Here is a 57,153-nt window from a genome sequence, read left to right on the forward strand (position 1 = left end):
CTGCGGGACCGGGACCCCGGCCTGGACAACTGGCTGGTGGCCGTCGGCGCGTTGTGGCTGCGGGGCGACGAGGAGACGTACCGGGCGGCGGCCGCGTGGACGGCGGACGACGATCCGCTGCGGCAGGCGTTCGGCGTGGACGTCCTGGCACGGCTCGGGTTCGGCACCAGCGGGAAGCCGTTCGCCGGCCGGGCGGTCCCGCTGCTGCGGGAGGTGGCGCGCAACGGCGCCCCGCTGCCCGCGGAGGCTGCGGCGCGCGCGCTCGCCGGATACGTGCAGACGCCCGGGGAGTGAGGGCCCGCGGAACGCGGTGACCGGCGGGTGCCGGTCACCGCGTCCTCAGGTCACGCGGCCCTGCGGCCTCGCCCGGGCGCGCTGCCGCGCCCGGTTCCCGCCGGCCGGCCGGTGCCGGCACCCCGGGCGGAACCGCCCGCGGACCCGGCACCGCCACGGGCCGCACCGGCACCACCGCGGGCTCCGGCGCCGCCACGGGACGCGCCGCCACCGCCCTGCGCGGCGCCCGGAGCAGAACCCGTGCCCGTGCCGCCGCGGCGGCCGCGGCCGCGGCTGCCCGAGCGGAAGGACCCGCCGCCGGAACCGGCGCCCTGGCCCCCGCGCGTGCGCGGCTTCGGCTGCGTCGGCTGCGGCACCTCGATGACGACGGCCACACCGGAGGGCTCACGCGCGCCCGTGATGCGGCTGAGCTCCTCGTCGCTGGACTTGATCCGGGTGGTGTGCGGCGCGATGCCCGCGTCCGACATCAGCCGGGTCATGTCGCGCTTCTCCTCGGGCAGCACGAGCGTGACGACGCTGCCGGACTCCCCGGCGCGCGCCGTGCGCCCGCCGCGGTGGAGGTAGTCCTTGTGGTCGGTCGGCGGGTCCACGTTGACGACGAGGTCGAGGTCGTCGATGTGGATGCCGCGGGCCGCGACGTTCGTGGCGACGAGAGCGGTGACCTCGCCGGTCTTGAACTGGTCCAGGGTGCGGTTGCGCTGCGGCTGGGAGCGTCCGCCGTGCAGGGCGGCGGCACGGACACCGCTGGCGAGGAGCCGCTTGGCGAAGCGGTCGGCCCCGCGCTTGGTGTCGACGAACATGATCACCCGGCCCTCGCGGGCGGCGATCCGGGTGGCGACGGCCTTCTTGTCGGTCTCGTCCGCCACGTGCAGCACGTGGTGCTCCATGGTGGTGACGGCACCGGCGGACGGGTCGACGGAGTGCACGACCGGGTCGGTGAGGAACATCTTGACCAGCCGGTCGATGTTCTTGTCGAGGGTGGCGGAGAACAGCATCCGCTGGCCGTCCGGCTCGACCTGCTTGAGGAGCGCGACGACCTGGGGCATGAAGCCCATGTCGGCCATCTGGTCCGCCTCGTCGAGGACGGTGATCGAGACCGCGTCGAGCCGGCAGTCGCCGCGCTCGATGAGGTCCTTCAGCCGCCCGGGGGTGGCGACGAGCACCTCGGCGCCACGGCGCAGCGCGCCGGACTGGCGGCTGATCGACATGCCGCCGACGACCGTGGCGACGCGCAGGTTCACGGCGGTGGCGTACGGGGTGAGCGCGTCGGTGACCTGCTGGGCGAGCTCGCGGGTGGGCACGAGCACGAGCGCCAGCGGGGCGTGCGGCTCGGAACGGCGGCCCGCGGTGCGGGCGAGCAGGGCCAGCCCGAAGGCCAGGGTCTTGCCGGAGCCGGTGCGGCCCCGGCCGAGGATGTCCCGTCCGGCCAGCGAGTTCGGCAGGGTCGCGCCCTGGATGGGGAAGGGGTCGGTCACGCCCTGCGCCGCGAGGGTCTTGAGCAGCGCGGCGGGCATGTCGAGCGCGTCGAACGACTCGACGGCGGGAAGCGCCGGGGTGAGGGTCTGCGGCAGGGCGAACTCGCCGCCCTGGGGCGGTGCGGGCTTGCGGCGGGCAGGAGCCCTGCCGGCGCCGCGGGTGTTCGCCTGCGGCCGGTCCGCGCCGCGTCCCTTTATCGGGCGGTTGCGGGTCGGTCGGTCCTGGCGTTCGGAGCGGGTCATACGGAATTGCCCTCCTGGGGGATTCCTGGGATTACCGCCGACTCCTGCGAACTGCTCGGTCTGTGCGCCCCAGGATGCATGCACAGAGCAGATGTCCCGGTGGCGGAGCCGACGGGACAGGACGAGTCGGAAACAGCACAAACCGGGGCCCGCACCTTCACGGTGCGGGCCCCGGCTGCGAGGTACGCGTCGCGGCAATTAGGCCGGGACGATGTTCTCCGCCTGCGGGCCCTTCTGGCCCTGCGTGACGTCGAAGGAGACCTTCTGGCCCTCCTGGAGCTCACGGAAGCCCGAGGTGGCGATGTTGGAGTAGTGGGCGAAGACGTCGGCGCCGCCGCCGTCCTGCTCGATGAAGCCGAAGCCCTTTTCCGAGTTGAACCACTTCACGGTTCCAGTAGCCATGTCATTCTCCTAAAAGAGGTGCAGTGCCGAGAATCCGCACTTTACGAATTCCAAGTCGCCGCATTGAGCCCCATCCGGAGAAAGCCGGAAAACAATAAAGCGCCTGAGGAGGGTTCCCGTCAGGCGCACATAAAGTTCATGGGTACCAAAACTGCAACTGGGCAACCGTAGCACGATCCGCCGCCGGACGGCAGGGCCGTCCGTACCGGCGTGGCGCGAGTCCCGCAGACCAGGGCCGCGGGCATGGTCCGTGCACGCGAGATGGCGAAAGTGTTCCCGGGCGCTTCCCCTTGTGTCTCCCGGGCGCCCGCCCGACCCGGTGCACCCGGGGCCGATTCCGTTCGGTGCGTCCCGGGTCGGCAGAGGGACGGCGGATTCACCTGAAAGCCTTACGGACGGCGCGGCCCGGAGCTCTCCGCGGGGGCGGTGGATTTCCGGGAGCGCTGGGCCGCCCGGGTGACCGGGCGGCCGGGGGCCGGGCTGCCGGGGGCCGGGCGGCCGCGGGATCACCCCTCGCGGACGGGGCTCGCGTCGGCACCTCTGCGCAGAGTGCGCAGCGGGTGGCCGGGGCGCCACACCTGCAGGACGATGTCGTCGCCGTCCAGCCCGGTGCGGACGACCTCGGTGGGTTCGGCGCGGAAGAGGAGGAAGGGCTCCGGCGGCGTGACCTCCTCGACGAAGCGGGACAGGACGGCGGGGTCGGTGACCTCCACGGCCCGGCCGGAGATCCGGACGTCACCGTCGGCCATCTCGGCGTCGGGCCCCGGGTTGGCCTGGATGGCGAAGCGGGGGTCACGCCGCAGGTCGAGCGCCTTGCGGGAGTTCGGCATCATGCCGAACCACAGCGTGTCCATCCGGAACTCCACCTCCAGGCCGGTGACGCGGGGGGAGCCGTCCTTGCGCAGGGTCGACAGGACGTGGTGCTTGTACTGCTGGAACCGCTTCTGCACGGTGTCGGCGAATGCGGGTTGCGCCGCGCGGAAGTCCTGCCAGGTGCTCGGGGCGCTCGGGGTGCTCGGTGTCATGAGATCCATCGAACCCGGTAATCCCGACATCCCCTGTCGGGTTTTCCCGCGTGTCACCGGATCGGCCGCCCCGCGCCTCGGCCGGCCCGGCCTGCCGTGTGACGCGGGCCGCGGGTGCCGCGACCGCCGCCTCTCCCGGCGTCCCGCCACCCGAGTGCGCCGCTCGTCACCGGCGTTCGCTATCTTGAGCGCCGCCGCCCCCAGCGGCCTCTCCCGCCCCGTCCACGAGTGAAGGAGCCGGCCATGGAGGCCGCCGCCACCGCGTGTTATCGCCACCCGTCGTTCGAGACGTATGTGCGCTGCACGCGCTGCGACCGCTACATCTGCCCGGACTGCATGCGTGAGGCGGCCGTCGGCCACCACTGCGTGGAGTGCGTGAGGGAGGGGCAGCGTTCGGTCCGCCGGGCGCGGTCGGTGTTCGGCGGCGAGGTGCCGACGGCGGCGGCCCCGGTCGTCACCTACGTCCTGATCGTGCTGAACGTCCTCGCGTACGTCGTCGAGGTGGTCAGGCCCGCGACGGTCGAGCGGTTCGAGATGCTCGGCGCGGCGCTGGTCGGTCCGGACGGCGGGCTCTACTCCTACACGGGCGGGACCACGGGCACCCCACTGGGGTTCGAACTGACGGGCGTGGCCGGCGGGGAGTGGTACCGGCTCCTGACGGGCGCGTTCCTGCACCTGCCCCCGGACACCTCCTTCGGGGTGATGCACCTCGTCTTCAACATGCTGGCCCTGTGGAACATCGGCCGGGTGGTGGAGGGCCAGCTCGGCCGCGCGCGCTATCTGGCGCTGTACCTGCTGTCCGCGCTGGGCGGTTCGGTGCTGGTCCACCTGATCTCGCCCGGCACCCCGGCGGTCGGCGCCTCGGGAGCGGTCTTCGGACTCGCGGCCTCCTTCTACGTCATCAGCCGGCGCCTGGGGCGGGACATGCGTCCGGTCAACCAGTTCATCGCGGGCTTCCTGATCTGGATGGTGGTGTCGGCGCTGTTCACCTCGTGGGAGGGGCACCTCGGTGGGCTGCTGACCGGTGGTCTCGTGACCTACGGGCTCGCCTACGCGCCGTCGAGGCTGCGGACCTCCGGGGTGCAGCTGGCCGGAGGGGTGGCCCTGGTGGCGCTGCTGGCGGTGGTGGTGGCCGTGCGGACGGCCGCGCTGACGGGCGCGGCCTGACCGCCGGGAAGCATTTCGGCCGTGGCGGTGCCGGTCACAGCGGTTCACCGACGGGCAGCCGCCTCACCTCCGGCAGGTGGGCGTCGAGCTCGCCGGGCGTGAAGCGGGTCATGCCCACGACGTGCCAGAACTCCCCCGCGGCGTCCCCGTCGTACTTGTAGCCGCCCGACGGGGTGAGGGTGGCCCAGCCGCCGGGCAGACCGATCAGGGTCGCCCTGGGGAGCGGCTGCGAACCGTCGGCGGGCAGGGTCCACAGGCGTACGGTGCCGTCCTCGCCCGCGGCGGCGAGGGTGCCGCCGTCCGGGCTGAAGGCCAGGGCGAGGATCCGACCGGCGTGGCCGGTGAGTCCGGCCAGGCGGGTCCCCGTCTCCGCGTGCCAGAGTCCGACGACGCGGTCGTCGCCCGCGGTGGCGAGGAGTGGTGCGGTGGGGTGTGCGGCGGCGGTCCAGAGCTTGCCCCGGTGTCCGGTGAGCGTGTGCGCGGCCTCGCCGTCGCGCCACACGACGGCGAGGCCGTCCCAGCCCGCGGTGACCAGCCAGGATCCGTCGTTGCCGAAGGCCGCCCCGTACACCCGGTCGGTGTGCGCCCGCAGGTCGGCGAGGAGGTCCCCCGACCAGGGGTCCCAGAGGCGGACGGCGCCGTCGTCGCAGCCGGTGGCGAGCAGGGGGCTGGAGCCGGCCGCGAAGGCGATGGACCTGACGCGGCCCCGGTGTTCGGTCAGGGTGGCGACGGGGGCGCCGGTCGAGCGGTACCAGAGCCGGACGGTGTCGTCGTCGTTCGCCGTCGCGATCAGCCGGCCGTCGGCGCTGAACGCCCCGGCCCAGATGTGCTCGGTCTCGGCGTCGATGTCCCGCAGGTGACCGCCGTCGGGGAGGGACCGCAGGTGGATGTCGCCGTCGTTGCCGGCGGCGGCGAGCACGTCCTCGGCGGGGCTGAAGAACGCGGAGACGAGCCGGTTGCCCCGGCCGGTGATCTCCTCGGTGCGGCGCCCCGTCGCCGTCTCCCAGAGGCGGACGATCCCGTCGTTGCCCGCCGCGGCGAGGCGGCTGCCGTCGGCGCTGAAGGAGAGTCCGGTGACCCGGCGTCCGTGGCCGCGCAGGATGCGCCGGCCCTGACCGGTGTCGGCGTCCCAGATCTGGGCGCCTCCGTCGTTGCCGACGGTGAGGAGCTGGTGGTCGCTGGGGCGGAAGGCGCATGCCCAGGCGGAGCCCCGGTGGGCGGTGGGCTGGCGGTCGTGGAGGGTGACGGTCCGGCCGCGGCGCGCGTCACCGGTGACTCTCCACAGCCTGACCTTGCCGTCGCTGTCGCAGGAGGTGAGGAGTTGCCCGGTGGGGTGGAAGAGGACCTGGTAGACGGCGCCCGTGCCGCGTTCCAGGGCGCCGGCGGGTGTGCCGACGACGGGATCCCAGAGGCGGACCTGGCCCTCGGTGCCTCCGGTGGCCAGGAGGTTGCCGTCGGGGTGGAAGTCGAGGGCGTAGACGCGTCCGCTGTGCCCGGTGAAGGTGTGCAGGAGCCGGAAGCCGACGGCGTCCCAGACGCGGACGGTGCCGCCGTCGGCGCCGCCCTGGTCGGCGGTGGCGAGGAGGGAGCCGTCCGGGCTGAACCGGGCGCGGTAGACGGAGCCCCGGTGGCCGGTGAGTTCGCCGGCGCAGGAGCCGTCCGAGAGGTCCCAGCGGCGGACCCGGCCGGAGGCGTCCCCGGTGATCAGGGTGTCCCCTCCGGGGGCGAACACGGCGGTGTAGACGGGGGCGGTGTGGCCGGGCAGCCGGTGCAGCGCGTCTCCGGAGGCGACGGACCAGACGGTGACGAGTCCGTCCTTGTCGCCGGTGGCGAGGAGGCCGCCGGTGCTGTCGAGGACGAGGGGCCAGACCCCGTCCGGATGGACGTCGAGGCGGTGGCGGCAGGCCCCCGACACCGGGTCCCACAGGCGTACGGTGCCGTCGGAGCTGCCGGTCGCGATCGTGTCGGCGGCGATCTTCACCGCGTACACGCGTCCCGAGTGGCCCTGGAGGGTGCGCAGGGCCTGACCGGTGCCCGCACCGCAGATGAGGACGCCGCCGTCCTCGCTGCCGACGGCGAGGAGTTCGCCGTCGGGACTGTAGGCGATGGGTTCGGGGAGCCTGCTGGTGCGCATGTCGAAGCCGTAGGGGACGCCGACGGAGGAAGGGCGGTGTCCGGCTTCGACGGCCATTCCGGGGGCCATGGCCGCTGCCGCGAGTTCCGGGGCGGCGCGCACGGCGTCGTCGAGGACGGGGGCGATGAGTGCGGCCCGGTGCCAGCGGCTGCCGGTGAGGTGCGCGCCCCGGAGGTCGGCCGCGGTGAGCCTGCTGCCGGTCAGGTCGGCGCGGGTGAGGTCGGCGCCGGTGAGGTCCGCGTGGTCGAGGCGTGCTCCGGCGAGGACGGCGTCCCGCAGGACCGCACCGGTGAGGCTGGTCCCGGTGAGCTGGGCGTCGGTGAGGTCGGCGCCGGTGAGGTCCGCGCCGGAGAAGTCGCGGTGGGAGAGGTTCTCGCCGGCGAGCCGGGCCCCGCGCAGGTCGACGCCGGCGGGGACGCGGAGCCGCTCGCCCATCCGCAGTGCGTTGGCCCGGGCGGTCTCCCCCGAGGGTGGCCCCTCGGGGTCGAGGGTGTCGTGCACCCAGCGGGCGCAGCGCTCGTGGTCGGCGAGGTCGCAGAGGAACTCGACGGCGAGCCTGCTGAGGGTGCGGGTGGCCAGGAGCCCGTCGTCGCCCCGGTCGAGGCGGTGGGCGGCCTCGCGGGCGACCAGCCATTCGAGTACGGAGCCGTGGATGAACTGGAAGACGCCGTCGTCGCCGCGCACGAGCAGGCTTCCGGCGCCGACGGCCTGGGCGCGTTCGGCGGTGGAGAGTTCGGGGGCGGTGAGGGAGGGGCCGGTGAGGCCGCTGAGGGTGACGGCCACGGTCTCGGTGAGTTCGTCCAGGCGCAGCGCGGTGCGTCCCGACTCCCAGAGGCGCAGGGCGAGGGCGGTGACGGAGGACCAGAGGGCTTCGGCGCCGAGTCCGGGTGCGGCGCCGGGTCCGCCCTGGCCGCGCCGTTCCTCGTGGCCGATCCAGGAGGTGAAGACGTCCTCGTAGAGGCGGGCGGGGCTGAGGGCGCGGCCGGCACCGGCGACGGCGTGCAGCCGGTCCTGGCCGAGTACGGCGGCGAAGGAGAGGAGGCGGGGGTTGCGGCACAGGGTGAGCAGGTCGGGGATGTCGCGCAGGAGCTGGAAGCGCTGTCCGGCGAGGCGTTCGTCGCCGTAGAGGCGTTCGAGGTAGGTGCGGATCTGGTCGGGGGTGAAGCCTTCGACGGAGAGGATCCGGCGTTGCGGGAGCAGGCCGACGCGTTCGCCGAGGGCGGTCAGGATCTGGTCGTGGGACTTGAAGTGCTGGGTGCGGCTGCTGACGACGATCTTCGCGCGGTCGACGGCCGCGTCGAGGAGGACCTGGAGGTGGTCGGCCGCCCGGTCGTAGCTGACGCGGTTGACGAGTTCGTCGAAGCCGTCGAAGAGGAGGACGACCCGGCCCTCGGCGAGCATGTAGCGCAGGGCGCGCAGGTCGATGACGTCGACGTCGTGGGCGGCGAGGTGGGCGGCGACGAGCCCTTCGAGCGTGTGGGCCCGGTCGAGGGTGTTGAGGGGGATGAGCAACGGGATGAGGTGGGGCAGCTGCTCCGGGATGCGGCGGGCGAGCTCGCGCAGGGCGAAGGTCTTGCCGTGGCCGAAGTCTCCGAGGAGCAGCAGGAAGCGGCCGTGGTCGCTGTCCAGCAGGTCGATGAGGTCCTCGACGAGCCCGGTGTGCTCGCCGCCGCCGGTGCGGTCGGCGTCGCGGTAGCGCTGGGTGAGGTAGCGGGCGGGCGGGTAGAGCTCGCTGCTCTCCAGACGCGCCGTCTGGGCGGCGACGTAGCCGCGCAGGTCGAGCAGGCCCTGGAACTCGATGAAGCTGCGGAGCCTGATCCGGACGCCGCCGGAGGCCGCGTACGCGCGCAGTGCGGGGCCGGGTGCCTCGCCGGCGTGGACGACGACGGCGTCGGCTCCGGTGCCCATGGCGTGGGCCTGGGCGCTGAAGCGGTCGAGTTCGGCCTCGGTGGGCACGTCGGGGTGGATGGCGATGCGCTGCTGGCGCACCACTCCGTCCTCCTGCCAGGTGGCCATGATCTGGGCCATGTCGCCGGGGCCCCGGCGAGGGATGTCGCGGAGGCCGACGCCTTCGCGGCGGGCCCGGCAGATCTCCTTGACGCGGGCGGTGAGGGAGTCGTCGGGTGCGTCGGAGGGGGACGGCCGGTCGAAGTCGGGCGCGGTGGGTGCGTCCGCGCGGGCGGGGAAGGCGCGGCCGGTGTGCCGCCAGGGTCCGGTCGTGATCCGGGAGGGGCCCGCTCCGGGGGTGCGGTCGTCCCAGCGGGTGACGCCGTCGGCGGCGATCCGCAGCAGCTGGAAGCGCGCGGGTGCGGCCGAGCCGAAGACGGGCAGCCGGGTGGCTCCCGCGTCCGCTTCGGAGTGGGTGGGTTCGCCTCCGGTGGTGCGGGGGCCGCCCGTGGGTCCGTGGAGCAGGAGGTTGAGGCGGGGGCCGGTGAGCCGGGTGAGGACGTCGGCGTCGCGCAGCGGGCCGGGGCCTCCGGCGGTGTCGGCCCGGTGGCGGGCGTCGGTGAGCGGGTGGCGCAGGGCGCCGATCCGCAGCCATCCCTCCTCCTCGTAACCGCGCAGGGCCTCGGCGAACCAGGCGACCTGGTCCCGGCCTACGGAGCCGTACTGGTCGTCGGGGCGGTGGCTGAAGGCCATGGTGGAGTTGAACCCGGCGATGACGGTGCTGAGTTCGGGTACGGGGAAGAGGGTCCAGGGCTGATCGCTGTCGAAGACGGTGTCGAGGCCCTGGTAGAGGCTGCGGAAGAGCCGGGTGTAGTGGCGCCACTTGGGCCAGTAGGGGGCCTGGGGGGCGACCTCGTCCGCCTCGCAGGTGTGGAAGTAGCCGCGGCAGGCTGCCTGGTTGACGTCCTGCGCGCCGGGTACGACGACCACGCGCTGCGGAGGGAGTTCCAGCTGCGAGCGCAGCGCGGTGAGGAAGCCGAGCGCCTGGTCGCATTCGCGTGGGCTGCCGGACGAGGTGAGGTCTCCGGTGACGACCAGCAGGTCGGGGGCGGGCGCTCCGGCGTCCCGGAGTTCGACGATGTCGCCGCGGAGCTGCCGGGCCAGGGTCTCGGGTTCGCGGCCGCGCCCGAAGTCGGGGCCGGCGAGGTGCAGCACGGTGACGGTGTCGCGGCCGGGGGCGGCGGTGGCGACGGGCGGGTAGCCGGGGGCGCGGGCGGGCCTGCGCCGTCCGGTCCGGCCGGGTCCCCGGCCGGTGTCGCGGTCCGGGTCGGGCGGATAGGCGCCGGGGCGCACGGCCCGGCCGGGGGCAGGCGGGGAACCCGGGTATCCGGGGCGCCGTGACGGCCGGGCGTGTCCGTCCAGGGCCTGTTCCACGCGGGTCAGGAGCAGGGAGCGGGCGGCGTCGGCGGTGGCGACGCCGACGAGGTCGACGTAGGTGAGGGTGGCGAGGAGCCCTTCGATGGGCATGTCGTCGACCCGCACGGTGAGCAGCCGCCGCTCCGGTGCCTCGGGGGCGGCCCGCAGGGCGGCCTGCCACTCCATCCGGCCGTAGACGGAGCGTTCGTAGTGCCGGGAGAGCACGGCGATGACGGCGGCGGACTCGCTGACCCCGCGGTCCATGTAGTCGATGAAGTTGGTGCCGGGGACGAAGTCCCACGCCTGGACGACGGTGCGGTAGCCGGCTTCCTCGAGCGTCCACGCCATCCAGGCCGCCCAGGGCTCGTCGGCGGGCGAATAACTGATGAAGAAATCGAACTCGCTTGCTCCTGAACTGAGTTCACCGTCTGACACCATCGTCCCATGGTAAGAGATTTCTCATGGGGGCGACTGTGGTCCGGCCGGTCCGGGAACGGTGGGCCGAAAGCCGCCGTACGGGGGCTGCATCCGCTCGACTGGCTCGCGGGCGGCCTGCTGGCCCTGGGGCTGCTCGCGGTGGTGACCGGGCTGCTGCCCACCGGTCCGGCGGAGGACCAGCTGCGGCGCGTCGGGCCGCTGGTGGTGTTCCTCGGCACCGTGATCGTGATGGCCGAACTGACGGGCAGGGCACAGGTCTTCGACGTCGTGGCCTCCTGGGTGGCGCGGACGGGACGCGGCCGCTACGCGCTGCTGTTCGGGCTGTGCGTGGTGTTCGCCTCGCTGACCACGATCACCCTGAACCTGGACACCACGGCGGTGCTGCTCACCCCGGTCATGCTGGCGATGGCGACCCGCGTGGGGATCGCGGCGGTCCCGCTGGCGATGACGACGGTGTGGCTCGCGAACACCGCGAGTCTGCTGCTGCCGGTGTCGAACCTGACGAATCTGCTGGCGGCGGACCGGGTGGCGCTCTCGCCGTCCGGTCTGGCCGCGGTGATGTGGCTGCCGCAGCTCGCGGCGATCGGTGTGACGGCGGCCTGCCTGTGGGCGTTCTACTGGCGGCGCGGGCGGCGGGGGCAGGACCGCTACACCCCGCCGGAGCCGCCGGTGGCCGAGGACCCCGTCCTGCTGCGGATCTGCGCGGTGGCCTGTGCCGGGTTCCTGCTGGCGATCCTGGTCGCCGACGTGCCGCTGTGGTCGGCGTCGCTGACAGCGATGCTGGTCGTGGTGGTGGCGTTCGCCGTGCGCCGCAGGGCGGAGCTGAGCCTGTCGCTGGTGCCGTGGCGGCTGCTGGTCCTGGTGCCGGGGATGTTCCTGGTCGTGGAGACGGTCAACGCGCACGGTCTGCACGAACTGCTGGAGTGGGTCCTCGGCACGGACAACGGTTTCGCGGGGATGCTGCGGTCGGCCGCCGTCGGGGCGGGGATGTCCAACGTCCTGAACAACCTGCCGGCCTATGTGGCGGGCGAGGCTGTCGTGCCGGCGGGGAACCACGAGCAGCTGCTGGCCCTGCTCATCGGTGTCAACGTGGGCCCGGTCATCACCCCGTGGGCCTCCTTGGCGACGCTGCTGTGGTTCGAGCGGTGCCGCTTCCACGGGACGCGGATCGGCATGGGCCGCTTCCTGTGGACGGGGCTGGTCCTGTCGGTGACGGGCACGCTCGCCGCGGTCTGCGCGCTGGCGCTGGTCAGCTGACCCTGCGGCGGCCGGAGGCGCGGCTCTCCACCGCGGCGACCTGGGCGAGCAGGTAGTCCAGGGTGTCGGCGCGGGCGGCGACGAAGCTGCGGTCCTCTCCGGGACCCTCGAAGCCGGGTCTGAACACCCCGCCGCCCAGGGTCCGCAGGAGCACCCCGGACTCGGCCGCGAGGAGCGCCCCGGCGGGCAGGTCGAGCCCTTCGGCCCGGTAGCCGACGAAGCCGTCGATGGTGCCCCTGGCCAGCATGCTCCAGCCGAGCAGCGGCGCCCACAGCTGGAGCACGCGCCGGCAGCCGAGTTCGAGGTGCTGGCGCAGGGCGGCGGCCCGGACGTTCCCGCGGCCCACGGCGTGCCCCTGGGTCCAGGCGATGACCGGTCCGGGGGCGGGAAGTCTGCCGTCGGGCCCGGTCAGCGGACCGGTGTCGGCGTGCGCCCCGTGCCCGGACACGGCGTGCCAGGTGCGGCCGGTCAGCGGTTCGTGGACGACCCCGAGCACGGGTGTGCCGGCCACGCACAGCGCGATGCCGACGACGTAGGCGGGCAGCCCCACCGCCACGTTGTTCGTGCCGTCGAGCGGGTCGACCAGCCAGGTGCGGTGGCCGGGCCCGCCCAGCATCCCTGCCTCCTCGGACAGGATGCTGTCGGAGGGGAAGTGGCGCCGCAAACGGGCGAGGACGATCTCCTCGGCTGCCAGGTCGAGCGCGGTGACCACGTCACCGGAGGCGTCCTTGGCACGCACCGCGAGGGGGGCGCGGAAGCGTTCCCGGAGCATGTGTCCGGCGGCCTCGGCCGCGGCGACGGCGACGGCCCGTTCCTCCGCGTACCGTCCGGCGCCTCCGGGCAGCGGCCCGGCGGCGGGACCGGGATCAGGCGCTGACGTGCTCATCGATCCTCCTGAGGGCGGTACGGGCGGCCGCCGCCGTGTGTTCCTCGTCGTACAGTCCGCGGGTCATGGTGCGCGCGGGGCCGTCCAGCGGCCCGAGCGAGAGGTCGGTGCCGCCGGGCACGGTCCGGCCCAGCACGAGGGTGGCGGCCGGGGTGCGGCCGTCGGTGCAGGTGGCGTGGAACTCGCCGGCGGGCAGGGTGTACGTCTCTCCGGGGCCGTTGACGCGTTCGCGGCCGGGTTCGCCGCGCACGAGTGCGGCGGTGGGGACTATCTCGTCCACTCCCCCGGGCCCGCTGCGGACTTCGAACACGCGGTGCGTGGGGTGGCCGGCGGACGGGGTGACCCGCAGCGGCACGTTGGTGACGCGTCCGTACAGGACGTGGCTGCGCAGTTCCCAGCTGTGCGCGTGCCAGGGCTCGGCGTCGGGCCCGATGCCGTGGTCCGGGTCGAAGAGGTGGACGCAGACGCCGCGCGGCCCTTCGCGCAGGAGGGGCAGGCAGAGGAAGCCCAGGGGGTGGCGCACTGCACGCAGGACCCGGGCTCCGGTGGCGACCTCGGTGAGGGCGCCCACCGCGGGCGTTCGCGGGTCGGGGTGACCGGATCCGCCGCCGGACAGGGCCAGTTCGAGCTCGTCGTAGTCCATGGGGTCGCGCCCTCAGGCGCCTCACCTCCGGTAGGGGTCCTCCGCGTGCAGGGCCTTGACGATGATCTCCCCGATGTCGCTGTCGGTGAACGTCCGGGGCAGGGCGAGGTCCAGGGCCTCGAACAGCGCCCGGGTCTCGTCGACGGTGGGTTCCTCGCCCAGGGGCACACCCACGCGGACGGGGACCGGGACCGCCTGTGCGCGGCTCTGGTGGAGTTCGGTGACGTAGTAGTCGTACAGGGGCTGTCCGCGCTCGACCAGGAGGTTGACGCGTGAGGTGTCGTCCTGGGTGATGATCAGGCAGGACTCGGACAGGTCGAAGCGCAGGGTCGGGACGGTGGAGGACAGGTGCACCGTGATGTCCATGGTGGTGAGCCTGTCCTGGTACCAGCACGCGGCGAGGACGGTCGCGTAGGACTCCTTGCGCACCCGGTCGGTCGTCCAGTGGCCGGCGTGCCCGGTGCTGGTGCGGGTGGCGAACATCTGGCGGAAGCGGGCGTAGGCCTGGCAGGCCCGCTCGTCGGCCGGGTTGATGATGTCGATCTTCATCGTGAGCTGGGAGCGCTGTTCCCGCGCCGCGGCGACGCACTGGGGCAGGGTGACGGCCCGCAGGTAGGTGCCGGTGCCGCCCTTGAAGTACCAGAGGTGGGTGCGCCGGCGGGCGACGCCCAGGGCTTCGGCGACCTCGTTGCCTGCGAGGGAGCGGACCATGGTGAGGTCTTCGAGGGCGCGCCGTGTGCCGGCCATGGCCTCCTCGATCGTGGCGGGCTGGCGCACGCGTTCCACTATCGAGCCGAGCGCCAGGGCGCCGAGGACCACGAGCGTGGCGCCCGACGCGACGTCGCTGGTGATGACGTCGCCGAAGATGTCGAGGAACCCGATGGTGAGCGCCACGCCGGCGGCGATCACCACGTCGACGTTCTTGAGGGTCCAGGCGACGGACCGCTCCAGGCGCCGTCCGCGCACCGCCATGTGATTCCGCCTCCCCCGTGGACTCCTTCGATCGTAGGAGAACGGGGCGGCCCGCCGCCAGGGGGTACGGAGGGGCTCACGGGGGCGGCCGGGGCGCCCGCGCCGTGCGGGGACGGCCGTGCGGGGTCGGGGCGGCGAGGCGCCGGGTGCCCCGGACGCGCCACGGCGCCCACCGGTCCGGTCGGGGACTGGGCGGGCGCCGCGTTCAGTTCCGTACGCCGTTGTACGGGACGTCTGTTGTGCCGTGATCAGACCGTCAGGGAACGGTCCGTCGGGCGGATCGGGGCGGGCAGTGCGCTCGTCCCGGTCAGGAAGCGGTCCACCCCGCGTGCCGCGGAGCGGCCCTCGGCGATGGCCCACACGATGAGGGACTGGCCTCGGCCGGCGTCACCGGCGACGTAGACGCCGTCGACGTTGGTCGCGTAGTCGTCGTCGCGGGCGACGTTGCCGCGCTCGTCGAGTTCGAGGCCGAACTGCTGGACGAGGCCGTTGGCCTGGTCGGTGCCGGTGAAGCCCATGGCCAGCGTGACGAGCTGGGCCGGGATGACGCGCTCGGTGCCGGCCTTCTGCTCCAGCTTGCCGTCCTTGAACTCCACCTCGATCAGGTGGAGGGCCTGGACGTTGCCGTCCTCGTCGCCCTCGAAGTGGGTGGTGGAGACGGAGTAGACCCGCTCACCGCCCTCCTCGTGCGCGGAGGTGACCTTGTAGAGCATCGGGAAGGTCGGCCAGGGCTGGTTGGCGTTCCGCTCCTCGCCGGGCCGGGGCATGATCTCCAGCTGGGTGACGGAGGCCGCGCCCTGCCGGTGGGCGGTGCCGACGCAGTCGGCGCCGGTGTCGCCACCGCCGATGACGACGACGTGCTTGCCCTCGGCGGTGATCGGGGAGACCGTCAGGTCGCCCTCCTGCACCTTGTTGGCCAGCGGGAGGTACTCCATCGCGAAGTGCACGCCGTTCAGCTCACGGCCCGGGACGGGCAGGTCGCGGGAGACGGTGGCACCGGCGGCGATGACGACCGCGTCGTAGCGGCGGCGGAGCTTGGCGGCGTCGATGTCCTTGCCGATCTCCACCTCCGTGCGGAACTTGGTGCCCTCCGCGCGCATCTGCTCGATGCGGCGGTTGATGTGCGACTTCTCCATCTTGAACTCGGGGATGCCGTACCGGAGAAGACCTCCGATGCGGTCCGCGCGCTCGAAGACGGCGACCGTGTGACCGGCCCGGGTCAGCTGCTGTGCGGCCGCGAGACCCGCCGGGCCGGAGCCGATGACGGCGACCGTCTTGCCGGAGAGGCGCTCGGGCGGCTGCGGGGTGACGTCGCCGCTGTCCCACGCCTTGTCGATGATCGAGACTTCGACGTTCTTGATCGTGACAGCCGGCTGGTTGATGCCGAGGACGCACGCCGACTCGCACGGAGCGGGGCACAGCCGGCCCGTGAACTCCGGGAAGTTGTTCGTGGCGTGCAGGCGCTCGGACGCCGCCGACCAGTCCTCGCGGTAGGCGTAGTCGTTCCACTCGGGAATGAGGTTTCCGAGGGGACAGCCGTTGTGGCAGAACGGGATGCCGCAGTCCATGCAGCGGCCGGCCTGCTTGCTGATGATCGGGAGCAGCGAGCCCGGAACGTAGACCTCGTTCCAGTCCTTGACGCGCTCGCCGACGGGGCGGGTCTGGGCGACCTCGCGTCCGGTGGTCAGGAAGCCCTTGGGGTCAGCCATTGGTCGCCGCCTCCATCATCTTCTCGGTGGTCTCCTGCTCGGAGAGACCGGCGAGCTCAGCGGCGTCCTTGGCGGCGAGCACTGCCTTGTAGGTGGACGGGATGATCTTGCTGAAGCGGGCGGCCGCCGTGTCCCAGTCGGCCAGCAGCTTCTCGGCGACCGTGGACCCGGTCTCCTCCTGGTGGCGGCGCACGACGTCGTGCAGCCACTGCCTGTCGGTGTCGTCCAGCGTCTCGACGGCGCCGACGTTGCCGGTGTTGACGTTGTCGAGGTCGAGGTCGATGACGTACGCGATGCCGCCGGACATGCCGGCCGCGAAGTTGCGTCCGGTCTCGCCGAGGACGACCGCGTGTCCGCCGGTCATGTACTCGCAGCCGTGGTCGCCCACGCCCTCCGAGACGACCGTGGCACCGGAGTTGCGGACGCAGAAGCGCTCGCCGGTCCGGCCGCGGAGGAAGAGCTCGCCGCCGGTGGCGCCGTAGCCGATGGTGTTGCCGGCGATGGTGGAGTACTCGGCCAGGTGGTCGGCGCCGCGGTCCGGGCGGACGATGACGCGGCCGCCGGAGAGGCCCTTGCCGACGTAGTCGTTGGCGTCGCCCTCCAGCCGCAGCGTCACACCGCGCGGTACGAACGCGCCGAAGGACTGCCCGGCGGACCCGGTGAAGGTGATGTCGATGGTGTCGTCGGGCAGGCCCGCACCGCCGAACTTCTTGGTCACCTCGTGGCCGAGCATGGTGCCGACGGTCCGGTTGATGTTGCGGATCGCGATCTGCGCGCGCACCGGCTGGGCCGACTCGGCGCTGTCGGCACCGAGGGCGTCGGCGGCGAGCTTGATCAGCTCGTTGTCGAGCGCCTTGGCCAGGCCGTGGTCCTGCTCGGCGATCTGGTGGCGCACCGCGCCCTCGGGGAGCTCGGGCACGTGGAAGAGGGGCGCGAGGTCGAGGCCCTGGGCCTTCCAGTGGGTGACGGCCCGCTCGGTGTCGAGGAGTTCGGCGTGGCCGACGGCCTCCTCGATCGTGCGGAAGCCGAGCTCGGCGAGGATCTCGCGGACCTCCTCGGCGATGAACTCGAAGAAGTTGACGATGTACTCGGCCTTGCCGGAGAACCGCTCGCGCAGGACGGGGTTCTGGGTGGCGATGCCGACCGGACAGGTGTCGAGGTGGCAGACGCGCATCATGACGCAGCCGGAGACGACGAGCGGCGCGGTCGCGAAACCGAACTCCTCGGCGCCCAGCAGCGCGGCGATGACGACGTCGCGGCCGGTCTTGAGCTGGCCGTCGGTCTGCACGACGATGCGGTCGCGCAGGCCGTTGAGCAGCAGGGTCTGCTGGGTCTCGGCGAGGCCGAGCTCCCAGGGTCCGCCCGCGTGCTTGAGGGAGGTGAGGGGCGAGGCGCCCGTACCGCCGTCGTGGCCGGAGATGAGGACGACGTCCGCGTGGGCCTTGGAGACACCGGCCGCGACCGTGCCGACACCGACCTCGGAGACCAGCTTCACGTGGATGCGGGCCGCCGGGTTGGCGTTCTTGAGGTCGTGGATCAGCTGGGCCAGATCCTCGATGGAGTAGATGTCGTGGTGCGGCGGGGGCGAGATCAGGCCGACACCCGGGGTGGAGTGCCGGGTCTTGGCGACCCAGGGATAGACCTTGTGGCCGGGCAGCTGGCCGCCCTCGCCGGGCTTGGCGCCCTGCGCCATCTTGATCTGGATGTCGTCCGCGTTGACCAGGTATTCGCTGGTCACACCGAAGCGGCCGGAGGCGACCTGCTTGATGGACGAGCGGCGGGCCGGGTCGTACAGGCGCTCGGCGTCCTCGCCGCCCTCGCCGGTGTTGGACTTGCCGCCCAGCTGGTTCATGGCGATCGCGAGGGTCTCGTGCGCCTCCTGCGAGATGGAGCCGTACGACATGGCGCCGGTGGAGAAGCGCCTGACGATCTCGGAGGCGGGCTCGACCTGGTCGATGGAGATCGGCTCGCGGCCGCTCCTGAAGCCGAACAGGCCGCGGAGCGTCATGAGGCGCTCGGACTGCTCGTTGACCCGGCCGGTGTACTTCTTGAAGATGTCGTACCGGCGGTTGCGGGTGGCGTGCTGGAGACGGAAGACCGTGTCCGGGTCGAAGAGGTGCGGCTCGCCCTCACGGCGCCACTGGTACTCGCCGCCGATCTCCAGGGCGCGGTGCGACGCGGAGATGCCGGACGCGGGGTACGCCTTGGTGTGCCGGGCGGCGACCTCCTTGGCGACGACGTCGAGTCCGGCGCCGCCGATCTTGGTGGCGGTTCCCTTGAAGTACTGGTCGACGAAGGCGTCGTCCAGGCCGACGGCCTCGAACACCTGCGCGCCGCGGTAGGAGGCGACGGTCGAGATGCCCATCTTGGACATGACCTTCAAGACACCCTTGCCGAGCGCGTAGATCAGGTTGCGGATGGCCAGCTCGGGCTCGATGCCCTCGATGAACGTACCGGCGCGGACGAGGTCCTCGACGGACTCCATCGCGAGGTACGGGTTGACGGCGGCGGCGCCGTAGCCGATGAGCAGCGCGACGTGGTGGACCTCGCGGACGTCACCGGCCTCGACCAGCAGGCCCACCTGGGTGCGCTGCTTGGTGCGGATGAGGTGGTGGTGGACGGCCGAGGTGAGCAGCAGCGACGGGATCGGGGCGTGCTCGGCGTCGGAGTGCCGGTCGGACAGGACGATCAGGCGGGCACCGTCCTCCATGGCGGCGTCGACCTCGGCGCAGATCTGCTCGATCCGGGCGGCCAGGGCCTCGCCGCCGCCGCTGACGCGGTAGAGGCCGGCCAGCGTGGCCGCCTTCATCCCCGGCATGTCGCCGTCGGCGTTGATGTGTATCAGCTTGGCCAGCTCGTCGTTGTCGATCACCGGGAACGGCAGCGTGACGCTGCGGCACGTGGCGGCGGTCGGCTCCAGGATGTTGCCCTGGGGGCCCAGCGAGGAGCGCAGCGAGGTGACGAGCTCCTCGCGGATGGCGTCCAGCGGCGGGTTGGTGACCTGGGCGAAGAGCTGGGTGAAGTAGTCGAAGAGCAGCCGGGGGCGCTCGGACAGCGCGGCGATGGGCGAGTCGGTGCCCATGGAGCCGAGGGGTTCGCCGGCGGTGCGGGCCATCGGGGCGAGGAGGACGCGGAGCTCCTCCTCGGTGTAGCCGAAGGTCTGCTGGCGGCGGGTGACCGAGGCGTGGGTGTGGACGATGTGCTCGCGCTCGGGGAGGTCCTCGAGCTCGATCTCGCCGGTTTCCAGCCACTCCTCGTACGGGTTCTCGGCGGCCAGGGACGCCTTGATCTCGTCGTCCTCGATGATGCGGTGCTCGGCGGTGTCGACGAGGAACATCCGGCCGGGCTGGAGGCGGCCCTTGCGGACGACCTTGGCCGGGTCGATGTCCAGGACGCCGACCTCGGAGGAGAGGACGACGAGGCCGTCGTCGGTGACCCAGTAGCGGCCGGGACGCAGACCGTTGCGGTCGAGGACCGCGCCGACCTGGGTGCCGTCGGTGAAGGTGACGCAGGCCGGTCCGTCCCAGGGCTCCATCATCGTGGAGTGGTACTGGTAGAAGGCGCGGCGGGCCGGGGCCATGGAGGCGTGGTTCTCCCAGGCCTCGGGGACCATCATCAGCACCGAGTGGGGCAGCGAGCGGCCGCCGAGGTGGAGCAGCTCCAGCACCTCGTCGAAGGAGGCCGAGTCCGAGGCGTCCGGGGTGCAGACGGGGAAGATCCGGTCGAGCTGCGCCTCGCCGAAGAGGCTGGAGGCGAGCTGGGACTCGCGGGCCTTCATCCAGTTGCGGTTGCCCTTGACCGTGTTGATCTCGCCGTTGTGCGCGACGAAGCGGTAGGGGTGGGCGAGCGGCCAGCTCGGGAAGGTGTTCGTGGAGAAGCGGGAGTGGACCAGCGCGACCGCGGTGGCGAAACGGCGGTCGGAGAGGTCCGGGAAGAACGGCTCCAGCTGTCCGGTGGTGAGCATGCCCTTGTAGACGATCGTGCGTGCGGAGAGCGAGGGGAAGTACACCCCGGCCTCACGCTCGGCGCGCTTGCGCAGGACGAACGCCTTGCGGTCCAGCGCGATGCCGGTGCTCGTGCGGTCCGCGACGAACAGCTGGCGGAATTCCGGCATGACGGCGCGGGCGCCGTTGCCGAGGATGTCCGGCGTGACCGGGACCTGACGCCAGCCGAGGACGTCGAGGCCCTCTTCGGCGGCGATCTTCTCGATCTGCTGGACGGCGTCGGTGGAGTCGTCCGCAGGCAGGAAGGCGATGCCGACGGCGTACGAGCCGGCCTCGGGGAGCGGGAAGCCGGCCTCTTCACGGAGGAAGGCGTCCGGGACCTGAAGGAGGATGCCGGCGCCGTCACCCGAGTCGGGCTCGGATCCCGTGGCGCCGCGGTGTTCGAGGTTGCGCAGTACGGTCAGCGCCTGCTCGACCAGCTCATGGCTGGCCACACCGGTCAGAGTGGCCACGAACCCGACGCCGCAGGCGTCGTGCTCGTTACGGGGGTCGTACATCCCCTGCTGGGCGGGGCGACCGTCCATGGGCGACCAGGCGTGGATGCGCATCGGCACTCCCGTCGTCGTCGTGGCATGTGCTGTGCCGAGGGACGACGTTGGCCCTCTGCGAAATTTCGTGCAGGTTACATGATGGAACGCTTCTCAAAAAGCGGATAGGACGTTCCAACATGCGGACACCGCGGAGCCGCGGTGCGGGTGGGTCACGAGGGGACGGATCATGGTGGATCACTGTCCTGGGAGACCGCAGAGAGCGAGCGTCGTTGCCCGCGATGTCTACGGCTCTTGCCCGCCGGTCATGGAATCGAAACCGCCGGGTAACGGCTACTTATGTGTAGCACTGCATAGCATCTCACTCTACGGGCCGCTCACCCGTACGCCCAGTGACGTGCGCCAAGACGTACATCACACATCTGCGACGCCGCGGGACGCGGGCGCGGTCCCGCATCCGCGGCCGGGGACGAGCCCGGCGGGCGGCGGGGCGGGACGCCCCCCGCGCGCCGGGACATCCCGGTGCCGCGCCGCCGGCGTCAGCCCGCGGCTACGCCGAACAGGGTGCCCAGTCCGTACGTGAGCGCGGCGGCCGCTCCGCCGAGGAGGAGCTGACGCAGGCCACTGAACCACCAGCTCCGGGCGGTCACCCTGGCCACCACGGCGCCGCAGCCGAACAGGCCCAGCAGGGCGAGCAGCACGGCGGGCCACAGCCGGGTGGAGCCGAGCAGGAAGGGCAGCACGGGGAGCAGTGCGCCCAGGGCGAAGGCGCCGAAGGACGACACGGCGGCGACCAGCGGTGAGGGCAGGTCACCCGGGTCGATGCCCAGCTCCTCGCGGGCGTGGATCTCCAGGGCCTGCTCGGGGTCCCTGGACAGCTGCCGGGCGACCTCGCGGGCGAGCAGGGGTTCGACGCCCCGGGACTCGTACAGGGAGGCGAGCTCCTCCATCTCGTCGGCGGGGTGCCTGCGCAGCTCGCGGCGCTCGACGGCGAGCTCCGCCTCGACGAGCTCGCGCTGCGAGGCGACGGAGGTGTACTCCCCGGCGGCCATCGAGAACGCACCGGCGGCCAGTCCGGCGAGGCCCGTGATCACGATGGTCTGGTGGGAGACCGCGCCACCCGCGACGCCCGTCATGAGCGCGAGGTTGGAGACCAGGCCGTCCATGGCCCCGAAGACCGCGGGACGCAGCCAGCCGCCGTTGACGTCACGGTGGGTGTGGTTGTCCCGGTGCGCCTCGTGCAGGACGGCGTCGGTCTCGATGATGGACACAGCTCTCCCCATTTCCGGGAGCGGCCCCGAACGTCTCACTTCCGCTCCGCATACTCGAAAGTACGCACGAAAAAGGCCTCCCGCCAGCAAGGAAGGCCGAACTTACCTGCCCCGGAGCGTCACCCGGGCGGCCGATTTATACGGTGGGAACGCCTCTCTTCCGCCCGCGCGTGGAATCCCCTTCTATCCGGGTCCATCCGGTTCGTCCGGTGACTCCGGATGCGAGCGACGGATGCGAGCGAAGGGGCGACACGATGGAGCTGACGGCGGACGGCCCGGCGGCGGACACGGGCGACCGGGCGCGGGGGGCGATGCTGGGCCTCGCGGTCGGTGACGCCCTCGGCGCCCCGGCGGAGAACCTGCGGCCGTCGGAGATCCGCCGCCGCTGGGGCCGCATCGAGGGCTTCGTCAGCGACGACCCGGCGGGAACCGATGACACCGAGTACGCGATCTTCTCCGGGCTGCTGCTGGCCAGACACGGTTCCGCGCTGACCGTCCCGCACGTCGAGCGGGCCTGGCACCACTGGATCGCGGATCTCGACGAGGGGCCCTTCCGGGGCGCGGGGTTCAGCGAGCGGGGCACCCTGGAGAACCTCCGCAGGGGGCTCGCCGCGCCGATCTCGGCGCAGCACCGGCACGCCTGGAGCGACGGTCTCGCCATGCGGGCGGCGCCGTTCGGGGTCTTCGCGGCGGGACGGCCTGCGGAGGCAGCCCGGCTGGTGGCCGTGGACGGACGGGTCAGCCATGAGGGCGAGGGCATCTACGGCGGTCAGGCGGTCGCGGCCGGGGTGGCGGCAGCGATGGTCGGGGAGGGGCTCGCGTCGGTGATCGCCGCCGCGCTCTCCGTCGTGCCGATGGACTCCTGGACCGCCCGTTCGCTGCGCCGCGCGGTCACGGCCGCGCAGCGCTCGTACCCGGACCGGCTGGCGGGGGAACGCGCGGTGCGCTCCGCCGTGGTGATCGGCGGCTACCCGTGGACGGATCTGGCGCCCGAGGCGGTGGGCCTGGCGTTCGGGGCGTTCACGGCGGCGCGCGGCGACTTCCGTACGGCGGTGCTCATGGCCGTGAACATGGGCCGGGACGCCGACACCACGGCGGCCGTCGCGGGGGCGCTGGCCGGGGCGCTGCACGGGGCGTCGGCGATCCCCCGTGAATGGGCGTCGGCGATCGGGCCGGTCCGGGGCAGCTGTCTGCCGTCGATGCGGGGCTATCACGTGCTGGACATCGCGGAGCTGCTGACACCGGACGAGGCCGAGGATCCTCCGAGGGCCCCGGGGGCACCGCCCGCCCCGCACCGGGAGCACGCCCTCGCCACGCCGCCCGGCGGAGGCGGCCGGGCCGCTCCGGTTCCCGCTGCCCCCGGCGCCCGCGCCGGGCGGGCCGGCCGGTGACCGCCGCCCGGCGCGCGCCCGGGAGCGCGTCCCCCGCCACCGCCGATCCGGCGGCGCCCCACGTCGCCATCCGCATCACCACCGAACCGGCCGGCCGCCCGGCCTCCGCCACCCAGGGGCCCGGGGACCCGGGCAGGCAGGCCAGGATCGAGGGGCTGCTGCTGGGCCTGGCGGCCGGGGACGCGGCCGGATGGCCCGCGGCGCGGCACCGGGCCGCGCGCATGCCGGAGTGGACCCGGCGGCTGACCCGGGAGCTGGACACCTTCGCGGAGCAGAACGCGACCACGACGCTCCCCGTCCCCATCGCCCTCAACCAGCCGCCGGAGCCGCTGCGGCTGGGGCCGTCCGACGACGCCGAGTGGGCCGCGTTCGCCGCCCGGACGGTGCTGGCCGCCGCGGCGGACCACGCGCCCGGGCTCTCCCCCGGGGTGCGGATGCGGGACGCGATCGACCGGTCGTGGAACGCGCTGGCCGCGAAGGTGGCCGCCGCGAGCGCCCGCGCGCCCGAGGTCGAGGCCGCCGTGCTCCCCCTGCGGGCCCGGATCTCGGTCCGGGCCGGGCTGGGCAATCTGGCCGCCGGGCTGCGGCCGCCCGCCACCGGCCACGACAACCCGCACTACTTCGACGACGCCGCCTGTGTGCGGGCCGCGGTGCTGGCGGTGGTGCACTCCGGCGACCCGTCGGCGGCGGCGGACCTCGCCGAGTTCGACGCCCGCTACACCCAGGACGGTGACGGGGTGCACGGCGCGCGGGCGGTCGCCGCCGCGATCGCCGTGGCGCTCGCGGGGGCGGACGTCGACACGGTGGTCGACGCGGCGCTCGAACAGCTGCCCGACGGCACGGAGATCGCCCGCAACGCCGTCCACGCCGTGCGGCTGGCCCGGGAGTTCGCCGGTGAGGCGGCGGGGGCCTTCGCGCTCGTCCCGGTGCTGGAGCATCAGATCGTGGACCACGTCTACAGCTACGGGATCGCCGCCGCCGAGACCGTGCCGGTCGCCCTGGCCCTGACGGCCGCGGCCCGGGGGGAGATCGCGCAGGCCGTCCCGGCCGCGGCCTGCCTGTCCCGGGTCGCCGATTCGGCGCCCGCCCTCGCAGGGGCGCTGACCGGCGCGCTGGGCGGGATCGGCGCGGTGCCGGCGGGCTGGCGGGAGGCCTGCCGCACGCTCGCCGGGTGCGCCCTGCCGCGCCTGGCCGGCACCGATCTGATCGAACTCGCCGGGCTGCTGGCAGCCACGGAACCGGTCACCCCGGGTAGACAATTCCGACATGGCACACAAAACGACCCAAGCGCTCGCGGCCGTCACGACCCTCACCCTGGATGAGCGCATCACCGGAGCACTCGTCGGCGCGGCCGTCGGCGACGCCCTCGGAGGACCCGTCGAGGGCTGGACCCCCGAGCAGATCGCCGAGCGTCACGGCGGCCGGGTGAGCGGTGTCGTCGGCCCCTGGTACGGCGACGACTGGCGCACCGCACGGCCCATCGCGCCGTACCACAAGGGCGACGGGCACGTCACCGACGACACCCTGATGACCCATGCGCTGGTGCGGGTGTACGGGACGGTCCGCGGCCACCTCGACGCGTACGCCGTCGCCGACCACCTCGTGCCGGACCTGATGTCGCGGCCGCGCTGGATCCCCGAACTGGAGGCCGAGGCGCTCCCCCTGCAGCGGATCTTCCTCGCCGAGAAGTGGATCGTCACTCGGCTGCACTACGGCCACGCCGACCCCCGCGAGGCGGGCTCGGGCAACATCGTGAACTGCGGGGCGGCGATGTACATGGCGCCGGTCGGCCTGGTGAACGCCGCCCACCCGGAGGCCGCGTACGCGGAGGCGCTCGACGTCGCGGGGGCCCACCAGTCCTCGTACGGCCGGGAGGCCGCCGGGGTCCTGGCCGCCGCCGTCGCCGCCGCCTGCGTCCCGGGCGCCACACCGGCGTCCGTCGTCGACGCGGCCCTCGCACTCGCCAAGGACGGCACCCGTTCGGCCATCGAGGCCGTCTGCGAAGTGGCATCCCGGCACACGGACTTCGAGTCGGCGCTGGCCCCGCTGCGCGCCGCCGTCGCACCGTTCGACACGGTGGGCCCCCACTACCGCGAGCCCTCGCTCGGTGCGCGCAGGCCCTCCCGGCTGCACTCCATCGAGGAGCTGCCGGTCGCGCTCGGCATGCTGCTCGTGGGCGGGGGCGACTACCGCCGCACGGTGCTCGGTTCGGTCAACTACGGCCGCGACTGCGACTCGATCGCCACGATGAGCGGCGCTCTGGCGGGGGCGCTCCACGGCGAACAGGGCATTCCCGTCGACTGGGTGAAGACGGTCGCCGAGGCCAGCCGCCTCGATCTGCACGCTCCCGCGCGGGTCCTGGCGGAGGTCGCCCGCGAGGTCTTCGCACAGGACACGGCACGGCGGCGCACGCACGAGGCGGCGTTCGCCGCGCTGGCGGGCGGCGAGCGGTGAGCGTGCGCCTGACGTGGGTCCAGCCCGAAGACCTGGTGGGCCACGAGCTGCGCCAGGCCGCACAGGACGGCCGGGACGCCGGGGACATCGGGGAGCGGTGGTACGCGGCGGGCGGCGCTCCGGCCCCCGAGCGGGCGGGGGCCTCCGCACCGCACGCACCGCCCGGACTGCGCCCGCTGGCCGAGGAACTGCTGGACGAACTCGGCAGGCTGGACAGCCCGTCGGCGCGGGACGAGCCGACGGAGCTCTCCGCGATCAGGGCCGCGTGCCCCCGCTGGCCGGCCCCGGGCTCCCGCGCGGTGGCACCGGGACCCGACCGCCTCCACGCCGCCTGGCTGGGCCGGGCGGCCGGCTGCCTGCTCGGCAAGCCGGTCGAGAAGCTCCCGCTGGACGGCATCCGGGCCATCGGCCGCGCCACCGGGAACTGGCCGCTCACCACCTGGTTCACCGCCCGGGGGCTGCCCGCCGCCCTCGCCGCCGCACACCCGTGGAACCGGCGTTCGGCGCCCACCTCCCTCGCCGAGAACATCGACGGCATGCCGGAGGACGACGACCTCAACTTCCCACTGCTGGCACTGCTGTTGCTCCAGCGTCACGGACCGGACTTCACCACGGACGACGTCGCACGCCTCTGGCTCGCCGAACTCCCCGCCGGACGCGTCTTCACCGCCGAACGCGTCGCCTACCGCAACCTCCTCGACGGCGTCGAGCCACCGGACACCGCACGCCACCGCAACCCCTTCCGGGAGTGGATCGGCGCCCAGATCCGGGCGGACGTCCACGGCTGGACCCATCCCGGCGACCCGGCGGCCGCGGCCGCGCAGGCGCACCGGGACGCGGTGCTGACGCACACGGCCAACGGGGTGTACGGCGCGATGTTCACGGCCGCGGCGCTCGCGGAGGCGGCGGGCGGCGAGACGGACGTGCACGGCTGCCTCGCGGCGGGACTCCGCGTGGTCCCGCCCCGCTCCCGCTACGCCGCGGCCGTCCGCCTCGGCATCGCGGCGGCCCGCGAGGAGCCGGACTTCGACACGGTCGTGGACCGGCTGCACACCGCCTACGCGGCCACCCACCACTGGGTGCACGTCCTGCCCAACGCGGCACTGCTCGCCGCCGCCCTCACCCACGCGGACGGGGACTTCGCCGGCTCCGTCTGCCGCGCGGTGTCCGGCGGCTGGGACACCGACTCGAACGGCGCGACCGCCGGTTCGCTCACGGGCCTGCTCGCCGGCCGGGCCGACGCGCTGCCCGACCGGTGGACCGCGCCGCTCAAGAACAGGCTCGCCACGTCCGTGGCCGGCTTCGGCTCCATCGGCTTCGACACCCTCGCGGAACTGACCTACCAGGAGGTACGCCGCCCATGACAGCGATCGCGGTGCTCGGCAGCACCAATATGGACCTCGTCGCCTACGTCGCCCGGGCACCCGGGCTCGGGGAGACCGTCACCGGACGCGAGTTCCGGACCGTACCCGGCGGCAAGGGCGCCAACCAGGCCGTCGCGGCGGCGCGTGCGGGAGGTGACGTCGTGATGATCGGCGCGGTCGGCACGGACGAGTACGGCTCGCGGCTGCGGACGAACCTGGAACACGCGGGCGTGGACACGGAACTGCTGCACACCGCCGCGGGCCCCAGCGGCACCGCGCACATCGTCGTCGACGACGAGGGGGCCAACTCGATCGTGGTCGTCCCGGGCGCGAACGGCACCGTGATCACGCTGGGCGCGGGCGAGGAGGCCGCCATCGCGGCGGCCGGCCTGCTGCTCCTCCAGCTGGAGCTCCCGCTCGCCGTGGTGACCGAGGCGGCGCGGACGGCCAGGGCACGGGGCGTGCGCACGATCCTCACGCCGTCGCCCGTACAGCCGCTGCCGTCAGAACTCCTGGACGCGGTCGACCTGTTGATCCCCAACGAGCACGAGGCCGAAGCGCTCACCGGTTTCGGGGAACCGCACGCGGCGGCGCAGATCCTGCTCCGGCAGGTCCCGGAGGTGGTGATCACACTCGGGAGCAGGGGCTGCCTGTACGCGGCGCGGGGCGGCGAGCCCGTGCTGTTCCCGGCGCCCGAGGTCACCGCCGTCGACACGACGGGGGCCGGGGACACCTTCGTCGGGACGCTCGCCGTGGCCCTCGGCGAGGGAAGGTCCGTGCCCGAGGCGCTGGCCTGGGCGTCCTCGGCCGCGGCACTGTGCGTGCAGCGGGCGGGCGCCTCGACGTCGATGCCGTACCGCAGCGAGATCGATGCCGTATGACCGGCCCCGGAACGACGCCGCTCGCCGGCCTGCGGGTCCTGGACCTCGCCACGCTCTTCGCCGGGCCTCTCGCGGCCACGATGCTCGGGGACTTCGGGGCCGAGGTCATCAAGGTCGAGCACCCCCGCAGACCCGACCCCTCACGCGGCCACGGCCCCTCCAAGGACGGCGTCGGGCTCTGGTGGAAACTGCTCGGCCGCAACAAGCGCACGCTGACCCTGGACCTGTCCGCCCCCGGCGGCCGGGACGTCCTGCTGCGGCTGGCGGCGGACACCGATGTGATCATCGAGAACTTCCGGCCCGGGACCCTGGAGCGCTGGGGGCTGGGCTGGGAGGAGCTGAGTGCCGTCAATCCCCGGCTCGTACTCACCCGCGTCACGGGCTTCGGCCAGACCGGTCCCTACGCGCACCGGCCCGGGTTCGGCACACTGGCCGAGGCGATGAGCGGCTTCGCCGCCGTCACCGGGGAACCGGACGGTCCGCCCACCCTGCCGCCGTTCGGGCTCGCCGACTCGATCGCGGCGCTCGCCACGGCGTACGCGGTGATGACGGCGCTCGCCGGTCGTGACCGCACCGGCGGCGGACAGGTGGTGGACATGGCGATCATCGAGCCCATCCTCACCGTGCTGGGACCGCAGCCGCTCTGGTACGACCAGCTCGGCTACGTCCAGCCGCGCACCGGCAACCGCTCGCGCAACAACGCCCCGCGCAACACCTATCGCACCTCCGACGGGCACTGGGTCGCCGTGTCGACCTCGGCCCAGTCGGTCGCGGAGCGCGTCATGCGTCTGGTGGGGCGCCCCGAGCTGATCGACGAACCGTGGTTCGGTGCCGGCAGCTCCCGCGCCGAGCACGCCGACGAACTCGACGAGGCCGTGGGGCACTGGATCGCCCGGCGCACCCGCGAGGAGGCCGTGGACGCCTTCGAGAAGGCCGAGGCGGCCATCGCGCCGATCCAGGACGTGCGGGACGTGATGGAGGACCCCCAGTACCGGGCGCTCGGCTCGATCGTCGAGGTCGACGACCCGGAGCTGGGGCCGCTGCGGATGCAGAACGTGCTGTTCCGGCTGTCGGAGACCCCCGGGGCGATCCGCTGGGCGGGCCGGCCGCACGGGGCGGACACGGAGGAGATCCTGACGGCGCTCGGGCTCTCCGCGCCGAGGATCGCCGAACTGCGGGAGGAGGGTGCGCTGTGAACGGGGCCGCGGTGGCACTGACCTGGCTCTACGTCCCCGGGGACAAGCCCGCCGTGGTCCGCAAGGCCCTGGGCTCGGGCGCGGACGTGGTCATCGTCGACCTGGAGGACGCCGTCGCCCACGACCGCAAGGAGTACGCCCGGTCGGCGACGGCGGAGCTGCTGTCCGATCCCCCGGCGCCCGGCCCGTCGGGGGCCCCGGTCCATGTCAGGGTCCACGGCGAGGGGGACGTCAAGGCCCTGGCCGGGCTGCCCGGGCTGTCGGGGATGCGGCTTCCCAAGATCACCCACGCGGCGTCGGTGCACCACGTCGCGGCCCTGGCACCCGGCGTCCCGCTCTATCCGCTGCTGGAGTCGGCGCTGGCGATCGAGCACGCGTACTCGATCGCCGGGGCGCATCACGACGTGCGGGGGATCGCGCTGGGCGAGGCGGACCTGCGCGCGGATCTGGGGGTGCGGGACGACGCCGGACTCGACTGGTCGCGCAGCCGTGTGGTGATCGCGGCGCGCGCGGCCGGTCTGGCCCCGCCCGTCATGTCGGTGTTCCCCGACGTCCGGGACCTGTCCGGGCTGCGGTCGTCCTGCGCCCACGGGCGAGGCCTCGGCCTGCTGGGCCGGGCGGCGATCCATCCGCGGCAACTCCCGGTGATCGAGCGGGCGTTCCGCCCGACATCGCGTGAGGTCGAGGCGGCCGAGCAGATCGTGGAGGCGTCCCGGGCCCAGGAGGGCGCCCAGGCCCTGCCGGACGGTCGGTTCGTGGACGCGGCCGTGGTGGCGAGCGCGGAGCGCACGCTGGCACTGGCCCGCCGCCGCTGAGTCCCCGGGCGGCCCCGGACCGGCCGGGGACGACGTGAAGGGGCCGTCCGGCCCGTGCGGGTCGGACGGCCCCTTCGGGTGTCGTCGGTGTCAGCTCCGGTCGGCCTTCTGCGGGGCGGCTCCGTCGCCCTCCGGCTCACCGGCCCCGTCGGCGGAGACACCGGGCGCGTCCTCGGAGGCGGCGTTCTCCCCGGAGGCCGTGCCGTCGGAGGAGGAGTCCTCTGCCGAGGCGTCGTCCGGGGAGGCGCCCTCGGTGGAGGCGTCGTCGGATCCGCTCTTCCCGTCGTCCTTCGTCAGGTCGGGCTCGACGATCTCCTCGCGGCCCGGGCGCACCTTCGCCGAGATCACGATGTAGGTGACCGCCAGCGCGAACACGACGATCGCGGTCCACACGTTGAGCCGGAGGCCCAGCACGTGGTGCGCCTCGTCGACGCGCAGGTACTCGATCCACCCGCGGCCCACGCAGTACGCCGCGACGTAGAGCGCGAACGCCCGGCCGTGGCCCAGCTTGAAGCGGCGGTCGGCCCAGATCACCAGCAGTGCGACACCGATGCACCACAGGGACTCGTAGAGGAACGTCGGGTGGTAGGTGCCCGCGACCCGGTTCGTGCCCTCGCTGATCTTGAGGCCCCAGGGGAGGTCCGTGGGCTTGCCGTACAGCTCCTGGTTGAACCAGTTGCCCCAGCGGCCGATCGCCTGGGCGAAGGCGATCCCGGGCGCCAGTGCGTCGGCCCACGCCGGGAGCGGGATGCCGCGGCGCCGGCAGCCGATCCAGGCACCGACCGCGCCGAGCGCGATCGCGCCCCAGATACCGAGGCCGCCCTCCCAGATCTTGAAGGCGTCCACCCAGTCCTCACCGTCGCTGAAGTACAGCTGGTAGTCGGTGATGACGTGGTAGAGCCTGCCGCCGACGAGGCCGAAGGGCACGGCCCAGACGGCGATGTCGGCCACGGTGCCGGCTTTGCCGCCCCTGGCGATCCAGCGCTTGTTGCCGAACCAGACGGCGACGAAGACACCGATGATGATGCAGAACGCGTAGCCGCGGAGCGGGATCGGGCCGAGCTCGATCACCCCGGTCGACGGGCTGGGAATGAAGGCAGAGTTCATGACGAGGTCGACGCTACCCTGCCGGACGGGACGTACGGCAAGCCGTCGGGCAACTTCTGGGTAACGAGGCCCGGCGGGACACGCCCTCCGCCGGGCCGGAACAGCGCCTCGGGGACGGCGCTCAGGACGACGAGGGCGTCGCCCCGACCGTGCCGGGCTTCTTGCCCTTGTTGGCCTCGGCCACCCACTTCTTGATGTTGGCGTCGGAGATCTGCTCGTTCCCCTTCTTCGGGAAGATCGACTCGCCGTTGAGGAGTGCCGTCGGCGTGCCCTCGAAGCCGCCCTCGGTGAACGCCTTGTTCGACTTCTCGACCCAGCTGTCGTGGGTGCCGTCCTCGACACAGCTGCGGAAGGCGGGCGTGTCGAGGCCCTTCACCGAACCGGCCAGCTCGATCAGCCTGCTGTTCTTGGAGAAGGCGTCGTCGGTCTCCGCCGGCTGGTTGCGGTAGAGGACGTCGTGGTACGGGGCGAACTTGCCGGCGTCCTGCGCGCAGGCGGCCGCGTTGGCCGCACGCAGGGAGCCGCTGCCGCCGAGGTTGCCGTCGATGATCGTGGCCAGGTGGTACTGCACCTTGAGCTGTCCGCTCTCCGCGAGCTCCGTGATGGTGCCGCGGAACGCGTTCTCGAACTGGGCGCAGACCGGGCAGCGGAAGTCCTCCCAGATCGTGAGCGTGGACGGGGCGTCGTCCGCTCCGACCTGGAGGGCGAGCCCGTCCTCCCCCATCGCCCCGGACGGGGTGACGGCCGGCCCGGCCTCGGAGTCCTGGTCGTCCTTGCCCGCGTTCGCGGCGATCAGGCCGATCACGGCGGCCAGCGCCAGCACCCCCACCACCGCCGTCGAGACGATCAGTGTGCGGCGGCGGCGCTCCCGCGCCCGGTCCTGCTCGCGCTGCTGGACGAGCCGGTCGCGCGCGGTCCTGTTTCGGTCTTGGTTCTCGCTCACACCGCGCAAACGAACCGGGGAGGCACGTCAGCGCCTCCCCGGTCCCAGGTCCACCCATACGGATGACGGGCGCTGTCAGCGCTTTCGAACGCCTTCGGCCAGTTCGGCCGCCAGCGCGCGCACCGCTTCGAGACCCGCGGCCTCGTCCGGCGCGTCGAGCATCCGCTTCACGAAGGCCGAGCCGACGATCACCCCGTCGGCGAAGGCCGCGACCTGCTGCGCGTGCTCGGCCGTGGACACCCCGATGCCCACACAGACCGGGAGGGAGCTGGTGGCGCGGGTGCGCCGCACCAGGTCCTGGGCCTGCTCGCCGACGGATTCGCGGGTGCCGGTGACGCCCATCAGCGAGGCGGCGTACACGAAACCGGAGCCGGCGGCCGTGATGGTCGCGAGACGGTCGTCCCTGCTGCTCGGCGCGACGACGAACACGGTGGCGAGGTCGTGTTTGTCGGCGTGCTCGCGCCACAGCGCGGACTCCTGGACCGGAAGGTCGGGCAGGATGCACCCGGCGCCGCCCGCGTCGGCCAGTTCGGCGGTGAAGCGTTCCACGCCGTACCGGTCGATCGGGTTCCAGTACGTCATCACGAGGATCGGCGCGCCCGTCGCCTCGTGGGTCTCGCGGACCGTGCGCATGATGTCGGCGATCTTGACGCCGCCGCGCAGGGCGATGTCGTCGGCGGTCTGGATGACCGGTCCGTCGAGCACCGGGTCGCTGTGCGGGAGGCCCACCTCGATGATGTCGGCGCCGCCGTCGACGGCCGCCTTGACGGCCTCGATCCCTCCGTCGACGGTGGGGAACCCGCCGGGCAGGTAGGCGATCAGCGCCGCCCGGTCCTCGGACGCCGCCTCCGCCAGCTTCGCTTCGAGGAGCTCTCGGTTGCCGCTCACCTGGTGACCTCCGCCTCTCCGCCGGCCACGTCGGCCTCGACGACGGCGTCGGCGCCGTCGTACAGACCGAAGTAGCGCGCGGCCGTGTCCATGTCCTTGTCGCCGCGGCCGGACAGGTTGATCAGGATCAGTCCGTCCTCACCGAGCTCGCGCCCGACCTCCAGGGCGCCGGCCAGCGCGTGCGCGCTCTCGATGGCCGGGATGATCCCCTCGGTGCGGGAGAGCAGGCGCAGCGCCTGCATGGCGGCGTCGTCGGTGACCGCGCGGTACTCGCCGCGGCCGACGTCCTTGAGGTAGGCGTGCTCGGGGCCGATGCCCGGGTAGTCGAGGCCGGCCGAGATCGAGTAGGGCTCGGTGATCTGGCCCTCCTCGTCCTGGAGGACGTACGACCGTGAGCCGTGCAGGATGCCCGGCTCGCCCGCGGTGAGGGTCGCCGCGTGCTCGCCGGTCTCCACGCCGTGTCCGGCGGGTTCGCAGCCGATCAGCCGGACGTCCGCGTCCGGGATGAAGGCGTGGAAGAGGCCGATGGCGTTGGACCCGCCGCCGACGCACGCGACCGCGGCGTCCGGCAGCCGGCCCGTGCGCTCCAGGATCTGGCGCCGGGCCTCGACGCCGATGACGCGGTGGAAGTCGCGGACCATCGCCGGGAAGGGGTGCGGCCCGGCGACCGTGCCGAAGAGGTAGTGGGTGCGGTCCACGTTGGCGACCCAGTCGCGGAACGCCTCGTTGATGGCGTCCTTCAGCGTCCGGGAGCCGGACTTCACGGCCACGACCTCGGCGCCGAGCATCCGCATCCGCGCCACGTTCAGCGCCTGCCGCTCGGTGTCGATCTCGCCCATGTAGATGGTGCACTCCAGGCCGAAGAGCGCGCAGGCGGTCGCCGTGGCGACACCGTGCTGACCGGCCCCGGTCTCCGCGATGATGCGGGTCTTGCCCATGCGCTTGGTGAGGAGCGCCTGGCCCAGCACGTTGTTGATCTTGTGCGAACCGGTGTGGTTGAGGTCCTCGCGCTTGAGGAAGACGCGGGCTCCCCCGGCGTGCTCGGCGAAGCGCGCGACCTCGGTCAGTGCGCTGGGCCGGCCGGTGTAGTCGACCATGAGCGCGTTGAGCTCGGCGGCGAAGGCCGGGTCGGCCTTGGCCTTGTCGTACTCGACGGCGACCTCGTCCACGGCGGCGACCAGCGCCTCCGGGATGAACTTGCCACCGAACGCGCCGAAATACCCCTCGGCGCTGGGGATCAGACCCTCGGGGTCCGGAATGAAGAAGTCGGACGACATGCGACGTGCTCCTCGACTTGCGACGGGTGGGTTCACCGTATGCGCCGTGAGCGAAGCGCCCCGCAGGCCGGCGGACGGCCGGCGGGGTGTGTCGTGCGGATCCCGCGCGGGGCGGGGATACGACGGCCGGGGCTCGCTACTGCGCGGACCCCGTGCGCCATCGCATGCCGTTGACCTGTCCGGGCTCGTCGCCGATGACGTACCGCACGCGCCGGCCGTGCACACGCCGTGCCGGAGCGCGGCAGCCGCGCGGCCTGCAGCCGCGCGCCAGAGGTGCGTGCGGGTCCCTGGCCCGCGCCCCGGCGGGGCGCGGGCCCGGGAGGACGCGGGCGGCGGGACGGACGGCGGGCACGGGCCGGATCAGCCCCGCCCGTGCCGCAGGGCGGGGTGCGCGCCGGCGGCGACCAGGTCGGCGACGGCTGCCCGCGGGTCGCGGCCGGTGACCAGGGACTCGCCGACGAGCACCGCGTCCGCGCCGGAGTTGGCGTAGGCGATGAGGTCGTGCGGGCCCCGGACGCCGGACTCGGCGACCTTGACGATGTGGTCGGGGATCTCGGGGGCGACCCGCTCGAAGGTGGAGCGGTCGACCTTGAGGTCCTTCAGGTTGCGCGCGTTGACACCGATGATCTTCGCTCCGGCGTCCACGGCACGCTCCGCCTCCTCCTCGTCGTGCGCCTCGACGAGCGGCGTCAGGCCGATCGACTCGGCGCGCTCGATCAGGGAGACGAGGGCCTCCTGGTCGAGGGCGGCGACGATCAGCAGGGCGAGGTCGGCGCCGTAGGCACGCGCCTCCCACAGCTGGTACGAGGTGACGATGAAGTCCTTGCGCAGGACCGGGATGTCGACCTTGGCCCGGACGGCCTCCAGGTCGGCGAGCGAACCGCCGAAGCGGCGCTGCTCGGTGAGGACCGAGATGACGGACGCGCCGCCGGCCTCGTAGTCCGCGGCGAGCGCGGCCGGGTCGGCGATGGCGGCGAGGGCGCCCTTGGAGGGGCTGGAGCGCTTGACCTCGCAGATGACGGTCACGCCCTCGCCGCGCAGGGCGGCGACCCCGTCCTTGGCCCGGGGAGCGCGCGCGGCGCGTTCCTTGAGCTCGTCGAGGCTGACGCGCGCCTGCCGCTCCGCGAGGTCGGCGCGGACGCCGTCGATGATCTCGTCGAGCACACTCACGCGAGCGGCCCCCTTCCGAAGCGGTGATGAGGAACAGGATCAGCCGTGTCGATGGTATCCGCAGGAGGACGCGGAGCCCGCATCCGGCGACCGTGCGTCCCACCGACTGGGCACTCAGGGTGCCAGCGCCGCCCCGAACGGAAGGTTGCGGACCACCGAGAAGACCAGCAGCACCGCGCCGGCACCCCACCAGTAGGCCGGCGCGACGGCGATCCGCAGGGGCCGGCCCCTGCTCGCGCGGACGGTCCAGAGCAGCCAGACCGCGGCGAACACGACGTACCCGACGACGGCCAGGGCGTTGGAGCCCAGGGCCGCCGGGATGTCCCCGTGGGCGAACGCGTGGGCGCTGCGCAGGCCGCCGCACCCGGGGCAGAACACCCCGGTGAAGCGGAGCAGGGGGCAGACCGGGTAGTGGCCCGGCTCATGGGGATCGACGGCCGCGACGTAGCCGAAGGCGGCGACGACGGCGGCCATGACCCCGGCGGGGGCGGCCAGCCGCCTGGCCCGGGAGACCGGGGCGGGGGCCGGCGGGACGGCGGGACCGGGCGCCCGGGGTACGGGGGCCGGGTCCGGGGCTGCGGGAGAGGCTGAGGCGTCCACGCGGTGATTCTCCCCGTCGGCGCGAAGAGGCGCAGCCCGGTCCGGGCTGCGCCTCGTGTCGTGTCGCGTCGTGTCCGGATCCGCACCGGTTCACCCGGGGCGTGCGCGGCCCCGTGTGGCCCTGGCACCGCTCCCGGATCCGGCCCGATCGGAACCGGGTGGCCTTAGGCCGTGACCTGGGCCCGCGCGGCGCGGTCCCGGGCGGCGGCCATCTCGGCCGACTCCTTCGGCATGCCGAGGCCGGCCGTCTTCATCGCGAGACCGACGATCCCGCCGAGGGCGACGACACCCATGCCGGCCCAGAAGCCGACCGGCTCGGCCGCCACCATGAAGACGCCTGCGATGCAGAAGCCGATGAAGCAGATGATGGCACCTGTCCAGGCGGCCGGGGTGTGTCCGTGGCTGCTGCCCGCCATGTGTTGCTCCTTGTTGATGTCGCTCTGAGGATGACGCTGTCGAAAAAGCTCTCTGCCATTGTCCCGTACGTACGGAGTGACATGAGGCCCGGGGGTCATGCGCCGCGCGTCGGGTCCTCGCCCCGGTCCAGGGCCTTCCAGAGTTCCTCGGGACGGTCGGGGTCCGGGGCGGTGCGGGGGGCCCTGCGGGGGCGGGGGGTGCCGTCGCGCTCGTACCGCCCGGACATGGCGGGCCAGCCGCGGCCGAAGCGCAGGGCGAGCAGCCCGGCGAGGAGGATCAGCAGACCGCCGGCCGCGGTGACGTAGGGCCAGGCGGTGTGGCTGAGCGCCTCGACCGTGGCCGCGGTGTTGCCGGTCGTCTGCGCGGCCTGCTCGTCCAGGGCGGCGCTGTCCGAGGCGCCCGCCCAGGCGCTCAGCCCGGCGCCGAGGCCGCTGAGCGCGAGGAGCCCGGCGACGAGGACCCGGCTGCCGCCGCGCACGGCGAAGACCGCGACCAGGGCGGCCAGGCCGACGACGGCCAGGGCCGCCGGGAGGCCGGTGACGTCCTGGCCGTCGGCGCTGAGCGGCAGGATGCCACCGCCGACGGCTGCCTGGCCCTCGGCCCAGGTCTGCCCGGAGGCGAGGAGGACCACGGTGGCGCCGGCGGCCCCGAGGAGCAGGCCGGCGCCGAGGCTCCGGCGGCTTCCCGCGCTGTCGGGCGCGGAGGCGGCTCGGGGACGGGGCTGGGGTACGGGGACGGCACTCACGGGCTCCACTATCCCCTACCGGCTCAGTGGGCCCGGAGGCGGTTGGCCGTATGGACCGCCCGCAGGACCGCGGCGGCCTTGTTGCGGCACTCCGTGTCCTCGGCGACGGGGTCGGAGTCGGCGACGATGCCCGCTCCGGCCTGCACGTATGCGGTGCCGTCGCGGAGCAGGGCGGTCCTGATGGCGATCGCGGTGTCGGAGTCCCCGGCGAAGTCGAGATATCCGACACATCCTCCGTAGAGGCCGCGGCGGCTCGGTTCCAGCTCCTCGATGATCTGCAGGGCCCGTGGCTTGGGGGCGCCGGAGAGGGTGCCGGCGGGGAAGCACGCGGTGAGCACGTCGAACGCGGTGCGTCCCTCGGCCACGCGCCCGGTGACGGTGGAGACGATGTGCATCACGTGCGAGTAGCGCTCGACGGACATGAAGTCGACGACCTCGACGCTGCCGGGGGCGCAGACCCGGCCCAGGTCGTTGCGGCCGAGGTCGACGAGCATCAGGTGCTCGGCGCGCTCCTTCGGGTCGGCGAGGAGTTCGTCGGCGAGGGCCTGGTCCTCGTGCGGGGTGGCGCCGCGGTGCCGGGTCCCGGCGATGGGGTGCACCATGGCCCGGCCGTCCTCGACCTTCACGAGCGCCTCGGGGCTGGAGCCGACGACGTCGAAGCCGTCGAAGCGGAAGAGGTACATGTACGGCGACGGGTTGGTCGCCCGCAGGACCCGGTAGACGTCCAGCGCGCTCGCGGTGCACGGGGTCTCGAAGCGCTGCGAGGGGACGACCTGGAAGGCCTCCCCCGCCCTGATGCGCTCCTTGATGTCGGCGACGGCGTCCTGGAAGGCCTGGCCGCCCCAGAGCGCGGTGTACGGGGGGAGTTCGGAGGGAGGTAGGGCGGCGGGGACGTTCTCCACCGGCCGGGACAGGTCCCGCTCCATGGCGTCGAGCCGGGCGACGGCGTCGGCGTACGCCTCGTCGACCCCGGTGTCCAGGTCGTTGTGGTTGATCGCGTTGGCGATCAGCAGCACCGTGCCGTTCACGTGGTCGAGCACGGCGAGGTCCGAGGTGAGCAGCATCGTGAGCTCGGGCAGCTTCAGGTCGTCGCCGCCGTGCTCGGTGATCCGCTCCAGCCGGCGCACGACGTCGTAGCCGAGGTAGCCGACCATGCCCCCGGTGAACGGCGGCAGCCCGTCGTCGCCGACCAGGTCGCGCGGGGTGTGCAGGGTCTCGATCGTGGCTCTCAGGGTCTCCAGCGGGTCGCCGTCGACGGGGACGCCGACGGGCGGCGTGCCGAGCCAGCGGGCCTGTCCGCCGACGGCGGTCAGGGCTGCGGCGCTGCGTACCCCGATGAAGGAGTAACGGGACCAGCTGCGGCCGTTCTCCGCGGATTCGAGGAGGAACGTGCCGGTGCGCTCGGCCGCGAGCTTGCGGTACAGCCCGACCGGGGTGTCGCCGTCCGCCAGGAGCCGGCGGCTCACGGGGATGACGCGCCGGTCGACGGCGAGCTTGCGGAAGGTCTCAAGATCCATGGCGGCTGACCTTACCGGGGCCCGGTGAGCGGGAGGACGTCCTCGTCGAAGCAGGTGCGGGCGCCGGTGTGGCAGGCGGCGCCCGTCTGGTCGACCTTGACCAGCACGGTGTCGGCGTCGCAGTCGAGGGCGACGGATTTCACCCGTTGGACGTGGCCCGAGGTGTCGCCCTTGACCCAGTACTCCTGGCGGCTGCGGGACCAGTAGGTGCAGCGGCCGGTGGTCAGGGTCCGGTGCAGCGCCTCGTCGTCCATCCAGCCGAGCATGAGCACCTCGCCGGTGTCGTACTGCTGTGCGATGGCCGGGACGAGTCCGTCGGGGCCGCGTTTGAGGCGGGCGGCGACTGCCGGGTCGAGACTGCTTGCGGGTACGGGGCCGGGCGCGCTGGTCATGCGCCCCATTGTGCCGCGCCGGACGGGGCGTCCGGCCGTGCGTCCACTGGGCGGACCCCGTGCGGCGGCCGTACGCTGGCGGGCATGTCGACCCATGCGAAGCGTGAACGTCTTCTGCTCGCCGACCTGTTGGAGGCGGCGGGCCCGGAGTCCCTGACCCTGTGCAACGGCTGGAAGACCCGGGACCTGGCCGCCCACGTCGTGGTGCGCGAACGCCGGGCGGACGCGGCGGGCGGAATCCTGCTCGGCGCCCTGAAGAACCGGCTGGAGCGGGTGCAGGCCGAGTTCGCCGCCAAGCCGTACGAGGAGCTGATCCAGCTCATCCGTACGGGACCTCCGCGGATGTCCCCCTTCGGGCTGAAGCAGCTGGACGAGGCGGCCAACACCGTGGAGTTCTACATCCACGCGGAGGACGTGCGCCGGGCCCAGCCCGACTGGTCGCAGCGGGAACTGGACCCCGTCTTCGCCGACGTCCTGTGGTCACGAACCGAGAAGACCGCCCGGATGATGGGCCGCCGGGCTCCGGTGGGTCTGGTGCTGCGGCGTCCGGACGGCCAGACGGTGGTGGCCCACAAGGGCGCCCCGGTGGTGACGGTCACCGGGGAGCCGGGCGAACTGCTGCTGTTCGCGGCGGGGCGCCAGGACGCGGCCCGGGTGGAGCTGGAGGGGGACAAGGACGCGCTGGCCCGGCTGCACACGGCGGAACTGGGTCTGTAGGACCGCGGGCCCGCCCGGCCGCCGCCGTCACCCCGTCCGCTCGGGCACCGCTGCGGGCCGGGGCCGGCGGTGGCGTCGCCGGGCCTCTTCGCCGGCGGCGTCCGGGCCGCGGCCGGTCCCCAGCAGGCCGAGGAGGAACCCCGCCGGGACGGTGACCAGGCCCGGCGTCTGGAGCGGGAACACGTCGAAGTCCCACTCCGGGAACAGCGCGACGGGCGTGCCGGAGAACGCCGGTGACAGGACCATCAGGACCGCGATCAGGGGAAGCGTCCCGTACACGGTCCACCGCACCCCCCGCGCGTCGAAGCGCGGGCGGAAGAGGGCGTACAGCAGGACGGGCGGCAGGACCGAGGCCGCCGCCGCGAACGACAGGGAGAGCAGCACCTGGGGGTTCCGGTCGTGGGTGTACGCCGAGAGCAGCACGGCGAGCGTCCCGATGACGGCGACGGCCCAGCGGGCCCGCCGGATCTCCCGGCCCGAGGCCGAGCCCTCGCCCTGGGCGCCCCGCCGCGCCGTGAAGTCGCGGGCCACGGACGACGCGGCCGCCAGGGTGATACCGGCCACCGCGGCCAGGGTGGTGGCGAACGCGGCGCAGGCGACGAGAGCGAACAGCGGGCTGTCGCGCGGTCCCGCGGCACCCGGGTCCAGGGCGCCCGTCACCATGAGCAGGGCCGTGCCGCCGGCCGGATCGGCGGCCCGCAGCAGGTCCCGGCCGATGAGGGCGGACGCTCCGAGGCCGACCACGACGATGCCCGCGCACAGCAGGGCGACCGGGGCCACGGCCCAGACGCCGGCCCGGCGCGCCGTCCGGGCGTCGCGGACCGGGTGGAGCCGCATCATGATGTGGGGCATGCAGGCGGCGCCGAGCACCAGGGTGATCTGGAAGCCTGCCAGGTCGAGTCCGCCCGCGAGTCCGTGCCCGAACTGCAGCCCGGGGCGCGCGTAGTCGCCGCCCGCCTTGCTGCCCGCCCGGGCCGCGTCGAACAGGGCGAACGGGGACCAGCCGAAGCGCGCGAGGACGAGCCCGGCGAGCAGGGTGACCGCGCCGAGGACGACGGCCACCTTGAGGATCTGGATGTAGCCGGTGCCGCGCATGCCGCCGAAGGCCGAGTAACAGACCATGAGCGCCCCGCTCGCGACGGTGCAGCCGGTGAGCGCACCGTCCGGCAGTCCGAACATGGCCGTCATGACGTGCCCGGCGGTGGTGAGCTGCACCAGCAGCAGTGGGGCCAGGACGACGAGGGTGGCCACGCCCAGTGCCCGGCGTACGGAACCGTCGCCCAGCCGGTCGGCGAGGAAGTCGCCGAGCGTGAACACGCCCCTGCGGCGCAGGCGTTCGGCGAACAGCCGCATGACCAGGGCCAGCGAGGCGACCGTCGCCAGGGCGAACAGCAGTCCGTCGAAGCCGGCGAGCGCGACGGATCCCGTGGTGGACAGGAGCGTGGCGGCGGACACGTAGTCCCCGGCTATGGCCAGTCCACCGCCGACGGGACCGAGGGTGGATCCGCCGGCGTAGAAGTGGTCCGGGTCGTCCTGGTCCGCGGCGGCGAGCCCGCACAACAGCAGGGACACCGCGACGAAACCGAGGAAGATGACCACGGCCAGGGACCGGGCGTCGACCGCGCCGCTCACCGGTTCCGCTCCGCCGGCAGGGCTCTGTATGCAGTTGAGGACATGCGCGCCATGGCATCAGCCGGGTCGCGTCCGGCCCAGGGGACGGGAGCGGGACGCGGCGCGGGTACAGCGCCTGCGGTGCGGATCTGTGCGTCCGCACAGGACCGGCTGCCGGAACCGCCGTCCACGTGAGGGGAGTTGCCGCCCGGATCGAGGGCCCGGCGTCCGGAGCGCGACGGGCCTCGCGGCGGCCGCGCGGCCCGCCGGGACCGGCGCGGCCCGCCGCCGGAGCCGGCCGCCACGCAGGTCGCCCCGGCCCGGGGGTGTTCAGCCCGCCAGCAGCCGGCGGGCGGCCAGCGCCAGGGAGACCTCGACCGCGTCCGTGGGCCGTGTCAGGCAACGCCCCGTGAGCTGCTCGAAGCGCCGCAGCCGGTTCAGCACGGTGTTGCGGTGGCAGTACAGCCGGGCCCCCGCCCGCTGCGCGGACCCGTCCGCGTCGAGCCAGGCGGTCAGCGTCTCGACGAGCACGTCGCGGTCCGCGGGGTCGAGCGCGTCCAGCTGCCCGAACACACGGTCGGCCAGCGCGGCTCCCAGGCCGGGCGACGACACGACGAGAGCGGTGGGCAGGTGTTCGTCCAGCAGGACGGTGCCGCCGGAGGCGGGGCAGGCCCGGAGCGCCGTCTCGGCCAGGACGCGCGCGTCCCCGACGGAGGCGAGTCCGTCGACCACGGAGCTGATGCCCACACGGGTTCCCGGCAGAACCGTCAGTCCGGCCGCCAGCAGGGCGAGTTCGTCACCGGGGCCGGAATCCGCGCCCGGGCCGGGAACACCGGCCGGGGCGCCGCCCGCGGCCGGCGCCGCCGGGGCCGCACCCTCCTCCCCGGCCGGCAGTCCGGCCTCCGCGGCGGGCCCGCCCGTACCGAGCGGGAGGACGGCCAGTTCCACGTCGCCCGCGGTGTGCCAGAGGGCCTGGACGCCGTCGGCCAGCGTGACCGGCGGCCGCCCCGCACCGTGCGGGGTCCGGCGCGCGCCCGTCACCGCGAGTACCGCGTACCGTCCCTGCACCGGCAGGCCCAGCATCACCGCGGCGTCGGGCAGGTCCGCGATCCGGGCGGTGCCGTCCAGGAGGGCCGCCGTCATCAGGCGCTGCCGGTTCTCGCGGCGCCAGGACAGCCGGCGTTCGGCCTGCCGGTACGCCTCGGCCACGACCGCGCAGTGCTCGTCCACGAAGTTCCACACGTCCGCCGCGACGTGGACGAGCAGCCGGGTGTCCTCCGGGTGGCGCCGGGCGGTGTCGTCGACCAGGTCCTGCCAGACCATCGCCCCGCCCATCCGGAAGGCGTGCATGACCGCGTCGAGCGGTACGCCCTGCTCGGCCCGGTTCTCGCCGATCCACCGGGATGTGCGGTGGGCGGCCTCCCTGAACTCCCGGGGCTGGACCAGGGAGGCGATGTTGTGGCGCAGCGAGTGGTGGACCTCCTGCCAGATCTCGGCCGGTTCGGTCTCCATCGCGGCGCGGTAGGCGGGCACCTGCTCCCTGAGCGCCTCGACCAGCCGGTCGGTGAGCTCCGGCAGCGCGTCCAGCAGCACGCGGGCCGCCCGGTGGAGTACCGCTACGGCCTCACGGTCGGCCAGGGACCGGGAGCGGTGCGGCATCGGTGAGACGGGGGGCGGTCCGTGCAGCGCCCTGATCCGTGAACGTACGACCTGCGGCATGGCGGCCTCCACCGGGAATCGGCCGGCCGCGGTTGGGCCGGCCCCGGTGTGCGCCCGGCCCGGCGTTGGGCGGGCGCACACCGATCGATCCTGACGACCGCAGAATGGCATACCGCCCGGTCGGTACCTAGGGGTGTGCGCGGTTCTTCTCATCACGGTCCTGCAACCTCGCCCCGGACCCGCGGTCGAGCAGCCGCGCGAGCTCGGTCCGCGACCGGATCCCCAGCGCCGAGAACACGTTGCGGAGATGGTGGTCGACGGTCCTCGGGCTCACCGAGAGCCGCACCGCCACCTCGCGGTTGGTCGCTCCCTCCGCGACGCAACGGGCGATCCGCTGCTGCTGCGGGGTGAGCCCGGCCAACGGCCCCGGCCCGCCCCGGGCCGGGCCGTCCACCGCCTCGCCGGCGGCGCGCAGTTCCCCGCTCGCCCGGTCCGCCCACGCACGGGCCGAGCAGCGCTCGAAGCCGACCAGCGCGTCGCGCAGCGGGCCGCGCGCCTCGCGGGTGCGGCGCAGCCGGCGCAGCAACTGGCCGTGGAGCAGCCGGGTGCGGGCGCGCTCGAAGTCGTGGCCGGCCCGGTCGTGGTGGACCAGCGCCTCCTCGTAGCGCGCCGCGGCCTCGCCGGGCGGTGCGAGCAGAGCGCGGCAGCGCGCCAGCTGCGCCGGGACCTGCGGATCGACGGTGCGGGCGGTCCACAGGGCGAACTCCCGGACAGCCGCGGCGAGTTCTCCGGCTCCCTCGTCCGCGCGCCCGGAGAGCACCATCGCCTCGACGTAGCACGGCACCGCGAGCATCCGGGTGGCGAAGTGCCCGGTCCCCGGACCGGGCCTGACCAGTGGCCCGAGCCTGGCCGCCGCCTCGCCGGGCCGCCCGGCCGCCAGGTCCGCGCGGGCGACCGCCCAGGTGGCGAGCATGGCCGCCTGGGCGAGTCCGTGCGGTCCCGCACCGGCCAGAGCGGCGTCGGCGTGGGCGGCGCACGCCTCGGCCGGCCCCTCCACGGACGCCGCGAGCGCGAGCACGGCGTGCAGGTGGGTCGCGGCGTTGGGCTGCCCGGTGCGCCGCGCGGCGTGCAGCCCTTCCAGCGCGTGCGCCCGCGCCCTCGCATGCCGGCCGGTCCGCAGTTCGGCGTACGCGAGCTGTTCCAGTGCGTGCGGCAGCAGGGACTCGGGGCCCCGGGTGCGCACGGCGGCGAGCGCGCGGGCGCCCGCCCGGCAGGCGGCCTCGACCTCGCCGAGCACCAGCGCCGAGGCCGCCGCGCGCAGGAGTTCACCCGCGTCGTCGGTGCGGTCGGCGGAGTCCAGGCAGCACCGCAGCAGCGCGTGCCCTCGGCCGGGGTGGCCGGCCAGCACGGCGCACATGCCGGCACGGTACTGGGCCATGGGCCGGTCGGCGGCCGCCACGGGGACGCGGTTCATGGCGTCGAGGTAGGCGATGGCGTCCCCCATGGCCCACGCCGCCTCCGCCGCGCCGAACAGGGCGTCCAGGGTGCGCCGCGGATCGTGCGGGGCGAGCAGTCCGGCGGCGGTCAGAAGCGCTTCGCGGGCGTCGGCCGCCGGCCCGTCGCGCAGGGCGAGCATGCCGCGTACGTAGGGCGCGGCCCCTCCGGCCAGGTGCGGGCCGACGCGGGCCAGCATGGCGCGGGCCCGTCCGGTGTCACCGGCCAGCCTCGCCTGCTCGGCCGCGGCGGCGAAGCGTGCCGCGCGCAGGGAGTCGTCGGTGGAGAGCGCGGCGGCGCGGGCCAGCGCGGCGGAGCGTTCGCCGTGCGGGTAGGGGGCGACGGCGACCGCCTCCAGCCGCTCCGCGAGGGCCGCGTCCGGCCCGGGCGCCGCGCAGGCCCGCTGGACGAGGGCGGGCAGTGGTGGCGATCCGGGCCGGGTGAGCAGGCCCGCGAGCAGTTCGTGCACCGCACGCCGGCGGCCGGGCGGAGCCCGGTGCAGGACCGCGCGGCGCAGCAGCGGATGGCTGAAGTGCACGCGGCTGCCCGCTCGTTGCAGGGCTCCGGCCGTCCCGGCCGGGGCGAACAGCACCCGGTCGAGCTGCGCGGTGGCGAGCCCGGCCCGGGCACCGGCCCGCAGCAGCAGGGCCGCGTCGGACCCGGCGCCGTCCGGCTCGTGCTCCTCCGCGGCGGCGGCGAGCAGCAGCAGGGTGTGGGTGTCGGCGGAGAGCCCGGCCAGGTGTCCGGCGTGCGCGTCGAGGACGCTCTCGGCCCCGGGCAGCGGATACGGCAGCGCCGTGCGCCCCGCCAGCTGACCCGGGGTCAGGCGGCCGGCGAGACCGGCCAGCAGCCGCGGGTTGCCGGCCGCCTCCCGCAGCAGCTCGCTGCGTACGACGGGGTCGACGTCACCCCGGCCCGCGGTGAGCGAGTCGAGCAGCGCGGTCGCCGCGTCGTCGTCGAGCGGGGCGAGGCGCAGCGCGGGCAGTCCGGCGAAGGCGGTCTCGTCGGCCGAACCGATCACCACCGCGACGCGGCTGCCCGCGCCGAGTCTGCGGGCGGCGAAGCCGAGTGCGGCGCGCGAGTCCGGGTCCCAGGCGTGCGCGTCGTCGACGCAGACCAGCAGGGGATCCTCCGCCCCCAGGCCCCGCAGCACGGCGAGGAGGCCGCCCGGCGTGACGCCCGACCGCAGGAGCGTGTCGGGCAGGGGGCGCGGGGCGGAGCACAGGAGGGCGTGCAGTCCGCTGCGGGGCAGCCGTTGCTCGGTGGGGGCGGCCGCGGCGTACAGCACGGTCCCCCCGTGCCGTGCGAGGTGCTCGGCGGCGGCGCGTCGCAGCAGGGCGGTGCGGCCCAGGCCGGGCGGCGAGGTCAGCACGAGTGCTCCGCCGTCACCTGCCCGCAGCCGTCCCAGCAGGGTGTCGAGGATGGCGAGTTCGCCGCTGCGGCCGTACAGCCGGGGCGGACTGTGCACGGTCGTCGATGGGGTCACCTCATCGACGTTACTTCCGCGTAAACAGCGTCGGAAGGTGCGCGTCCGCTCCTGGTTCCCGCGCGGCCCGGAGCGGTGCGGGCTCCCAACAGAACGGCGGGGGCACTGTGCGGGGGCACAGACCCGGCGCGTTCCGGTGCGGCGCGCCCGTAGCGTCGCCGCATGACGGATGAACTGCGCACGCACGACGGCCTGACCCTGCGGTACCGGTCCTGGTCACGGGATCCGGACGGCGACCTGCCGCCGGTCGTGCTGCTCCACGGCTTCGCCGTCGACGCCCGGCTGAACTGGGAGGGTCCGGGGGTCGTGGAGGCGCTGGTGGCACGGGGGCGGCAGGTCTGCGCCCCGGACGCGCGCGGGCACGGCGAGTCGGACGGGCCGCACACCGACGCGCACTACGGCGAGTCGCTGATGGCCCGTGACGTGCGGCTGCTCATCGACCGGATCGGCGCGGACCGGGTGCATGTGGCCGGATATTCCATGGGCGCCGTGGTCGCGATCCTCGCCGCGGCGCAGGACGCCCGGATCAGCCGTCTCGTCGTGGGCGGGATCGGCGCGGGTGCGGTGGAGGTCGGCGGGCTCGACACCCGGGTGATCCCGCCGGACCTGGTGTCGGCGGCGCTGACGGCCGAGGACGCGGCGGACGCGCCCGAGCGGACCCGGGCCTTCCGCGTCCTGGCCGACGCGGCGGGCGGCGACCGGCAGGCGCTGGCCGCGCAGATACGTTCGGTGCACCGCGACGCGCTGCCGCTGGACCGGATCCGCGTCCCGACGCTGGTGCTCGCCGGAGCGGACGACCCTCTCGCGACCCGGCCCGAGGTGCTGGCCTCGGCGATCGCGGGCGCGGAGCTGACCGTGCTCCCGGGGGATCATCTGACGGCCGTACGCGATCCCGGGTTCGCCGGGAGCATCGCGGCGTTCCTCTCCCGCGACGGAGCCTGACCGCACACGTGGAGGGGCCGGACCGCGGTACGCGCGGTCCGGCCCCCGGTTCCCCCGTGGTCAGGAGCTGTGCGGGCAGGTGCCCCGGTACTCCGCGATGGTCAGGCTCGTCGACGGCAGCGGGCAGAGGAACTGCTCGTAGCGGGTGTCGTTGTCGATGAAGCGCTTCAGCCACGAGATGCTGTACTTCGCGATCGTCGTGTTGGAGGAGTTCGGGGTGAAGTGGGACGCCCCGCGCAGCTCCAGGTACGCCTTGTCCAGCGAGCTCGGCAGCGAGTTGTAGAAGGGCTCCGAGTGCGTGGCCACCGGTGCGACCGTGTCGCCGTCCGCCCCGATGACCAGGGTCGGTGTCTGCACCTCGGGCCAGGTCTTGTCCGTGTTCCAGCCGGTCAGCGGGATGGCCGCCTGGAGCGACGGCCGGTCCTTCGCCGCTTCGAGGGTGCCGCCGCCGCCCATGGAGTGGCCCATCACACCGAGCCGTGAGGCGTCGATGCGCGTACGGACCGAGCTTCTCTGCGTGAGGTAGTCCAGGGCGGCGAGCAGCTGGTCACCCCTGCTGGCCGGCTGGTCCACGGTCGAGTTGGTGTCGATGGTGAAGACCACGAAGCCCTGGGAGGCCAGGCGCGGGCCGAGCCAGGCGATGCTCGACTGGTAGGCGGTGAACCCGGGCGAGATGACGACCGCCCCGAAGGTGCCGTCCGAGGTCGACGTCGGGTAGTAGACCGTGCCGCCGCCGAACCCGCTGACGCTCAGCGAGGAGACGGTGGTCTGCGAGGTCGCGTAGGAGCCGCGGCTCGCCTCGATGCTGGAGTTGCTCGGGGCGGGCCCCCGCTCGTACGGGTTGTCCGCGGCCTGGGCTCCCGGTATCAGGGCGGTGACCAGCCCGGCGGTGGCCGCGGCGGCGGCCACGGCGAGCCTGACCGTACGGGAGCGGCTCTTCGGTATCCGGTGGCGCGGGGAGGTGTCGCCGGAGGGGAGGTGCTGCTGCACGAGGGGGGATCCTCTCGGTCGGGGCGGCACCGCACGCACCGGTCCCCGGCCCTCGTCCGGGGCTTCGGGGGTGCACCGCGTGGGTGGCGCCGTCATTCGCTGACGCCGCCACTCTCGCGGTGCGCCCCGGGCCCCGGCATCGGTGAGATCGCCGGTCTTCGGCTCCCGCCGCTCCCCCGCGCGGGTCAGCGGACCGGGTGGCCGGCCTCCCGCAGCGCGCCCTTGACCTCGGAGATCCGCAGGTCACCGAAGTGGAAGACGGACGCGGCCAGGACCGCGTCGGCACCGGCGCCGACCGCCGGGGCGAAGTCCGCCAACCGGCCCGCACCGCCCGAGGCGATGACGGGGACGGTGACGTGCGCCCGCACGGCCTCGATCATCTCGGTGTCGTAGCCGTCCTTCGTGCCGTCGGCGTCCATCGAGTTGAGGAGGATCTCCCCCGCGCCGAGCTCGGCGGCCCGGTGCGCCCACTCGACCGCGTCGATGCCGGTGCCCTTGCGGCCGCCGTGCGTGGTGACCTCGAAGCCGCCCGAGGGGGTGCGGCGGGCGTCGACGGAGAGCACGAGCACCTGCCGTCCGAACCGCTCGGCGATCTCGCGGACGAGGTCGGGGCGGGCGATGGCCGCGGTGTTGACGCCGACCTTGTCGGCGCCGGCCCGCAGGAGCTTGTCGACGTCGTCGGGGGTGCGGACGCCGCCGCCGACGGTGAGCGGGATGAAGACCTGCTCCGCGGTGCGGCGCACCACGTCGTAGGTCGTCTCGCGGTCACCGCTGGACGCGGTGATGTCGAGGAACGTCAGCTCGTCGGCACCCTCGGCGTCGTACAGCTTGGCCATCTCGACGGGGTCGCCCGCGTCGCGCAGGTTCTGGAAGTTGACGCCCTTGACGACCCGGCCGTTGTCGACGTCCAGGCACGGGATGACCCTTACGGCGAGGCTCATCGCTCACCCGCTCGGTAGGCCTCGACCTCGACCTCGACGACGAGCGACGGGTCGACCAGGCCGGCCACGACGATCATCGAGGCCGCGGGGCGGACGTCGTCGAACAGCTCCTTGTGGGCGCGGCCGACCTCGTCCACGTCCCGGGCGTGCGTGAGGTACATCCGGGTACGGACGACGTCCTCCCGCCCCAGGCCCGTCTGCTTGAGCGCGTCGAAGGCGGCCTGGAAGGAGGCGACGGCCTGCTCGTAGGGTCCGCCCTCCGCGATCTCGCCCTTGACCACGGAGGTGCATCCGGACACGAGGACCAGACCGCCCGGGAGCTGCACCGCACGGGAGTAGCCGAACTTCTCCTCCCACGGGGCGTCCGAGGAGACGCGGCGTACGGAGTCCGTCATGCGGAGACCGCCTTCAGTGCCTCCTCCAGCGTGAACGCCTCGGCGTACAGCGCCTTTCCGACGATCGCGCCCTCGACGCCTTCCGGGACGAGCAGGGAGATCGCGCGCAGGTCGGCCAGCGAGGAGACGCCGCCGGAGGCGACGACGGGCCGGTCGGTGGCCGCGCAGACGTCGCGCAGCAGGCCCAGGTTGGGGCCCTCCAGCGTGCCGTCCTTGGCGATGTCGGTCACGACGTAGCGGGCACAGCCCTCGGAGTCGAGGCGGGCGAGCGTCTCGTAGAGGTCGCCGCCGTCGCGGGTCCAGCCGCGTCCGCGCAGGGTCGTGCCGCGGACGTCGAGGCCGACGGCGATCTTGTCACCGTGCTCGGCGATGACCTTGGCGACCCATTCGGGGGTCTCCAGGGCGGCGGTGCCGAGGTTGACGCGGCGGCAGCCGGTGGCCAGGGCCGCCTCCAGCGAGGCGTCGTCGCGGATGCCGCCCGAGAGCTCCACCTTGATGTCCATCGCGCCGGCGACCTCGGCGATCAGGGCGCGGTTGTCGCCGGTGCCGAACGCGGCGTCCAGGTCGACGAGGTGCAGCCACTCGGCGCCGGAGCTCTGCCAGGCGAGGGCCGCGTCGAGCGGGGAGCCGTAGGAGGTCTCGGAGCCGGATTCACCGTGCACGAGGCGGACGGCCTGGCCGTCGCGGACGTCTACGGCGGGGAGCAGTTCAAGCTTCGGCATTACAGCGTCTCGATCCAGTTGGTCAGCAGCTGGGCGCCGGCATCGCCGGACTTCTCGGGGTGGAACTGGGTGGCCCACAGCGCGCCGTTCTCGACGGCCGCCACGAACCGCTCTCCGTGCGTCGCCCAGGTGACCTTGGGGGCACGGATCTTGGCGTTGGTCACTTCGAGGGACCAGTCGTGCGCCGCGTACGAGTGCACGAAGTAGTAGCGCTCGTCCCGGTCCAGGCCGGCGAAGAGCCGGGAGTCCTCGGGAGCCTCGACGGTGTTCCAGCCCATGTGCGGGACGACGTCGGCCTTGAGCGGTCCCACGGTGCCGGGCCACTCGTCGAGGCCCTCCGTCTCCACGCCGTGCTCGATCCCGCGCTCGAACAGGATCTGCATACCGACGCAGATGCCCATGACGGGCCGGCCGCCGGACAGCCTGCGGCCGATGATCCAGTCGCCGCGGGCCTGCTTCAGGCCCGTCATGCAGGCCGAGAAGGCGCCGACGCCGGGGACGAGCAGTCCGTCCGCGTTCATGGCGGTGTCGAAGTCCCGGGTGATCTCCACGTCCCCGCCGACGTGGGCGAGGGCCCGCTCCGCCGAACGGACGTTGCCGAAGCCGTAGTCGAAGACGACGATCTTCTTCTTGTCGCTCACAGATTCCTCAATCCCGGAGTCACTGGATCCGCAGGACGCCCGCGGCCAGGCACATCACGGAGCCGATTCCGAGGAGCACGACGACGCCCTTGGGCATCCCCTGCTTCCAGAAGGAGTAGACGCCGCCCGCCAGGAACAGGCCGACGACGATGAGAATGGTGTTGAGGCCGGTCACAGCGCGCCCTTCGTGGAGGGCAGGATGCCGGCGGCGCGCGGGTCGTGCTCGCTGGCGTAACGGAGCGCGCGGGCCAGTGCCTTGAACTGGCATTCCACGATGTGGTGGGCGTTGCGGCCGTACGGGACGTGGACGTGCAGCGCGATCTGCGCCTGCGCGACGAAGGACTCCAGGATGTGCCGGGTCATCGTCGTGTCGTACTCGCCGATCATCGGCGCCATCTTCTCCGGCTCGGTGTGCACCAGGTAGGGGCGGCCGGAGAGGTCGACGGTGACCTGGGCGAGCGACTCGTCCAGCGGGACCGTGCAGTTGCCGAAGCGGTAGATGCCGACCTTGTCGCCGAGCGCCTGCCTGAAGGCCGCGCCGAGCGCGAGGGCGGTGTCCTCGATGGTGTGGTGCGAGTCGATGTGCAGGTCGCCCTCGGTCTTGACCGTGAGGTCGAAGAGTCCGTGCCGGCCGAGCTGGTCGAGCATGTGGTCGTAGAAGCCGACCCCGGTCGCGACGTCGACCTTGCCGGTGCCGTCGAGGTCGATCTCGACGAGCACGGAGGTCTCCTTGGTGGTCCGCTGCACCCTGCCTACGCGGCTCATGCGTCGTGCTCCTTCTTCAGTTCGCGCACCGCATCGAGGAACGCGTCGTTCTCTGCCGGGGTCCCCGCGGAGACCCGCAGCCACCCCGGTACGCCGTTGTCCCGGACCAGGACGCCCCGGTCGAGGATCTCCCGCCAGGCGGCGTGGCTGTCGGCGAAGCGGCCGAACTGGACGAAGTTGGCGTCCGAGTCGGTCACGGCGAAGCCGAGCTCCCGCAGCCCGCCGACCAGCCGGTCGCGCTCGCTCTTGAGCTGCGCGACGTACCCGAGCAGCGTATCGGTGTGCTCCAGGGCGGCGAGCGCGGTGGCCTGGGTGACGGAGGACAGGTGGTAGGGCAGGCGCACCAGCTGCACGGCGTCGACGACGGCCGGGGCCGCGGCGAGGTAGCCGAGGCGCAGGCCCGCGGCGCCGAAGGCCTTGGACATGGTGCGCGAGAGCACCAGGTGGGGGCGGCCCTCGATGAGCGGGAGCAGGGAGGGGTGGTGGCTGAACTCGCCGTACGCCTCGTCGATGACGACCATCGAGGGCCGGGCGGCCTGGGCGGCGTCGTACAGCGCGACGACCGTGTCCGCGTCGACGGCGGTGCCGGTGGGGTTGTTGGGCGAGGTGATGAAGACGACTTCCGGCCGGTGCTCGGCGATGGCCTTCCTCGCGGCCTCCACGTCGATGGTGAAGTCCTCGTTGCGCGGGCCGGAGATCCAGCCGGTGCCGGTGCCGCGGGCGATGAGGGCGTGCATGGAGTACGAGGGTTCGAAGCCGATCGCGGTGCGCCCGGGGCCGCCGAAGGTCTGCAGGAGCTGCTGGAGGATCTCGTTGGAGCCGTTGGCCGCCCAGACTCCGGCGGCGGTGACCTCGTGTCCGGCGGTGCGGGTGAGGTAGCGGGCGAGCTCGGTGCGGAGCTCGACGGCGTCACGGTCGGGGTAGCGGTTGAGGTCGCGGGCGGCCTCGCGGACCCGTTCGGCGATGCGGTCGACGAGCGCGTCGGGCAGCGGGTAGGGGTTCTCGTTGGTGTTCAGCCGGACCGGCACGTCGAGCTGGGGCGCGCCGTACGGGGACTGGCCGCGCAGCTCGTCGCGGATCGGGAGCGCGTCCCAGGCGTTGGTGCTGTTCGTCACGCTTGCGGAACCTTCCAGCCGAACCTGGCCTTGAGCGCGGCGCCGTGGGCGGGGAGGTCCTCCGCCTCGGCGAGGGTCACCACGTGGTGGGTGACCTCGGCGAGGGCGTCGCGGGTGTAGTCGACGATGTGGATGCCGCGCAGGAAGGACTGCACGGAGAGGCCCGAGGAGTGGCAGGCGCAGCCGCCGGTGGGCAGGACGTGGTTGGAGCCGGCGCAGTAGTCGCCGAGGGAGACGGGCGACCAGGGGCCGACGAAGACGGCCCCCGCGTTGCGGACCCGGTCGGCGACGGCGGCGGCGTTCTCCGTCTGGATCTCCAGGTGTTCGGCCGCGTAGGCGTCGACGACCCTGAGTCCGTCCTCGATGTCCCGGACGAGGACGATCGCGGACTGGCGGCCGGCCAGTGCGGGACCGATCCGGTCGGTGACGTGCCGGGTCGCGGCGACCTGGGGCTTCAGTTCGGCCTCGGTGGCCGCGGCGAGCTCCTCCGAGTCGGTGACGAGGACGGCGGCGGCCAGGGGGTCGTGCTCGGCCTGGCTGATCAGGTCGGCGGCGACGTGCACGGGGTCGGCGCTCGCGTCGGCGAGGATCGCGATCTCGGTGGGGCCGGCCTCGGCGTCGATGCCGACGCGGCCCTTGAGGAGGCGCTTGGCGGCGGCGACGTAGATGTTGCCGGGTCCGGTGACGAGGTTCACGGGCGGGCAGTCCTCGGTGCCGTACGCGAACATCGCGACGGCCTGGGCGCCGCCGGCGGCGTACACCTCGTCGACGCCGAGGAGGGCGCAGGCCGCGAGGATCGTGGGGTGCGGCAGGCCGCCGAACTCCTTCTGCGGCGGGGACGCGACGGCGATGCCCTCGACGCCCGCCTCCTGGGCCGGGACCACGTTCATGACGACGGACGAGGGGTAGACCGAGCGGCCGCCGGGGACGTAGAGCCCGACGCGCTCGACGGGCACCCACTTCTCGGTGACGGTGCCGCCGGGGACGACCTGGGTGGTGTGCGTGGCGCGGCGCTGCTCGTGGTGGACGAGGCGGGCGCGGCGGACCGACTCCTCCAGTGCGGCGCGCACGGCGGGGTCGAGGGCTTCCAGGGCCGCGTCGACGGCCTCGGCGGGGACCCGGACCGAGTCCAGCCGCACGCCGTCGAACTTCTCTCCCCAGTCGATCACTGCCGCCGAGCCACGATGGCGTACGTCCTCGCAGATGGGCCGCACCGTCTCCAGGGCGGCTTCCACGTCGAACTCGGCACGGGGCAGCAGGTCGCGCAGGGCGCCGCCCTCGGGGAGGGCGGTGGCGCGCAGATCGATTCGAGAGATCACACCGCAATTCTCTCAGACCGGTTACGGCGCCCGGTCGCCCGTATCACTGGCTGATACATGCCCCGGCTGTCACTGCTGACCGTTAGCGTTCACGTCGTCACACAGCGGGAAGAACGGCTGTACGAAGCGCGGGGCGATCCGCGCGGGGCGGAGGTGGGGCGGTGACCGAACCGCACGACGGCGAGATCCCGGACGGGCTCAGCGCGGCGGAGCTGGGCATGTGGCAGTCGTTCCGGAACGGCACGACCTACGATCTGCGTTCCCACGACCCGGTGCGTGACGATCCGTTCGCGCCGCTCGTCTGGGGGCCCGAACGGAGTGTCGGCGCGAGGACGGTGGCGAGGCTGCTGCTGAGCGGGCCGGCGGCGCGGCCCGGGCGGGTGGCGGCGCTGAAGCTCCGGGGGGTGCGCATCACGGGGAAGCTGGACCTGGCGGGCGGGCGTGTCTCGCCGTACGTGGAGCTGACGGGCTGCCGCTTCGAGCAGGAGGTGGTCCTGCCCGAGTGCCATTTCACGACCCTGCGGATGGTGGGCTGCGCGGTGCCGCGCCTGGACGCGGCCCGGCTGCACACGGAGGGCGACCTGCACCTGCCGCGCTGCCGCATCGAGCGCGGCATCCGGCTGACCGACGCCCAGATCGGCACGGACCTGCTGATCAACCAGCTCTTCGCCGGACCGGACCGGCGCGGCCGTGCCTTCGTCGGCGACGGCATGTCGGTGGCGCAGGACCTGCAGGCCGAGATGATCGACACGCGCGGCGAGCTGAGCCTGCGCGGAGCGAAGGTCGGCGGGTCGCTGAGCCTGCGCGGGAGCCGCCTGCGCGCCTCGGACGGACGGCGGGCGCTGAACGCCCCGCAGCTCACCGTGGAGCGCTCGCTGTACATGACGGAGGCCTGGGTCAGCGTCGAGACGGGGAACCAGGGCACCACACCGCCGTACGGCATCGCGCGCGGCGGCGGCCCGGCGCGCGGGACCCGGGCCCAGGTCTTCGAGTGCCGGGGGGCCGTGCGGCTGGACGACGGGCGGTTCGGGGACGCGGTGGACCTGCACAAGGCCCGGTTCGCCCTCACCGGACGCGAGGAGCTGTCGCTGCGCAGGATCGTCACCCCGGAGCTGCGCTTCAACGCGGAGCGGCCGAGCGAGGGCAGGGTCGTGCTGAACGGCGCGAAGGTCGTGACGCTGATCGACGTGTCGACCAGCTGGCCCGGCCCGGGCGGCCTGTCGATGAGCGGTTTCGTCTACGAGAACCTCGTCCCGTACGGCCACTTCCCGCTCTCCCGGCGCCTGGAGTGGGTCCTGGCCGCGACGCCGGAGTACGTGCCGGAGCCCTACGAGCGCCTCGCGACGGTGATGCGCAACTGCGGCGAGGACGCCGACGCCCGCGAGGTGCTGCTGGCCAAGCAGCGGCGCAGGCGCGAGACACTCCCGCTCGCGGGCAGGATCTGGGGCTATCTGCAGGACTGGACGGTGGCGTACGGCTACCGTCCGGGCCGCGCGCTGGTGTGGATGGCGGTGCTGTGGGCTGCGGGGGCGGTGGCCTTCTCGCAGTACCGCCCGGAGTCGATCAAGGGGACCGAGCATCCGCAGTGGAATCCCGCGCTCTACGCACTGGATCTGCTGGTGCCGGTGATCGATCTCGGGCAGGACGGCTACTGGCTGCTGGAGGGCGGCTGGCAGTGGACGGCCGCCGCGCTCGTGCTGCTGGGCTGGATACTGGCCACGACGGTGGCGGCGGGGGCCTCCCGGCTCCTGCGGCGCGGCTGACCGCCGCCGCCCCTCCGGCCCCGGCGGATCCTTGCCGCCCCAGGGGTTCGAAAGGTCTGTCGAGACCCGGCAGGACGGGCGGTGCGCGAGCACCGTACCGTCGGGAACGAGCCGAAGTGGAACGTTTCCTTTGCTTTTTCTTGACTCAACGCAGGGCAACCCTCCCACTCGCCACAGAAGCTTCACAGCGGCCCTCTGGCGCCGTCCCGACCTGCGCTTTTCAATGGTCTGCACCATGGTCTCCCTCCGTGCACTGCTGAGTTCCGCGCGCACGTTCCGGTACGGCCCCGGGCACGCGGCCGGGCTGCCGTCCGACGACGCGGTGCTGCTCGACGCCCCCGACGAGCAGCTCTCCCCCGCGCTGGTCGCCGCGGCCCTGGGCGACTTCGGCCCCGCGGCCAAGCTGCTGGCCACGACCAGGGACGCCGCCGACTGGGAGACCCGCGACCGCAGCCTGTCCCGGCTCACCGCCTTCGCCCGCGGCCGCGACGGCTGGCTGACCGGCTGGCTGGCCGCCTCCCCGCACGATCCGGACGCCCTGCTCGTCAAGGCCGAACTGGCGGTGCGCCGCGCCTGGGAGTCCCCCGCGCACGCCGAGCTGCTGCGCGAGGTCGGCCCGCAGATCACCGCGGCGGCCGAGGCCGACCCGAGAGACCCCGTGCCGTGGCGCCTCGCGCTCGACCACGCCCGCGGCACGCACGCCCCGCACACGGTCTTCGAATCGCTGTGGGAGCAGGCCGTGCGCCGCTCCCCGCACCACTACGGCAGCCATGTCGCGGCGCTGCGGTACCTCTCGGCCGCCTGGTACGGCTCGCACCGCGAGTGCTTCGACTTCGCCGAGCGGGCGGCGGAGGACGCAGCCGCCGACTCCCTGGTGCAGGCGCTCCCCGTACGGGCGGCGTTCGCGCTGCTGCGGGACGAGAAGGCCGCCGCGCGGACGACCTCGGTGCAGCGGGACCGGATCGACGCCGCCGCCGACCTCGCGATCGGGCTGTCCGCCGGGTTCCCCGCCGGTGACCCCTGGCCGGCCGAGGTCCGCAACCTCCTCGCCTACGTCCTGGTGGCCAGGGGCCGCACGACGGAGGCGCTGGAGCAGTTCCGGCTGATCGGGCCCCACGCCACGTCGTTCCCGTGGGCCTCGGTGGCCGGCGAGGCGCTGGGCGCTTTCCTCGACGCGCGGGCGGACACCCGGCGCCGGGCGGCGCCTTCCGGGTGTCCGCGGCGCAGGCCGGAACACAGCGGGCGCCGCGGCCATTAGGCTTGCCCGTTGTGACCACCGCTCGCCTGCCACTCTTCCCGCTGAACGCGGTGCTGTTCCCCGGCCTCGTGCTGCCGCTCAACGTCTTCGAGGAGCGTTATCGCGCCATGATGCGCGAACTGCTCGCGATCGACGAGGACGAACCGCGCCGGTTCGTGGTGGTCGCGATCCGCGACGGCCGCGAGACCGCGCCGACGGCCACCGGGATGCCGGACACCGTCTCCGCCGCGCCCCCCGAGGAGCGGGCGCCGGCCGACGGCTTCGGTCCCGATCCCATCCAGACCTTCCACCGGGTCGGCTGCGTCGCCGACGCGGCGACGATCCGCGAGCGTGCCGACGGGAGCTTCGAGGTCCTGGCGACCGGCACGACGCGGGTCAGGCTGCTCTCCGTCGACACGAGCGGCCCGTTCCTGACGGCGGAGGTCGAGGAACTGCCCGAGGATCCGGGGGCCGCCGAGGGGGAGGAC

At 73.6% G+C, this 57,153-nt stretch carries 48 protein-coding genes (2 of these 48 only partly in view); 15 read left to right on the forward strand and 33 right to left on the reverse strand.

Annotated elements, in window-relative coordinates:
- Positions 1-294: the final stretch of an ankyrin repeat domain-containing protein gene (locus tag ACFYY2_RS22215; protein ID WP_388745441.1), read on the forward strand. The gene continues 777 nt to the left of window position 1, outside the view; 294 of the gene's 1,071 nt are visible here — the last part of the coding sequence; its start codon lies beyond the left edge, outside the window; it ends in the stop codon at positions 292-294.
- Positions 295-344: 50 nt separating this feature from the next.
- Here the strand turns inward: ACFYY2_RS22215 and ACFYY2_RS22220 are convergent, their stop codons facing one another.
- The 3 genes from ACFYY2_RS22220 to ACFYY2_RS22230 all read right to left on the reverse strand — a co-directional run bounded on the left by ACFYY2_RS22220 (position 345) and on the right by ACFYY2_RS22230 (position 3,448).
- Positions 345-2,012, reverse strand: coding sequence for a DEAD/DEAH box helicase (locus ACFYY2_RS22220; RefSeq protein WP_388745443.1), 1,668 nt, complete (start codon positions 2,010-2,012; stop codon positions 345-347).
- A gap of 198 nt (positions 2,013-2,210) precedes the next feature.
- Positions 2,211-2,414 carry a cold-shock protein gene (locus ACFYY2_RS22225; RefSeq protein WP_003969786.1) on the reverse strand — a complete coding sequence of 68 codons (204 nt, stop codon included), beginning with the start codon at positions 2,412-2,414 and terminating at the stop codon, positions 2,211-2,213.
- 506 nt (positions 2,415-2,920) lie between these two features.
- Positions 2,921-3,448: a pyridoxamine 5'-phosphate oxidase family protein gene (locus tag ACFYY2_RS22230; protein ID WP_388745445.1), complete on the reverse strand. Its 528-nt coding sequence runs from the start codon at positions 3,446-3,448 to the stop codon at positions 2,921-2,923.
- 234 nt (positions 3,449-3,682) lie between these two features.
- Between ACFYY2_RS22230 and ACFYY2_RS22235 the strand changes: the two genes are divergently transcribed.
- Entirely contained in the window at positions 3,683-4,606 is a 924-nt protein-coding gene (locus ACFYY2_RS22235; RefSeq protein WP_388745447.1) for a rhomboid family intramembrane serine protease, read from the forward strand.
- 34 nt (positions 4,607-4,640) lie between these two features.
- On the opposite strand, the gene ACFYY2_RS22240 is transcribed toward ACFYY2_RS22235, so the two are convergent.
- Positions 4,641-10,481 carry a TIR domain-containing protein gene (locus ACFYY2_RS22240; protein WP_388745449.1) on the reverse strand — a complete coding sequence of 1,947 codons (5,841 nt, stop codon included), beginning with the start codon at positions 10,479-10,481 and terminating at the stop codon, positions 4,641-4,643.
- Positions 10,482-10,487: 6 nt separating this feature from the next.
- Between ACFYY2_RS22240 and ACFYY2_RS22245 the strand changes: the two genes are divergently transcribed.
- Positions 10,488-11,738, forward strand: a complete 1,251-nt coding sequence (locus tag ACFYY2_RS22245) for an SLC13 family permease (protein WP_388745451.1) — start codon at positions 10,488-10,490, stop codon at positions 11,736-11,738.
- Here ACFYY2_RS22245 and ACFYY2_RS22250 read toward each other — a convergent pair.
- The 6 genes from ACFYY2_RS22250 to ACFYY2_RS22275 all read right to left on the reverse strand — a co-directional run bounded on the left by ACFYY2_RS22250 (position 11,731) and on the right by ACFYY2_RS22275 (position 21,711).
- On the reverse strand, positions 11,731-12,624 hold the full coding sequence (locus ACFYY2_RS22250) for an inositol monophosphatase family protein (protein ID WP_388745453.1): 894 nt from the start codon (positions 12,622-12,624) through the stop codon (positions 11,731-11,733). The two genes, ACFYY2_RS22245 and ACFYY2_RS22250, sit on opposite strands and share 8 nt — an antisense overlap.
- Positions 12,605-13,267 (reverse strand): hypothetical protein, encoded by a 663-nt coding sequence (locus ACFYY2_RS22255; RefSeq protein ID WP_388745455.1) that lies wholly within the window; start codon positions 13,265-13,267, stop codon positions 12,605-12,607. Before ACFYY2_RS22255 ends, ACFYY2_RS22250 begins: the two co-directional genes overlap by 20 nt.
- A gap of 21 nt (positions 13,268-13,288) precedes the next feature.
- On the reverse strand, positions 13,289-14,239 hold the full coding sequence (locus ACFYY2_RS22260) for a hypothetical protein (protein ID WP_388745457.1): 951 nt from the start codon (positions 14,237-14,239) through the stop codon (positions 13,289-13,291).
- A gap of 248 nt (positions 14,240-14,487) precedes the next feature.
- The gene (locus ACFYY2_RS22265; RefSeq protein WP_388745459.1) at positions 14,488-15,948 is read right to left on the reverse strand and encodes a glutamate synthase subunit beta; all 1,461 of its coding nucleotides are present in this window, start codon (positions 15,946-15,948) and stop codon (positions 14,488-14,490) included.
- A complete protein-coding gene (gene gltB / locus ACFYY2_RS22270; protein ID WP_388745461.1) occupies positions 15,941-20,500 on the reverse strand; it encodes a glutamate synthase large subunit in 4,560 nt (1,519 codons plus the stop codon). The genes ACFYY2_RS22265 and gltB overlap by 8 nt, the downstream gene beginning before the upstream one ends.
- Positions 20,501-20,979: 479 nt before the next feature.
- Positions 20,980-21,711, reverse strand: coding sequence for a VIT1/CCC1 transporter family protein (locus tag ACFYY2_RS22275; protein WP_388745463.1), 732 nt, complete (start codon positions 21,709-21,711; stop codon positions 20,980-20,982).
- A 254-nt stretch (positions 21,712-21,965) separates the two neighbouring features.
- Between ACFYY2_RS22275 and ACFYY2_RS22280 the strand changes: the two genes are divergently transcribed.
- The 7 genes from ACFYY2_RS22280 to ACFYY2_RS22310 all read left to right on the forward strand — a co-directional run bounded on the left by ACFYY2_RS22280 (position 21,966) and on the right by ACFYY2_RS22310 (position 29,812).
- Positions 21,966-23,102 carry an ADP-ribosylglycohydrolase family protein gene (locus ACFYY2_RS22280; protein ID WP_388745465.1) on the forward strand — a complete coding sequence of 379 codons (1,137 nt, stop codon included), beginning with the start codon at positions 21,966-21,968 and terminating at the stop codon, positions 23,100-23,102.
- Positions 23,103-23,176: 74 nt separating this feature from the next.
- The gene (locus ACFYY2_RS22285) at positions 23,177-24,424 is read left to right on the forward strand and encodes an ADP-ribosylglycohydrolase family protein (protein ID WP_388745586.1); all 1,248 of its coding nucleotides are present in this window, start codon (positions 23,177-23,179) and stop codon (positions 24,422-24,424) included.
- Positions 24,369-25,556: an ADP-ribosylglycohydrolase family protein gene (locus ACFYY2_RS22290; protein WP_388745467.1), complete on the forward strand. Its 1,188-nt coding sequence runs from the start codon at positions 24,369-24,371 to the stop codon at positions 25,554-25,556. Before ACFYY2_RS22285 ends, ACFYY2_RS22290 begins: the two co-directional genes overlap by 56 nt.
- A complete protein-coding gene (locus ACFYY2_RS22295) occupies positions 25,553-26,920 on the forward strand; it encodes an ADP-ribosylglycohydrolase family protein (RefSeq protein ID WP_388745469.1) in 1,368 nt (455 codons plus the stop codon). Before ACFYY2_RS22290 ends, ACFYY2_RS22295 begins: the two co-directional genes overlap by 4 nt.
- Complete coding sequence (gene rbsK / locus ACFYY2_RS22300) at positions 26,917-27,801, forward strand: ribokinase (RefSeq protein WP_388745471.1); 885 nt, start codon at positions 26,917-26,919, stop codon at positions 27,799-27,801. Before ACFYY2_RS22295 ends, rbsK begins: the two co-directional genes overlap by 4 nt.
- Positions 27,798-28,997, forward strand: a complete 1,200-nt coding sequence (locus tag ACFYY2_RS22305; RefSeq protein ID WP_388745474.1) for a CaiB/BaiF CoA transferase family protein — start codon at positions 27,798-27,800, stop codon at positions 28,995-28,997. Before rbsK ends, ACFYY2_RS22305 begins: the two co-directional genes overlap by 4 nt.
- On the forward strand, positions 28,994-29,812 hold the full coding sequence (locus tag ACFYY2_RS22310) for an HpcH/HpaI aldolase/citrate lyase family protein (protein ID WP_388745476.1): 819 nt from the start codon (positions 28,994-28,996) through the stop codon (positions 29,810-29,812). Before ACFYY2_RS22305 ends, ACFYY2_RS22310 begins: the two co-directional genes overlap by 4 nt.
- 90 nt (positions 29,813-29,902) lie before the next feature.
- On the opposite strand, the gene lgt is transcribed toward ACFYY2_RS22310, so the two are convergent.
- From lgt to hisI, 11 genes are all read right to left on the reverse strand, one after another.
- Positions 29,903-30,919 carry a prolipoprotein diacylglyceryl transferase gene (gene lgt, locus ACFYY2_RS22315; RefSeq protein WP_388745478.1) on the reverse strand — a complete coding sequence of 339 codons (1,017 nt, stop codon included), beginning with the start codon at positions 30,917-30,919 and terminating at the stop codon, positions 29,903-29,905.
- A gap of 121 nt (positions 30,920-31,040) precedes the next feature.
- Positions 31,041-31,862, reverse strand: a complete 822-nt coding sequence (locus tag ACFYY2_RS22320) for a thioredoxin domain-containing protein (RefSeq protein WP_388745480.1) — start codon at positions 31,860-31,862, stop codon at positions 31,041-31,043.
- Between the two features lie 75 nt (positions 31,863-31,937).
- On the reverse strand, positions 31,938-32,750 hold the full coding sequence (trpA, locus tag ACFYY2_RS22325; protein WP_388745482.1) for a tryptophan synthase subunit alpha: 813 nt from the start codon (positions 32,748-32,750) through the stop codon (positions 31,938-31,940).
- On the reverse strand, positions 32,747-34,027 hold the full coding sequence (trpB, locus tag ACFYY2_RS22330; RefSeq protein WP_388745484.1) for a tryptophan synthase subunit beta: 1,281 nt from the start codon (positions 34,025-34,027) through the stop codon (positions 32,747-32,749). Before trpB ends, trpA begins: the two co-directional genes overlap by 4 nt.
- Positions 34,028-34,163: 136 nt before the next feature.
- The gene (gene trpM / locus ACFYY2_RS22335) at positions 34,164-34,379 is read right to left on the reverse strand and encodes a tryptophan biosynthesis modulator TrpM (protein WP_388745486.1); all 216 of its coding nucleotides are present in this window, start codon (positions 34,377-34,379) and stop codon (positions 34,164-34,166) included.
- 8 nt (positions 34,380-34,387) lie between these two features.
- Complete coding sequence (trpC, locus tag ACFYY2_RS22340; RefSeq protein ID WP_388745488.1) at positions 34,388-35,197, reverse strand: indole-3-glycerol phosphate synthase TrpC; 810 nt, start codon at positions 35,195-35,197, stop codon at positions 34,388-34,390.
- Between the two features lie 114 nt (positions 35,198-35,311).
- Entirely contained in the window at positions 35,312-35,797 is a 486-nt protein-coding gene (locus ACFYY2_RS22345; RefSeq protein ID WP_388745490.1) for a DUF2752 domain-containing protein, read from the reverse strand.
- A gap of 164 nt (positions 35,798-35,961) precedes the next feature.
- Positions 35,962-36,213 carry an HGxxPAAW family protein gene (locus ACFYY2_RS22350; protein WP_388745492.1) on the reverse strand — a complete coding sequence of 84 codons (252 nt, stop codon included), beginning with the start codon at positions 36,211-36,213 and terminating at the stop codon, positions 35,962-35,964.
- A 95-nt stretch (positions 36,214-36,308) separates the two neighbouring features.
- Entirely contained in the window at positions 36,309-36,968 is a 660-nt protein-coding gene (locus ACFYY2_RS22355) for a TIGR02234 family membrane protein (protein ID WP_388745494.1), read from the reverse strand.
- A gap of 14 nt (positions 36,969-36,982) precedes the next feature.
- On the reverse strand, positions 36,983-38,476 hold the full coding sequence (locus ACFYY2_RS22360; protein ID WP_388745496.1) for an anthranilate synthase component I: 1,494 nt from the start codon (positions 38,474-38,476) through the stop codon (positions 36,983-36,985).
- 11 nt (positions 38,477-38,487) lie between these two features.
- Positions 38,488-38,868, reverse strand: a complete 381-nt coding sequence (gene hisI, locus ACFYY2_RS22365; protein ID WP_327119568.1) for a phosphoribosyl-AMP cyclohydrolase — start codon at positions 38,866-38,868, stop codon at positions 38,488-38,490.
- Positions 38,869-38,952: 84 nt separating this feature from the next.
- Between hisI and ACFYY2_RS22370 the strand changes: the two genes are divergently transcribed.
- A complete protein-coding gene (locus ACFYY2_RS22370) occupies positions 38,953-39,585 on the forward strand; it encodes a TIGR03085 family metal-binding protein (RefSeq protein WP_388745499.1) in 633 nt (210 codons plus the stop codon).
- A 27-nt stretch (positions 39,586-39,612) separates the two neighbouring features.
- Here ACFYY2_RS22370 and ACFYY2_RS22375 read toward each other — a convergent pair whose 3' ends face one another.
- The 3 genes from ACFYY2_RS22375 to ACFYY2_RS22385 all read right to left on the reverse strand — a co-directional run bounded on the left by ACFYY2_RS22375 (position 39,613) and on the right by ACFYY2_RS22385 (position 45,835).
- Positions 39,613-41,217 carry a cation acetate symporter gene (locus ACFYY2_RS22375; protein WP_388745501.1) on the reverse strand — a complete coding sequence of 535 codons (1,605 nt, stop codon included), beginning with the start codon at positions 41,215-41,217 and terminating at the stop codon, positions 39,613-39,615.
- A gap of 309 nt (positions 41,218-41,526) precedes the next feature.
- Positions 41,527-42,915 carry a PucR family transcriptional regulator gene (locus tag ACFYY2_RS22380; protein WP_388745503.1) on the reverse strand — a complete coding sequence of 463 codons (1,389 nt, stop codon included), beginning with the start codon at positions 42,913-42,915 and terminating at the stop codon, positions 41,527-41,529.
- A gap of 127 nt (positions 42,916-43,042) precedes the next feature.
- The gene (locus tag ACFYY2_RS22385) at positions 43,043-45,835 is read right to left on the reverse strand and encodes an AAA family ATPase (RefSeq protein ID WP_388745505.1); all 2,793 of its coding nucleotides are present in this window, start codon (positions 45,833-45,835) and stop codon (positions 43,043-43,045) included.
- A gap of 162 nt (positions 45,836-45,997) precedes the next feature.
- Here ACFYY2_RS22385 and ACFYY2_RS22390 point away from each other — a divergent pair, with 162 nt between their 5' ends.
- Complete coding sequence (locus ACFYY2_RS22390) at positions 45,998-46,777, forward strand: alpha/beta fold hydrolase (protein WP_388745507.1); 780 nt, start codon at positions 45,998-46,000, stop codon at positions 46,775-46,777.
- A gap of 60 nt (positions 46,778-46,837) precedes the next feature.
- On the opposite strand, the gene ACFYY2_RS22395 is transcribed toward ACFYY2_RS22390, so the two are convergent.
- The 9 genes from ACFYY2_RS22395 to hisD form a co-directional block, all read right to left on the reverse strand.
- Positions 46,838-47,767 carry an alpha/beta hydrolase family protein gene (locus tag ACFYY2_RS22395; RefSeq protein ID WP_388745509.1) on the reverse strand — a complete coding sequence of 310 codons (930 nt, stop codon included), beginning with the start codon at positions 47,765-47,767 and terminating at the stop codon, positions 46,838-46,840.
- Positions 47,768-47,952: 185 nt separating this feature from the next.
- Complete coding sequence (gene hisF / locus ACFYY2_RS22400; protein WP_388745511.1) at positions 47,953-48,708, reverse strand: imidazole glycerol phosphate synthase subunit HisF; 756 nt, start codon at positions 48,706-48,708, stop codon at positions 47,953-47,955.
- Positions 48,705-49,103, reverse strand: a complete 399-nt coding sequence (locus tag ACFYY2_RS22405; RefSeq protein WP_388745513.1) for a RidA family protein — start codon at positions 49,101-49,103, stop codon at positions 48,705-48,707. Before ACFYY2_RS22405 ends, hisF begins: the two co-directional genes overlap by 4 nt.
- The gene (gene priA / locus ACFYY2_RS22410; protein WP_388745515.1) at positions 49,100-49,825 is read right to left on the reverse strand and encodes a bifunctional 1-(5-phosphoribosyl)-5-((5-phosphoribosylamino)methylideneamino)imidazole-4-carboxamide isomerase/phosphoribosylanthranilate isomerase PriA; all 726 of its coding nucleotides are present in this window, start codon (positions 49,823-49,825) and stop codon (positions 49,100-49,102) included. Before priA ends, ACFYY2_RS22405 begins: the two co-directional genes overlap by 4 nt.
- Positions 49,825-50,466, reverse strand: coding sequence for an imidazole glycerol phosphate synthase subunit HisH (gene hisH, locus ACFYY2_RS22415; protein WP_388745517.1), 642 nt, complete (start codon positions 50,464-50,466; stop codon positions 49,825-49,827). Before hisH ends, priA begins: the two co-directional genes overlap by 1 nt.
- Before the next feature lie 19 nt (positions 50,467-50,485).
- A complete protein-coding gene (locus ACFYY2_RS22420; protein ID WP_388745519.1) occupies positions 50,486-50,641 on the reverse strand; it encodes a hypothetical protein in 156 nt (51 codons plus the stop codon).
- Positions 50,638-51,231 carry an imidazoleglycerol-phosphate dehydratase HisB gene (gene hisB, locus ACFYY2_RS22425; protein WP_388745521.1) on the reverse strand — a complete coding sequence of 198 codons (594 nt, stop codon included), beginning with the start codon at positions 51,229-51,231 and terminating at the stop codon, positions 50,638-50,640. The genes ACFYY2_RS22420 and hisB overlap by 4 nt, the downstream gene beginning before the upstream one ends.
- Positions 51,228-52,346 carry a histidinol-phosphate transaminase gene (locus ACFYY2_RS22430; protein WP_388745523.1) on the reverse strand — a complete coding sequence of 373 codons (1,119 nt, stop codon included), beginning with the start codon at positions 52,344-52,346 and terminating at the stop codon, positions 51,228-51,230. The genes hisB and ACFYY2_RS22430 overlap by 4 nt, the downstream gene beginning before the upstream one ends.
- Complete coding sequence (gene hisD, locus ACFYY2_RS22435; RefSeq protein ID WP_388745525.1) at positions 52,343-53,665, reverse strand: histidinol dehydrogenase; 1,323 nt, start codon at positions 53,663-53,665, stop codon at positions 52,343-52,345. The genes ACFYY2_RS22430 and hisD overlap by 4 nt, the downstream gene beginning before the upstream one ends.
- 161 nt (positions 53,666-53,826) lie before the next feature.
- On the opposite strand from hisD, the gene ACFYY2_RS22440 reads away from it, so the two are divergent.
- The 3 genes from ACFYY2_RS22440 to ACFYY2_RS22450 form a co-directional block, all read left to right on the forward strand.
- A complete protein-coding gene (locus ACFYY2_RS22440) occupies positions 53,827-55,428 on the forward strand; it encodes an oxidoreductase (RefSeq protein WP_388745527.1) in 1,602 nt (533 codons plus the stop codon).
- Between the two features lie 223 nt (positions 55,429-55,651).
- The gene (locus ACFYY2_RS22445; protein WP_388745529.1) at positions 55,652-56,686 is read left to right on the forward strand and encodes a hypothetical protein; all 1,035 of its coding nucleotides are present in this window, start codon (positions 55,652-55,654) and stop codon (positions 56,684-56,686) included.
- Between the two features lie 11 nt (positions 56,687-56,697).
- On the forward strand, positions 56,698-57,153 hold the 5' portion of the coding sequence (locus tag ACFYY2_RS22450; protein WP_388745531.1) for an LON peptidase substrate-binding domain-containing protein. It continues 321 nt past the right edge of the window; the window shows 456 of its 777 coding nt (coding positions 1-456); the start codon lies at positions 56,698-56,700; its stop codon lies off the right edge, out of view.

It is taken from the genome of Streptomyces sp. NPDC001822 (genome assembly GCF_042892135.1).
Taxonomy (GTDB): domain Bacteria; phylum Actinomycetota; class Actinomycetes; order Streptomycetales; family Streptomycetaceae; genus Streptomyces.

Bases quoted from the DNA above. Each gene is read 5' to 3' on its own strand.
- ACFYY2_RS22220 (WP_388745443.1), bottom strand. From the start codon at position 2,012: ATGACCCGCTCCGAACGCCAGGACCGACCGACCCGCAACCGCCCGATA.
- ACFYY2_RS22230 (WP_388745445.1), bottom strand. From the start codon at position 3,448: ATGGATCTCATGACACCGAGCACCCCGAGCGCCCCGAGCACCTGGCAG.
- ACFYY2_RS22260 (WP_388745457.1), bottom strand. From the start codon at position 14,239: ATGGCGGTGCGCGGACGGCGCCTGGAGCGGTCCGTCGCCTGGACCCTC.
- priA (WP_388745515.1), bottom strand. From the start codon at position 49,825: ATGCCGAAGCTTGAACTGCTCCCCGCCGTAGACGTCCGCGACGGCCAG.
- ACFYY2_RS22250 (WP_388745453.1), bottom strand. From the start codon at position 12,624: ATGAGCACGTCAGCGCCTGATCCCGGTCCCGCCGCCGGGCCGCTGCCC.
- ACFYY2_RS22350 (WP_388745492.1), bottom strand. From the start codon at position 36,213: ATGGCGGGCAGCAGCCACGGACACACCCCGGCCGCCTGGACAGGTGCC.
- rbsK (WP_388745471.1), top strand. From the start codon at position 26,917: ATGACAGCGATCGCGGTGCTCGGCAGCACCAATATGGACCTCGTCGCC.
- ACFYY2_RS22405 (WP_388745513.1), bottom strand. From the start codon at position 49,103: ATGACGGACTCCGTACGCCGCGTCTCCTCGGACGCCCCGTGGGAGGAG.
- ACFYY2_RS22235 (WP_388745447.1), top strand. From the start codon at position 3,683: ATGGAGGCCGCCGCCACCGCGTGTTATCGCCACCCGTCGTTCGAGACG.
- hisF (WP_388745511.1), bottom strand. From the start codon at position 48,708: ATGAGCCTCGCCGTAAGGGTCATCCCGTGCCTGGACGTCGACAACGGC.
- ACFYY2_RS22240 (WP_388745449.1), bottom strand. From the start codon at position 10,481: ATGGTGTCAGACGGTGAACTCAGTTCAGGAGCAAGCGAGTTCGATTTC.
- ACFYY2_RS22290 (WP_388745467.1), top strand. From the start codon at position 24,369: ATGGCACACAAAACGACCCAAGCGCTCGCGGCCGTCACGACCCTCACC.
- ACFYY2_RS22305 (WP_388745474.1), top strand. From the start codon at position 27,798: ATGACCGGCCCCGGAACGACGCCGCTCGCCGGCCTGCGGGTCCTGGAC.
- ACFYY2_RS22280 (WP_388745465.1), top strand. From the start codon at position 21,966: ATGGAGCTGACGGCGGACGGCCCGGCGGCGGACACGGGCGACCGGGCG.
- gltB (WP_388745461.1), bottom strand. From the start codon at position 20,500: ATGCGCATCCACGCCTGGTCGCCCATGGACGGTCGCCCCGCCCAGCAG.
- ACFYY2_RS22370 (WP_388745499.1), top strand. From the start codon at position 38,953: ATGTCGACCCATGCGAAGCGTGAACGTCTTCTGCTCGCCGACCTGTTG.
- hisI (WP_327119568.1), bottom strand. From the start codon at position 38,868: ATGACCAGCGCGCCCGGCCCCGTACCCGCAAGCAGTCTCGACCCGGCA.
- hisB (WP_388745521.1), bottom strand. From the start codon at position 51,231: ATGAGCCGCGTAGGCAGGGTGCAGCGGACCACCAAGGAGACCTCCGTG.
- trpB (WP_388745484.1), bottom strand. From the start codon at position 34,027: ATGTCGTCCGACTTCTTCATTCCGGACCCCGAGGGTCTGATCCCCAGC.
- ACFYY2_RS22445 (WP_388745529.1), top strand. From the start codon at position 55,652: ATGGTCTGCACCATGGTCTCCCTCCGTGCACTGCTGAGTTCCGCGCGC.
- ACFYY2_RS22255 (WP_388745455.1), bottom strand. From the start codon at position 13,267: ATGGACTACGACGAGCTCGAACTGGCCCTGTCCGGCGGCGGATCCGGT.
- ACFYY2_RS22245 (WP_388745451.1), top strand. From the start codon at position 10,488: ATGGTAAGAGATTTCTCATGGGGGCGACTGTGGTCCGGCCGGTCCGGG.
- ACFYY2_RS22380 (WP_388745503.1), bottom strand. From the start codon at position 42,915: ATGCCGCAGGTCGTACGTTCACGGATCAGGGCGCTGCACGGACCGCCC.
- ACFYY2_RS22360 (WP_388745496.1), bottom strand. From the start codon at position 38,476: ATGGATCTTGAGACCTTCCGCAAGCTCGCCGTCGACCGGCGCGTCATC.
- ACFYY2_RS22265 (WP_388745459.1), bottom strand. From the start codon at position 15,948: ATGGCTGACCCCAAGGGCTTCCTGACCACCGGACGCGAGGTCGCCCAG.
- ACFYY2_RS22225 (WP_003969786.1), bottom strand. From the start codon at position 2,414: ATGGCTACTGGAACCGTGAAGTGGTTCAACTCGGAAAAGGGCTTCGGC.
- ACFYY2_RS22390 (WP_388745507.1), top strand. From the start codon at position 45,998: ATGACGGATGAACTGCGCACGCACGACGGCCTGACCCTGCGGTACCGG.
- lgt (WP_388745478.1), bottom strand. From the start codon at position 30,919: ATGAACTCTGCCTTCATTCCCAGCCCGTCGACCGGGGTGATCGAGCTC.